This window comes from Streptomyces chattanoogensis (genome assembly GCF_001294335.1).
GTDB classification, from domain to species: domain Bacteria; phylum Actinomycetota; class Actinomycetes; order Streptomycetales; family Streptomycetaceae; genus Streptomyces; species Streptomyces chattanoogensis.
The window spans coordinates 57,672-113,713 of the sequence record NZ_LGKG01000135.1 but is presented as its reverse complement, the minus strand read 5'-3'; the positions used below and the strand labels follow the sequence as shown (position 1 = coordinate 113,713).

Genomic DNA, 56,042 nt, shown 5'->3' with positions numbered 1-56,042 from the left:
GGCCGGGGCCGCCGCTACTCCGCCCGCGACATCGAACTGCTGCGCACCGTCCAGCAGTTGTCGCAGGACGAGGGCATCAACCTCGCCGGCATCAAGCGCATCATCGAGCTGGAGAACCAGGTCGCGGCCCTCCAGCAGCGGGTCGCCGAACTCCAGGGCGCCCTGGAGGGCGCGGCCAGTGCCATGCAGCAGCGCGAGGCGGCGGTGCACGCTTCCTACCGGCGCGATCTGGTGCCGTATCAGGATGTGCAGCAGACCAGCGCGCTGGTGGTGTGGCGGCCCAAGCGGTCGGAGTAAGCAGTGCGCCAGCCGTACGCGGAAGGGCCGGGGAACGCCATCCCCGGCCCTTTTCCGTACGCGCGCGGAACTCAGCAGCCGTTGTATCCCGCCGTCGGCATCGACAGCCGACGGTGCACATGGGACTTCATCGCCGAGGTGTAGACCGGCTCGTCGAGGTCGGCGGTCTCCAGCCGTACGCCCGCCGCCGCGCACCGCGCGCCGAATTCGTCGGCCCCGGCGATGGCGTTCTCCAGCGCCCGCCGGTTGGGCGCCACGAACACATCGACCAGCCCCTGCTCGACATCGCTCCACAGCGCGCTGTGGTCGGCGCGCAGCTGATGCAGGCTGAGCCGGCAGGTCAGGCGGTAATCACGGGCTGCCGCCCACTGTGTGCACATGTCGTGCTGGCTGCGGTCGTCGACCAGAAACGGATCCTCGTCCAGCTCGGACAGCGGCATCAGGCAGGCGATCGCCGTCACTCGGACCGAGTTCATCGTGCCCTCCGGGGCGTGGCGATTGTGGGGGCGACGATACCCCCGCAGACGCCCCGGGGTGGAGGGGTGGTGCTGGGTGGCGAGGCGTAGCCGCAGGCGTGGCAGATCTTCCAGCCGTCCTGGTTGATGGCGAGCTGGCCGCCGCACCGGGGGCAGAGTTCCGCACGCGGATGCGGAGGGATTCGTTCCGGGCGTAACGGACGGCGTGGAACAGTCGTCGCGATGCGCGGCGCGTACGCCATGCGGGCCTCCGGCTGCCGACTTGTGCTCGAAGGAGGGCCGAGAAGGTCCGCTTCAGCGCGGAACTGTTCGGTGCCTGCCGTTTCTCTGTGTCCTGGGTACCAGGCGAGCGCCCGGCGGCGGATGCGGAGCGTCCGTATTCAGCCAGGTCCGGACCAGATGGCGGGTACGTCCGGACCGGATGGGGGTACGTCCGGACCGGATGAGGGAACGTCAGGGAATCCGTTCGTACGGACCTCAGGCCCGCCCCATCGCCCTGGTCACCGCGATCTCGATCATGACCCGGTCGGGGTTGGGCTCCGGCGTACGTCCGTACCGCCCGGCGTACCGGTTCACCGCATCGGCCACCGCCTCGGCGTCCGTACGCACCCGCGCAATGCCCTCCAGCGTCGCCCAGCGCCCGCGGTCCACCTGGCACACCGCGACGGTGGCACCGTCGGCCCCGGCGGCGAGGATGTTCTTGACCTTGGTGCTGTCCTTGCGGGTGATGATCCGCGCGATCCGCTGCCCGGCGTCGTAGGTGACGCCTACGGGAACGACATGCGGGGTCCCGTTCGTACGCAGCGTGGTGAGGGTCGGCATCAGGTACTCGCCCCAGAAGGCGACGTACTCGGGGGTGAGGGCGGAGAGGTCGTGGGCCATGGGGGCCAGCGTAGAGGGGCGGCCGCGGCCCATGGCCAGGGTGGGGTCAGAGGAAGTCGGTGGTCTCGAGGTCGAAGGAGAAGGGTGCGGGGAGGGGGAGGGGTTTGCCGAAGGGCATGGTGGTGTTCGCTACGTAATCCTCTCCGGAGGGGTCGCTGAACAGCGTGATCGTCGTCCTGTCGCGGTCGACCAGCAGGTAGAAGGGGATGCCGGCCCGGGCGTAGCAGCGCCGTTTGGTGACACGGTCGCGCTCGGGCTTGCTCGAGGTCACTTCGACGACCAGCACGACACCTTCGCTGGGCATCCAGGACTCGGCTCCTTGGAACAGGTCCAGTTCGCAGGGCGCGAAGGTGATATCGGGGATCACGTGGTTCTTCCGGTCGCCTGGGCGCAGAAGCAGTCCCTTGGTGCCGGAGAAGTCCATGTCCACTTCGGACCTGGCCAGGATCTGCTTGGACAGTCGGCTGAAGAAGCGCTCGTGGTTCCCGTCCGGCGGCGGCGTCACAACGATTTCCCCCTCGATGAACTCGGCCCGGAAGCCCTCGGGGGTCTCCAGGGTCGAGAAGTAATCCAGGAGGGTCTCTTCGTCGGTAGCCATTGGCTCGTGTGCCATAGCCGTCATGCTGCACCTCCTTGTGGTCGAAGGCCAGGGTTACCGGGCGCCGTCGCCGACGAAGGCGCGTTCGCAGTCGTTCACCCGCAGGGGTGAGATGCAGGCTTGAGTGGAATAGACTCAACTTATCGCACGTTGGTAACTGCAGGAACAAATCAGTCACGAGTACAAGGAGGATCACGAGCCCGTGGACGCCGAGCTGACCAACAAGAGCCGGGAAGCGCTGGCCGCCGCCAATGAGCGGGCGGTCACCGCCGGGCACGCGGACATGACGTCCGCGCATCTCCTGCTCGCGCTGCTGGCCGGGCAGGACAACGAGAACATCATGGACCTGCTGGCGGGCGTCGAGGCCGACGCCGCCGCGCTGCGCAACGGCGCCGAGCGCCAGCTCGCCGGGCTGCCCAGCGTGCAGGGCTCGACCGTCGCCCCGCCGCAGCCCGACCGCGACCTGCTGTCCGCCATCGCGGACGCCACCCAGCGTGCCCGCGACCTCGGCGACGCCTACGTCTCCACCGAGCACCTCCTCATCGGCATCGCGGCGAAGGGCGGCCGCACCGGCGAGCTGCTGGAGCAGCAGGGCGCGAGCGCCAAGAAGCTGGCGGCCGCGTTCGAGGCGAGCCGCGGCGGGCAGCGGGTGACCACCGCCGACCCGGAGGGCACGTACAAGGCGCTGGAGAAGTTCGGTACGGACTTCACCGCGGCCGCCCGCGAGGGCAAGCTCGACCCGGTCATCGGCCGGGACCACGAGATCCGCCGCGTCGTCCAGGTCCTCTCCCGGCGTACGAAGAACAACCCGGTGCTGATCGGCGAGCCCGGCGTCGGCAAGACGGCCGTCGTCGAGGGCCTGGCCCAGCGCATCGTCAAGGGCGATGTCCCCGAGTCGCTGCGCAACAAGCGGCTGGTCGCGCTCGACCTGGGCGCGATGGTGGCCGGTGCGAAGTACCGCGGTGAGTTCGAGGAGCGGCTGAAGACCGTCCTGGCGGAGATCAAGTCCAGCGAGGGCCAGATCATCACCTTCATCGACGAGCTGCACACCGTCGTGGGCGCGGGCGCCGGCGGAGACTCGTCCATGGACGCCGGCAATATGCTCAAGCCGATGCTGGCCCGCGGCGAGCTGCGGATGGTCGGTGCGACCACCCTGGACGAGTACCGCGAGCGGATCGAGAAGGACCCGGCGCTGGAGCGCCGCTTCCAGCAGGTGCTGGTCGCCGAGCCGACCGTCGAGGACACCGTGGCCATCCTGCGCGGCCTCAAGGGGCGCTACGAGGCCCACCACAAGGTCCAGATCGCCGACTCCGCGCTGGTCGCCGCGGCCACCCTCTCCGACCGCTACATCACCTCCCGCTTCCTCCCCGACAAGGCCATCGACCTCGTCGACGAGGCGGCCTCCCGCCTCCGTATGGAGATCGACTCCTCCCCCGTAGAGATCGACGAACTCCAGCGCGCCGTGGACCGCCTCAAGATGGAGGAGCTGGCCCTCAGGAACGAGACCGACGCAGGCTCCGTCCAGCGCCTGGACAAGCTCCGCAAGGACCTCGCCGACAAGGAGGAGGAGCTGCGGGGGCTGACCGCCCGCTGGGAGAAGGAGAAGCAGGGCCTCAACCGCGTCGGTGAGCTGAAGGAGAAGCTGGACGAGCTGCGCGGCCAGGCGGAGCGCGCCCAGCGCGACGGCGACTTCGACACCGCCTCCAAGCTGCTGTACGGCGAGATCCCGGCCGTCGAGCAGGAGCTGGAGGCGGCGGCAGCGGCCGAGGCCGAGCAGGAGGCGTCGAAGGAGTCCATGGTCAAGGAGGAGGTCGGCCCGGACGACATCGCGGACGTGGTCGGCTCCTGGACCGGCATTCCGGCCGGCCGCCTCCTGGAGGGCGAGACCCAGAAGCTGCTGCGCATGGAAGAGGAGATCGGCAAGCGGCTGATCGGCCAGGCCGAGGCCGTACGGTCGGTCTCCGACGCGGTGCGCCGCACCCGCGCGGGCATCGCCGACCCGGACCGCCCCACCGGCTCCTTCCTCTTCCTCGGCCCGACCGGCGTCGGCAAGACCGAGCTGGCCAAGGCGCTGGCGGACTTCCTCTTCGACGACGAGCGGGCGATGGTCCGTATCGACATGTCGGAGTACGGCGAGAAGCACAGCGTGGCCCGGCTGGTCGGCGCGCCGCCCGGGTACGTCGGCTACGAGGAGGGCGGTCAGCTCACCGAAGCCGTCCGCCGCCGCCCGTACAGCGTCGTCCTCCTGGACGAGGTCGAGAAGGCCCACACCGAGGTCTTCGACGTCCTGCTCCAGGTCCTCGACGACGGCCGCCTCACCGACGGCCAGGGCCGCACGGTCGACTTCCGCAACACCATCCTCATCCTGACCTCCAACCTCGGCTCGAACTTCCTCATGGACCCCCTCCTCAAGGAGGACCAGAAGAAGGAAAAAGTCCTGGAGACGGTCCGGTCGTCCTTCCGCCCCGAGTTCCTCAACCGGCTCGACGACCTGGTGGTCTTCCACCCCCTGGGCACCGATCAGCTCCAGCGCATCGCCCAGATCCAGATCGACCACCTCCAGCGCCGCCTGGCCGACCGCCGTCTCACCCTGGACATCACCGACCGCGCCCTGACCTGGCTCGCCTGGCTCGGCCAGGAACCGGTCGTCGACGCCCCGGCCCCGGACCTGTCCTACGGCGCCCGCCCCCTGCGCCGCCTGGTCCAGACGGCCATCGGCGACCAGCTCGCGCGCGCCATCCTGTCGGGTGAGGTGCTGGATGGGGACACGGTGCGCGTCGATGTGGACGGCGACGGTGACCGGCTCTCCGTCGCCCCTGCCAGGACCGTCGCCTGACCAGGGGCGATGGTCCGCCTTGACCGATCCCTTGCTCACCGCTGCCCCGTCCGCACTTGCCAGGACGGGGCAGGGGTGGGGGAGGATGGCAGGGACCATACGAAGGGAATTCCACGGTGAGCATCGACCCGTCCTCGATTCCGAATTTCGGGGGCCAGCCCGAACCGCAGCCGTCGGGGCCTGAGGGTCCCGTCGTGCCTGACCAGGACCTGGTCAAGCAGCTCCTTGACCAGATGGAGCTGAAGTACGTAGTCGACGAGGAGGGTGACCTCGCCGCCCCGTGGGAGCAGTTCCGCACGTACTTCATGTTCCGTGGCGAGGAGGAGCAGCAGATCTTCTCCGTCCGGACGTTCTACGACCGTGTCCACAGCATCGACGACAAGGCGAAGCTGCTGGAGGCGATCGACGACTGGAACCGCCAGACCCTGTGGCCCAAGGCCTACACCCACACCCATGACGACGGCACGGTCCGTCTGATCGGTGAGGCATCGATGCTGATCGGCACCGGTGTCTCGCTCGAGCACTTTGTCTCGAGCACGGTCAGCTGGGTCCGCGCCTCGATCGAATTCGACAAGTGGCTCGTCGAGCAGCTCGGCCTCGAGGCCGAGATCGAAGGCGACGCCGACGAGAAGCCGGGGGACGACGGGGCCTGAGCCTCGTCCATATCACCTCTCGGCTGCGCGGGCCCCGGAGCTTATGGCTCCGGGGCCCGCGTCTGTCCGGGGGCGGGGCGTGGCCGACGGGGATATACGCGTGCACGGCCCGGCGAGGACTGGGAGGATCGTAGGTTCACTTGCGGGCCACCGGACCGTATGCGGTTCCGCGGGGCTGCGGAGACCCCGCGGAGGCGGGAGACAGGGGGAGACATGCGCGGGCGGCCAATGCGCTGGACGGCGTGGCGAATTCCGGGGTGGAAGGACGACGAAAGGCTCCGGGACTTCTACCAGTGGGCCTTCCTCCCGGATCTGATCGATGACATGGCCGGCAGGAAGGCCTACGTCAATGACGGCAGCGAACACGCCCAGCGCCTCCGCACCAGCCTCGAGTACCTCCTCGAGCAACAGCCTGCCGACGCCGATACCTGGTACAGCATCACCGGCTACTCCTTCTCCTCGGAGGGCGAGCTCTACGGCTACCTCCTTGAGGTTTACGACTACTTCTACGGCACCCGCGCCGAACCGCCGTTTGCGCCGGCCCCCTGAGCTACAGGTCAGCAGAACACCGCACTCCCGATCGAACTTGATCGATTTCAGCCAAATATGGAACCGTGCTCCCACATCACACGTCCGTAGACACGGTGTTGGGCGGACGCGGAGCTGAGGGGGAGGCCGGCGGTGTCGATCGAGCTGCCTGGTGAAGTCGTCTGGATCATGGACTTGATGGGCCTGGAATGGCCCGACATCGACGAGGACGAACTGCGCGCCTGGGCCGGACACGTACGGGAATTCGGCCAGAACCTCGCGGAGGGGCACAGCGGGCTGGACTCCACGCTGAAAGGCCTCGCGGACGCCTACGAAGGCGCGTCCTACGACGCACTGCTCAACCGCTGGAACCAGGTGTCCGGTGAGCACCACACAGCTCTGACCAATTGCTGCGAGGTCCTGGCCGCGGCACTGGAGGTCGCGGCCACCGGCGTGGTCGTGGCCAAGGGCGTGGTCATCGCCCAACTGGTCATCACCGCCGTCGAGATGGCGGCGGCCGCGGCCGCGACGGTCGCGACGCTCGGCATTGCCGCGGCCGCCGAGGCAGCAGCCATCGAAGTCGGCAAACGCATCATCAGAGCCATCATCCAGGAAATCGAGGACGTCCTCATCGCCGAACTCGTCTCCATGGCGATCGAGCCCTTCCAGGCCGAAATCGAAAAAGCCGTGTCCGGCCTTGTTTTCAAGGGCGTTGACGCGGCGCTGGGTGCGGCCGGGGGTGCCGCATGAGCAAGGGATTCAAGGCACACCCCGACCACTTGGCGAAGGCGGCCAAGGAAGCCCACGAGCATGCGAAGAAGGTGGAGAGCCACGGCAGCAATCTGGATGCCAAGACGCGCGGCAAACTGCTCGGTAAGGGCAAGTTCGGGATGATCGTGCAGAAGGCGGTCCGACCGATCATCGACTCCATGATCACGGACATGTCCAAGGCCATGGCCAGGGGGCACCGGTCTATCGGGCACGGGCTGGACATCACCCGGAAGAACATCGATGACGCCGAAGAGGCGATACGCAAGAGCATGAAGCGGCACCAGGACGACCGGGACGCGCCCAAGTTGAAACGTGGCGACCGGGTCCTCGGTGAGGATGACGTCCGCGACCAGTACAAGCGACGGATCAACACGCGGCTGGAGGGCCTTCGGAATCAGGGCCATGGGCCACAGCGGCACCTGGATCCCACCGATGACATGCTGAAGGATCGGTTGGGAGAGCCCACCAGGGCCAAGGACCCTCAAGGCAAACTGATTGAGGAAAACGGCGACTGGAAATATACCCGGCAGAGGGGGTATATGCAGAGTCAAAACAAGATCGACCCCGTGCATGGGCCAAATGCCAGGGAGCGCCTTCATCCAGACGATCTGTATCTCGATGCAGAGAAAAAGGGTAAGCCGCATAAATGCGACGCCTTCTCCACGGCCTTTAAGGAGGATCAAGGTGAAGCGTTCGTGTATGCCGATGAGCACGCCAAGGGTAAAATTGACGGCGAGAGAACGCGAATTCGCGGCTCTGACAGGCATCAAGTCATATTCTCGCCCGAAGATGCCTGGGGGCCCGGTGATCACCGGGATAAATTCCGCGGGTTCTACATCGATCCCAGTAATCCGATGAATCGCGATGAAAGTATCAACTACAAACCGGTGGACTTTCAAGATGCGAAAATAAAGGCGATATATGCGCCGGACGGGAATGGTGGATTCAGGCTGGTGACCATGTTCCCGGAGCCCGTCCCCATCTATAATAAGTGAGGTGGAGATGTCCTCCAGGAAATTCAGGCCATCGAGTATTCCGCATTTTTCTGCGGAGGCGGGCGGGATTGGTGAATTCTTCACGCTCTCCCTCAGCGTTGAGTTCATCGATGACGTCCCCATTTACAAGTCGTACATCGTCCGAAACCCTAAATCGCCAGACGCCCGGAATCTGCGCGAAGCGTTGGAATACCTGCTTCGTGAGCGGCCTGCCACCGACGATGATTGGGCCGAGCTGACCGGCGTCAGATTCTGGGGCGATGACCATCTGTACGCATACCTGCAGGATCTGTACGACTACATCTACGGGGACCGCAAGGAGCCGCCGGAGTCACCGGATGATGCCCCGCCGCTCGGCTACGGGGTTTGACTGCCCGCCGTGCCAAGGGTCTCCGTGGGAAGATTGGCCACACTCGAACAGCTTGAACTCTCGATGGACGGAGTCTCCGTTTCATGACAATGCGCGACGAACTGCCACCGCGCACCGGCCCGTGGGCTACCCGCTTCGACTCCGAGGAGGCCATGGTCCAGGCGGACGACGCCCTGCGTGAGGCGGCGCTGAAGAATCACGATCTCTCGCCGATTCTGCCGTTCGAGGCTGTTTACGGAGAGGGGGAGGGCTGTCTGGGGAAGGCCACCGCGATCACGATCGACCCGCGGCGGCCTTACAACGCCGACGGTGAAATCAATTACGTCTACGCGGATTTCTCCACCCGGGGACTTCTGTACGGCGTGTACCGCCCGGCCGAGGAGACCGAGGGCATGGCGGACGAGGGCGCGGCAGACCAGGACGGGCCGACGGATGACGCCGACCTGTGGAACACCACGCTGTACCCGTACCCGGGCGGCTACGAGGAATTCGATCCGGTCACCGTTCCGCTGGCCGATCTCGGGCTGGACGTACCGGGCGTGGACCGTCGTTTCGTGCATTTCTGCGCCGGGATTCTCGGCGTCGAGGCAGTCGACGATCTCGGCATGCTGCGGCAGACGTTCGACCTGGCCTGGCCCGACTATCAGGACACGATTCGCGCGGGGCTGAAGCATCTCGTGGCGAATCAGCCGATGACGGTGGATCAGTGGTTTGACCTCACTTATGTGCAATTCCCCGGCCAGCGGGAACTGAGGGCGTACCTCGCGCAGGTCTACGCCTACCTCTTCGAGGACTTCGACGCCATGCCGGTCGCTCCTCAATGAGGCACTGAACGGCGAAGATTACTTCGCTTCGGCGGAGGACTGGCTGGGCCTCACGAGCTTCCGGTTCTTTTCCGAGGGGCGCTCTACGGCTTCCTGATCCGGATCGCCCCGCCAAGCGACCGGCACGTAACAGGTGAGGTGGAGATGTTCTCAAGGAAGTTCAGGCCATCAAGCATCCCGCATTTTTTCGCCGAAAGAGGCGGGGTGGGTGATTTCATCAGGTCCAGCCTCCATGTTGAGTTCATGGATGACGTCCCCATTTACAAGTCGTACATCACTCGAAACCCTAAGTCGCCAGACGCCAGGAATCTGCGCGAAGCGTTGGAGTACCTGCTTCGTGAGCGGTCTGCCACCGTGGGGGACTGGTACGAGCTGACCAGCGCCAATTTCTGGCGCGATGACCTTCTGTATACCTACCTGCAGGAGATGTACGACTACTTCTACGGCGACCGCAAGGAGCCGCCGGAGTCCCCGGACGACACCCCGCCGCCCGGCTATTGGGACTGACCGGCCCGACTCACCGCGGGGGCTTCGGGCGAGTGGGCCGCTATGACCCAGGTGAGCCGCCGGTGGCCCCGGACCCGCAAGCGCCCCGCCCGAGGGCTACGGCGCATAGCGGTCGGACGTCATGCCCGGCGGCCCCACCGACTCAGAGCTTCCGCAGCCGCCCCACCGCCTCCCGCAGCACCTCCTCCCGCTTGCAGAACGCGAACCGTACGTACGGCGCCCCCCGGTCCTTGTGGTCGTAGAAGACGGCGTTCGGGATGGCGACGACGCCGGCGCGTTCCGGGAGGGCGCGGCAGAAGGCGAAGCCGTCCCCCTCTTTGGACAGCACAGCGCCCAGGGGACGGATGTCGGTGGTGATGAAGTAGGTGCCGGAGGGGCGGAAGACCTGGAAGCCGGCGTCGGTGAGGCCGGTGGCGAGGATGTCGCGTTTGGTGCGGAGGTCGTCGCGCAGGGCCGTGTAGTAGGAGTCGGGGAGGGCGAGGGCCTCGGCGACGGCGTACTGGAAGGGGCCCGCGGAGACGTAGGTGAGGAACTGCTTGGCCGAGCGGACGGCGCTCACCAGGGGCGGGGCGGCCGTCACCCAGCCGACCTTCCAGCCGGTGAAGGAGAAGGTCTTGCCGGCGGAGGAGATGGTGACGGTGCGGTCGCGCATCCCGGGGAACGAGGCGAGCGGGGTGTGCTCGCCGTCGAAGACCAGGTGTTCGTAGACCTCGTCGGTGATGACGAGGAGGTCGCGCTCGACGGCCAGTTCGGCGATGGCGGCGAGTTCGTCGTGGGTGAGGACGGTGCCGGTGGGGTTGTGCGGGGTGTTGAGCAGGATGAGGCGGGTGTCGTCGGTGACGGCGTCGCGGAGTTCGTCGAGGTCGAGGTGGTACGTGCCGGTGGACGCCTCCGGGCGGAGGGTGACCGGGACGCGCCGGGCGCCCGCCATGGCGATGCAGGCGGCGTAGGAGTCGTAGTACGGCTCCAGGGCGATGACCTCGTCGCCGGGCTCCAGCAGTGCCAGCAGGGAGGCGGCGAGGGCCTCGGTGGCACCCGCGGTGATCAGGACCTCGGTGTCGGGGTCGTAGGACAGGCCGCGGTGCCCGTAGAAGCGCTCTTGGTGGGCGGCGACGGCGGTGCGCAGTTCGGGGATGCCGGGACCGGGCGGGTACTGGTTGCCGCGGCCGTCGCGCAGTGCGCGGACCGCCGCCTCTCTGACCTCCTCGGGGCCGTCGGCGTCGGGGAAGCCCTGGCCCAGGTTGATGGAGTCGGTCCGTACGGCGAGTGCCGACATTTCCGCGAAGATCGTGGTGCCGAATTCGGCGAGGCGGCGATTGAGCAGCGGTCGGTCCATGCGCGCCATCCTCCGCCGAACCTCTGGAGTTCCTCAACTGTGCTTTGAGACCGGGAGGGCTCGGGCATCAGCCCCGCACGACAGACATGGACGGCCGCCGACGAGGGCGGCCGGCGGCGCCGCACGGTGCCGCGCCGGCGCACGGGGCGCCGGACGGAGCGATGCCTCGCTTCGGGGGAACGAAAAGGAGTGTGAGGCAGATGGTGGGTTTCCTGGTCTTCATAGTGATCTTCGTGGTGGTGGTGGGGCTGGTGTCCCTGGCCTCGCGGGGCGGGGGCGGGGGCGGCCGGAAGCGCCGTAGCTCCTCGTCGTCGGGGGGCAGCTGGTGGGCCGGCGGCGACGGCGGCGCCAGCAGCAGCTGCGGATCGAGCGGCAGCCATCACGGTGGCCACCACGGTGGCTGCGGCGGCGGCTCCTCGTGCGGCGGCGGAGGCTGCGGTGGGGGCGGTGGCGGCGGTTGCGGGGGCGGCTCCTGAGAGCCCTCGGAGCGACCGTTCCGCACCTCCCGTACTGCGCAGATGCAGTGCACATGCAGCTCACATGCGCACGTCCCATGCTTGACCGCATATGCGCCCGGCGGGCCGTGACTTTCTCATGAACACCCGCTTGGTGCTTGTGTGTTGAACAACTGAACTGAGGGGCCCTCTAGGGGATGGAAAGCCATCGAAGATGGGTAAAACGGCTGTGGCCGACCTGCCATCCATGATTCCCTCTCCTTCGAGAATCCCCCAGTTCTCGCAATCCCACGTGGGCACGAGCCGGCAGGCATTCATACATCCCTGATCCCTTTCGGGTGGGCCGGCCCACCATTCCACTGCGTGTTTGCGGAGCCGACCCATGCTCACCACTCTGAAGACGGCGTACACCGATACCCGTGCCTCCGATCTGGCCTGGGCTCTGGGCAGGGAACCCCTGCCGGCCCTGGCCGTGCTCGATCTCCAACTCAACGACGCTCGGGTGCAGTTGAGGCTGCTCGGGGCTTCTCACCAGGTGCTTCTCGAGGAGGAGCACGGCAGTTGTTCCGAAACCGTGGCCTGTATGCCGGGCAGCAGTACGCCGCTGCCGCTCGGTGTGGCCAAACGGCTGGGCGACTGGGAGTACGAATTCGCCGCGCATGTGGAGACGCTCTCGCGCGGCTCCTTCGCGGGGCGTGCGCAGGAATTGCTGGCGCTGGTCGCCGAGCATCCGTACGGCCTCGCGGGGACGTTCCCCGGCTCGCCGCATGCCTTCACCGCGATGCTGGCGCAGCGCCAGCACGGCCAGGTGCGCTGGCGGACCTGGCACGCGTACCCGCAGGAGGGCCGCCTGGTGGCCACCCGCACGCGGGTGGGCGTACGGGCGACGGTCGCGGCCGTCTAGACGTGCGTCCGGCAGGAGGCGTGCCCGCTGTCGTCGCGGGGCGTCGGCCCGGGTGCGGTGTCCAGCCGTCCCAGGTAGGACGCGTACATATGCCCTGTGCATGGCGACATGCCCCGAGCGCAACCAGATAGAGGGCAATGGCCATGTGTAAAACGGAGACTGCACTCGTGTGGGTGACAAAAGCGTGCGGAATCGTCACGTAGCGTTCATTTCATGATCGACCAGCCAGAGCCCGCTTTCCCCGGCGCCCTCGGGCCGTCGGAGGCGCCGTCGATGGCCATGAAGCCGGCACGGCTGCCTGTGCCGTCCGGGCTCGGCCGTCTGCTCGTCCTCGCCGTCGTCTTCGTCTGCGCCGCGTGCGGTCTGGTCTACGAGCTCGAACTGGTCGCACTGGCCACGTACTTGGTCGGTGACTCCGTCACCCAGGCCTCCGTCGTGCTGTCCGTCATGGTCTTCGCCATGGGCATCGGGGCGCTGCTGGCCAAACGGCTGCGCTGCCGGGCGGCGGCCGGTTTCGGCGCGGTCGAGGCGCTGCTCGCGCTGGTCGGCGGCCTGTCCGCGATGGCGCTCTACGCCTGCTTCGCGTGGTGCGGCCAGTCGCGCTCCGCGCTGGTGGGCTTCTCCCTGGCCATCGGGGTGCTGATCGGCGCCGAGGTGCCGCTGCTGATGACGCTGATCCAGCGGGTCCGCTGCCAGGACGCGGGCGGCGCGGTCGCCGACCTCTTCGCCGCGGACTATGTGGGCGCGCTCGTCGGCGGGCTGGCCTTTCCCTTTCTGCTGCTGCCGCGACTGGGCCAGCTGACCGGCGCGCTGGTCACCGGCGGGGTCAACGCGGCGGCGGGCGGCGCGCTGGTGCTGTGGCTGTTCCGCCGCGATCTGAGCACCCGCGCGCGCTGGCTGCTGCTCCTGGCCAATGTGCTGGTGCTCGCCCTGCTCGCCACGGGCACGCTGCTGGCCTCGTCCTTCGAACGGGCCGCCCGGCGCGCGGTCTACGGCCCGGAGGTACGGGTCGCGGTCCAGACCGGCGTCCAGGAGGTGGTGATGACCGGCGGCACGGGGGCCGGAGCCGGTGCGGGGCGCGGGAGGAAAGGTTCCGGCCGGCCGCTCGAGCTGTATCTGGACGGCCGGCTGCGGGTCAGCGCGGACAACGAATTCCGCTACCACGAGGCACTGGTGCACCCGGCGATGGCGGGTGGCCCGCACGGCCGGGTGCTGGTCCTCGGGGGCGGCGACGGCCTGGCGGTCCGCGAGATCCTGCGCTACCGCGCGGTCCGCTCGGTCACCGTCGTCGAACTCGATCCCGGCGTTCTGCGGCTGGCCCGTACGGACCCCGGTCTGTCCCGCCTCAACCGCCACTCGCTGAGCGATCCCCGCGTCCATACGGTGACCGAGGACGCCTTCGACTGGCTGCGGCAGCGGGGCGGCGCGGCCGCCGACGGCCGGCCACCGCGGCCGTACGACGTCATCGTCTCCGACCTCCCCGACCCCGGGATCACCGCCAGCACCAAGCTCTATTCGCAGGAGTTCTACGGTCTCGCCGCGCGGATGCTGGCCCCCGACGGGCGGCTGGCGGTGCACGCCGGGGCTCCGGTGCAGCGGCCGCGGTCGTACTGGACGGTGGAGGCGACGGTGCGGTCGGTGGGCCTGTCCACCGTCCCGTACCGCGTTTCCGGGCGGCTCGCCGACTTCTCCGGGGCGCCGGACCGCGCCGTCGGCCTGGTCGGGCCGGACGGCCCCCCGGTACCCGTCCCGCCCGGGGACGAGGCCGCAGTACCGGCCCGGCGGATAAAGTTCTGGGGCTTCGTACTGGCCGCGCGGCACCGGCCCCGGCTGGGCCTGGCACCGGACGCGCCCCCGCTGGCCGCCGTCACCCGCGCGGGGCTGCGGGCCGACGAGCGCGGGGCGGCCGCCGGGCGGATCCGGTCCATGCGGCCCTCGACGCTGATGCACCCGCGGTACCAAGGGTGAGGGCGGGGCGGCGCACGCCGCGCGGCCGGGGCCGCGGGCCGTCCGGCGCCGGTATGCAGAAATTTGTGCGGCAGCGGGCACGTGTCCGGGGGGTGCTGGGTAGGCTCCCATGCCATGGAGCATGAGGTGTACGTTCCGTTTCCCGTCGGCACGGTGCGGCAGGCGCTCACCGAGCCGGAGCGCGTGGCGCGCTGCATCCCTGGAGTCCAGCTCGACGCCGATGCGGCCCCGAACATCCCCGAGGGCCGACTCCGGCTGCGTATCGGCAGCTCCACCATCACCTATCGCGGCACGCTGACGATCGCCGGCGGAGCGTCGCAGGGGGACGCCCCGCTGATCTTCGAGGCGAAGGGGACCGAGTCGCGCGGCGACGGTGCGGTCGCGCTGACGCTGACCGTGCGGCTGACGCCCGCCACCGAGCCCGCCACGGGCACGACGCTGGCCTGCTCCGGTGAGCTGCGCAGCGACGGCCGGCTCGCCGAGGCCACCGACCGGTCCGCCGAGACCGCGGGCCGCCGCCTCCTCGACCGTTTTGCGGAGAACCTGGCGGAGGATCTCAAGGAGCACCCGGTGACGGCCCGTGAGGAACGCTCCGGGCAGGGCATCTTCGAGACCGAGGTGCCGCCGCCGTCGCTCGACCCCGGCAGCGAGCTGGGTGATCTGAGCGACCTGAGCGATCTGGACGACGTGCACGACCTCGACGAGGTGGATGCGGCGCTCGACGGGGAGCGGGCGCGGGATGCGGATCATGCGTACGACGGCGATGCCGAGGGCGAGGTGCCCGCAGAGGCCGCGCATGCGCGCCGGACGATGATCGGGCGGAGCGCCGAGGAGGTCGACCATGCACCGCCGCGCGGGCGGTATGCGCCGGTGCCGCCGCCGGAGGTGAACACCGCCTCGGCGACGCTGCGCTGGGCGGCGCCCGCCGCGGCGGTGGTGCTGGCCTCCGCCGTGGTCGTCGGCCGGGTGCTGCGCCGCCGCCGCTGAAGCATGGCGGGCGGGACCGGCGGTGGCGGCGGTGCGGTGCGCGGGGCCGCCGTTAGGGTCGTGGCGTGAGCACCGACAACACCACGCAGAGCGCGTCGCGGACGCGTCCGGAGGGCGTACGGCTGGCCGCCGGGAACGCCGAAGTGACCGTCCGCCCGGACCTCGGCTGCCGCCTCGGCAGCCTCCGCGTCGACGGCCTGGAGCTGCTGCGGCAGGGCGACAAGTACGGCAGCTTCCCGATGGTCCCGTGGTGCGGCCGGATCGACCACGGCCGCTTCCGCAACGGCGGTGAACTGCACCAGATGCCGGTCAACGCCGCACCGCACGCCATTCACGGCACCGGCCGCAACCTCCGCTGGCGCACCGCACGGTCGAGCGCGACGGAGGCCGTCTTCACCTACGATCTCGCCGATCCGGTTGCCCCGTGGCCGTACCCGGGAACGGTGACCCAGCAGGTCGCGCTCGCCGAGGACGGCGGCTCGCTCACCCTGACGCTGTGCATCGAGACGATCGGCGACTCCTTCCCGGCCCAGGCCGGCTGGCACCCGTGGTTCCTGCGGAACCTGGGCGACGGCGGTGCGGACGTCATCGTCGACTTCGCGGCCGAGTGGCAGGAGGAGCGGGGCGCGGACCATCTCCCGACCGGCCGCCGGATCCCGCCGAAGCCGGGGCCGTGGGACGACTGCTTCGGGATGCCGCGGGGTGTGGACGTCACGCTCACTTGGCCGGGGCGGCTTCAGCTGACGGTGGCCAGCCGGGGCGAGTGGGTGGTGATCTATGACGAGCAGGAGGCGGCGGTCTGCGTGGAACCGCAGTCGGGCCCACCGAACGGACTCAATACGCTGCCGCGCCTGGTCACGCCCATCGATCCGCTGGAGATCTCCACGACGTGGAGCTGGCGGACGCTGTCGTGAGCCCGTGGACTTAAGCTCATGGCCATGAGTGACGACGTGCGCGGCGAGCTGCTGCAGCAGATCAAGGACAAGGCCGTGGTGCACGGCAAGGTGACGCTTTCCTCCGGCAAGGAAGCCGACTACTACATCGACCTGCGCCGGATCACCCTGGACGGCGAGGCCGCACCGCTGGTCGGTCAGCTGATGCTGGACATCACCGCCGACCTGGACTACGACGCGGTCGGCGGGCTGACGCTGGGCGCCGACCCGGTCGCGACCTCGATGCTGCACGCCTCCGCCGCGCGCGGCCGCCGCCTCGACTCCTTCGTCGTCCGCAAGGCGCAGAAGGCGCACGGTATGCAGCGCCGTATCGAGGGCCCGGACATCAAGGGCCGCCGGGTGCTGGTCGTCGAGGACACCTCCACCACCGGCGGCTCGCCGCTGGCCGCCGTCGAGGCGGCGCGCGAGGCCGGTGCCGAGGTCGTTGCGGTGGCAACGATCGTGGACCGGGGCGCGGCATCGGCCATCGCCGAGGCGGGCCTGCCGTACATCACCGGATACCAGCTCGGCGACCTCGGCCTCGCCTGAGTGATCTTGCTGGACGGCTGACCAGGCTCTGACCTGCAGCTTTCACAAAGGGCGGTCGGTTTCACGTGAAACCGACCGCCCTTTTGCATGAAGGCCGGATGGGCGATGTGGAGCCGACGGCCGGGTCTGGGAAGATGGCCCCGGCGAAGTCGTCGCCCCCTGGTCAGGGAAGCAAGCACACCCGCCTACACAAGGAGCGGACAGATGCCCATCGCAACTCCCGAGGTCTACAACGAGATGCTCGACCGGGCGAAGGCAGGCAAGTTTGCCTACCCGGCCATCAATGTGACCTCGACGCAGACCCTGCACGCAGCGCTGCGTGGTTTCGCCGAGGCCGAGAGCGACGGCATCATCCAGATCTCCACCGGTGGTGCGGAGTTCCTGGGCGGTCAGTACAGCAAGGACATGGTCACCGGCGCGGTGGCGCTCGCCGAGTTCGCGCACGTCGTGGCCGCCAAGTACGACATCACCGTCGCGCTGCACACCGACCACTGCCCCAAGGACAAGCTCGACGGGTACGTCCGTCCGCTCCTGGACGTCTCCGCGGAGCGCGTCGCCAAGGGTCTGAACCCGCTCTTCCAGTCCCACATGTGGGACGGCTCGGCCGAGACCCTCGCGGACAACCTGGCCATCGGCCAGGAGCTGCTGGCCAAGGCCGCCGCCGCCAAGATCATCCTCGAGGTCGAGATCACCCCGACCGGTGGCGAGGAGGACGGCGTCACCCACGAGATCAACGACGAGCTCTACACCACGGTCGACGACGCGCTGCGTACGGCCGAGGCGCTCGGCCTGGGCGAGAAGGGCCGCTACCTGCTTGCCGCCTCCTTCGGCAACGTCCACGGCGTCTACAAGCCGGGCAACGTCGTGCTCCGCCCCGAGCTGCTCAAGGACCTCCAGGAGGGCGTCGCCGCCAAGTACGGCAAGGCCGCCCCGTTCGACTTCGTCTTCCACGGCGGCTCCGGCTCCACCGAGCAGGAGATCGCCACCGCGCTGGACAACGGCGTGGTCAAGATGAACCTCGACACCGACACCCAGTACGCCTTCTCGCGCCCGATCGCGGACCACATGTTCCGCAACTACGACGGCGTGCTGAAGGTCGACGGCGAGGTCGGCAACAAGAAGACCTACGACCCGCGCAGCTGGGGCAAGCTGGCCGAGGCCGGCATGGCCAAGCGGGTGACGGAGGCCTGCGCCAACCTGCGCTCGACGGGCACCAGGATCAAGTAACCCCACGTTGTCGTCCGTCCCGCCGTAGGTGCTTCTCGCCGTTGCGCCTGCGGCGGGCGTGGGTGTGTACGGGTGCGGTGCCGCTCCTCCGGACTCCGTCCTGCGGAGCGGCCCCTCCTGTGGGTGGGGGGTGAAGAGGCCGGTGGGGGCAGGCGTTGAGTGTCCGGTTCCCTGTGACGCGTCCAACGGGTGCACCCGACTGCGTACGGACACGCCCACGGGTTTTCCCCACCCTCAACGGGGAGGTGCCGGGCTGTAGCGGCGGAGCCGTGTAAGCCCGGTGCCGCTGCCGAACAGCCCCGCGCAGCGGCGCCAGCCCGCCGCAGGCGCAACGGCGAAACACCCCCATGGCGGGAAAGTCGAAAACGTGGGGAGAAACCCGGGAACGCTCAGGGTATGAGCGAACCGACCGCCGTCCGCCTGGCATCGGCGCAGGGCCGGTGGGTGCTGGTCACGGCCGTGCTCGGATCGGGCATGGCCATGCTCGACAGCACCGTCGTCAACGTCGCCCTGCCCCGTATCGGCCAGGACCTGAACGCCGATCTCGGTGTCCTGCAGTGGACCGTCTCCGCGTACATGCTCACCCTCGCCTCGCTGATCCTGCTCGGCGGCTCGCTCGGCGACCTGTACGGGCGGCGGCGGGTGTTCGTCATCGGCGTCCTGTGGTTCGCGGCGGCCTCGCTGCTGTGCGGGCTGGCGCCGAATGCCGCGGTCCTGATCGCGGCCCGTGCGCTGCAGGGCGTCGGCGGGGCGCTGCTGACGCCGGGCTCGCTGGCGTTGATGCAGGCGGTGTTCCACCCCGACGACCGGGCGCGGGCGGTCGGCGCCTGGTCGGGGCTCGGCGGGGTGGCCGCGGCGGTCGGCCCGTTCATCGGCGGCTGGCTCGTGGACGGGCCGGGCTGGCGCTGGGTGTTCTTCGTGAACGTGCCGCTGGCGGCGGTATGTGTGCCGGTGGCGCTGCGGCATGTCCCCGAGACCCGGGAACGTCGGGGGCGTGAGCGCCACGGATTCGATGTGCCGGGTGCGGCGCTGGGGGCCCTGGCGCTCGCCGGGGTGACCTATGCGCTGATCGCGGCGCCGGACCGGGGTGCATCGCCCGGGGTGATCGTCCCGGCGGTGGCCGGTCTGCTGTTCGGGGTGGCGTTCGTACGCGTCGAGCGGCGGCGGACGGATCCGATGCTGCCGCCGGAGATCTTCACCAACCGCCAGTTCAGTGCCATCAACGCCGTGACGGTCTGTGTCTACGCGGCCTTCAGTGGCTTCTTCTTCCTCTCCGTGCTCCAGCTTCAGGTCGTGGCGGGCTACTCGGCGCTCGAGGCCGGCACGGCGCTGCTGCCCACGACCGTCCTGATGCTGCTGTTGTCGGCCCGCTCCGGGGAGCTGGGGCAGCGCATCGGCCCGCGGATCCCGCTCACCGCGGGGCCGGTGGTGTGCGCCGCCGGGATGCTGCTGATGGTGCGTGCCGGCGTGGGGGCCTCGTATGCGGCCGATGTGCTGCCCGCGCTGGTGGTGCTGGGGCTCGGCATGGTGACGCTGGTCGCGCCGCTCACCTCGACCGTGCTGGCGGCGGTGGAGGTGGACCGGGCCGGCCTGGCCAGCGGGATCAACAACGCGGCGGCGCGGGCCGCGGGGCTGGTGGCGGTGGCCGCGCTGCCGCTGCTTGCGGGGATGAGCCCCGAGGCGTATCGCTCGGCCACCGAATTCGCGGCGGCGTTCCGGCGCGCCATGCTGCTCTGCGCGGTGATTCTGCTGGTCGGGGCGCTGATCGCGTGGCTGACCGTACGGCCCGATGTGCTGCGCCCCGCTGAGCCGGAGGTGCCGCAGCCCTGCCATCCGGAGTGCCGGTACCACTGCGGGGTGAGCGCGCCGCCGCTGGACCCGGGGGAGTCCGGGTCCGGAAGCCCGTAGGGCCGTCACCGCATGTGACAGCCGCACGCCGGTCCCGGGAAGAGCGGCGAAGGAGCCCCGCGGCACATCAGCCGACGACGTGGGGAGGAAGCACAGCGCGGCGCTTGGCAGACTTAAGACATGGCCATTCACGAGAATCTGCTCGGGGGACCGCCCCCGACCCATCTGCCCGACGACCCCGAGCCCCGCGAGCTGCTCGCTGCGGGCACGGCGCCGTCCGATGTCGCCGCGAAGTACCCGACCTCCTCGCTGGCCTGGGCGCAGCTCGCGGACGACGCATTCCAGGGGGGCCGGACCGTCGAGTCCTACGCCTACGCCCGCACCGGCTACCACCGTGGCCTGGACGCGCTGCGCCGGGCCGGCTGGAAGGGCCACGGCCCGGTGCCGTTCGAGCATGAGCCCAACCGCGGCTTCCTGCGCGCGTTGCACGCCCTCGCCCGCGCCGCGCAGGCGATCGGCGAGCAGGAGGAGTACGAGCGCTGCACGACATTCCTGCGCGACTCTTCGCCGACCGCGGCCGACACGCTGTCCTGACGTCGGCCGACGGAGATCTCGAAGGGCCGGCCGCGTGATCGCGGTCGGCCCTTGCGCGGCCGGAGAACAGCACGGATGATTTCAGTGGGCCTGGTGATTCCACGCCCGAGGGGACCGGGGCTCCCAAGCCGACAAGGAAGGAGCGGACCGCTACCCGGTAGTTCGCACCTGAGGAGTCCCTCATGTCGCAGCTTTCTCCGCATTCTCCGGCCGAATCCGGCTCTCCCGCCGCGAGCGGCGGCACGGTTTCACGTGAAACAGTGCCGGTTTCACGTGAAACCGCATCGGACGCGCCGTTCGCCCCCGATCTGAGCATCGGCAGCACCACCACGACCCCGTACGAGGACTACGTCAAGGCCAGCGTCCTCACCCACCTCCAGCAGCCGCTCTCGGACGACCCCGGCGAGATGGCCTTCCTGGTCACGACCCAGGTCATGGAGCTGTGGTTCACGGTGATCGTCCACGAATGGACCACCGCCGCCGAGGCGTTGCGCCGCGATGAGCTGACGGTGGCCATGGACGCGCTGCGCCGCTCCATGTACGAGCTGGAAGCGCTGAACGCCTCCTGGAAGCCGCTCGCCCGGCTGACCCCGGAGCAGTTCAACGCCTATCGCGACGCGCTCGGCGAGGGCTCCGGATTCCAGTCCGCGATGTACCGGCGGATGGAGTTCCTGCTCGGCGAGAAGTCCGCGTCGATGCTGGTGCCGCACCGCGGCGCACCGCGCGAGTACGCCGAGCTGGAGAAGGCGCTGCAGGAGCCGAGCTTGTGGGACGAGGTGCTGCGGCTGCTCGCACACCGCGGCTATGCGATTCCGGAGGCCGTGCTCCAGCGGGATCCGGCGCTGCGCTACGAGCCGGACGCGGCCGTCGAGGCCGTCTGGGCCGAGATATACGCCGGTCCGCAGGAGTCCGAACTGGTCCGCCTCGGCGAGGCGTTGACCGATGTCGGCGAGCTGGTGTGGCGCTGGCGCAACGACCATTTGGTCGCGACCCGGCGTGCGATGGGCTCGAAGATGGGCACCGGCGGCTCCGCGGGCGTGGCCTGGCTGGAGAAGCGGGCCCGTAAGAACGTGTTCCCCGAGCTGTGGACGGCGCGCAGCCATGTCTGAGACCCCTGAAAACGAGACCCCCGCGGCCACCGGTGTTCCCGAGGCCCGCGACCATGCCGCCCAGGCCGGGCAGCTGGATGCCGCCGACCCGCTCGGCGCGACGATCCGTGACCGCTTCGTCCTGGACGCTCCGTCCGATCGTGCATCCGGCGATGCGGGGGTGTACCTCGACGGCAATTCGCTCGGCGCGCTGCCCCGCGCGGTGCCCGGCCGGATAGCCGACGTGATCTCCCGCGAGTGGGGCGAGATGCGCATCCGCTCGTGGGACGAGTCCGGCTGGTGGACCGCGCCCGAGCGGATCGGCGACAAGATCGCACCGCTCATCGGGGCGTCGCCCGGCCGGGTCGTGGTCGGCGACTCCACCAGCGTCAATGTCTTCAAGGCCGTGGTCGGCGGCATCCGGATGGCCGGGAAGGGCTGTACGGAGATCCTCGTCGATGCCACGACGTTCCCGACCGACGGCTATATCGCCAGGTCGGCGGCCCGGATGACGGGCCTTGCGGTCCGCCCGGTCGAGCCCACGCGGATTGCCGACGAGGTCACCGAGAGGACGGCGCTCGCGCTGGTGAACCACGTCGACTACCGCACCGGAGAGCTCAACGACCTTCCCGGCATCACCACCGCACTGCACTCCGCCGGCGCGCTCGCCGTCTGGGATCTGTGCCACAGCGCCGGTGCGCTGCCGGTCGAAGTGGAGCGGTACGGCGTCGACCTGGCCGTCGGCTGCACCTACAAGTACCTCAACGGCGGGCCCGGTTCGCCCGCGTATCTCTATGTGCGCGAGAGCCTCCAGGACCGCTTCGACTCGCCGCTGCCCGGCTGGAACTCGCACGCCGAGCCGTTCGGGATGGCCCCCGACTACGCCCCTGCCGACGGCATCGTCCGTGGCCGGGTCGGCACCCCGGACATCCTGTCGCTGCTCGCCCTCGAGACGGCGCTGGATGTCTGGGACGGCGTCAGCCTCGAGGACGTCCGCACCAAGAGCCTCGCCCTGACCGACTTCTTCCTCGACTGCGTCGCCGCCTACGTGCCGCCCGGCCGGGTCCGCTCGATCACGCCGTACGACCACGGCCGGCGCGGAAGCCAGGTGTCGCTGGAGTGTTCCGGTGCCGCCGAGGTGATGACCGAGCTGATCCGGCGCGGGGTGGTCGGCGACTTCCGCAAGCCCGATGTGCTGCGCTTCGGCTTCACCCCGCTCTACACCTCCTTCGCGGACGCGGAGCGGGCGGCGTGGGTGCTGGGCGAGGTGCTGCGGGCGCTGCCCGAGCAGGACCCGCGGACGGCCGGGGCCGGCGGGTGAGCGCACACGACGAGGAGTCGGCGCTGCTGGGGCTCGCCCCGGTGGCGCCGGTCCGGACGGTGGCGTACGGGGCGCATCCCGACCAGGTCGTGGACCTGTACGGGCCGTGGGGGCGGGCGTCCGGCCCGCCGGTTGTCCTCCTGCACGGCGGCTTCTGGCGCGCCGCCTACGACCGCCGTCATCTCTCCCCGCTCGCCGCCGAACTGGCCGGGCGGGGGCTGCCGGTCGCCCTTGCCGAGTACCGCCGGGTGGGGGCGGGCGGGGGCGCGCCGGGGACGTTCGAGGACGTGGCTGCGGCGGTCGACGCGGTGGCGTACGCGGCACGGGAGCACGAGGCAGCCGGGGCGCGGGCGGATGACGCGGCCTCCGGCGGGGCCGGGTCGGACCGTGGCCTCGTCCTCCTCGGGCACTCCGCGGGCGGCCATCTCGCCCTGCTCGCCGCCGCCCGCCCCGGCAGCCCGGTCACCCGGGTGCTGGCCGTCTCGCCGGTCGCCGATCTCGCCCGCGCCCATGAGCTGGGGCTGAGCGGCGGCGCGGTCGCCGAGCTGCTGGGCGGTGACGGGACCGACGACGGTGACGGATCCGACGGCGATGACGGGACCGACGACGCCGGTTTCGGGGAGCGGCTCGCCGCGGCCGACCCGCTGCGCCACCCGCCGCCCCCCGGCGTCCCCGTCACGATCCTGCACGGCACCGACGACCGGGACGTTCCGCTGGACATCTCCCGCCGCTACGTCGCCGCGAACCCCGCTGCTGACCTGCGTGAACTGGCCGGAGTCGGGCATTACGCGCCGGTCACCCCGGGCAGCGCGGCCTGCCGCACCCTCCTCGGTCTCCTCCACCCACGCTCCTAGGTCCCGTGCGCGTAGTACCTGTGGGGGAGACGGAAGATACGCGCCGGAGCGGACGCCGGGACGGCCGCCCTTGCTTACCGTTGTCTTCGTGAACCAGACGAACCAGACGTCGACGAACGACACGTCCCAGACGCAGAGCACCCTTCGCTCAGAGGCCCGGATAGCCAGTGGCGCGGTCCACCGGCTGCGTCAGGATCTGTTCGTCGATGCCTTCGCCTTCCGACCGATGCCGCCGCTGGAGGACGCCAAGGTCTCCCGATGGGTGCCGTGGCTGCCGGAGCGGATACGGCACTGGGCGCGCTGGCTGCCGCACCTGATCGTCGTGCTGTGCTCCGTGTTCGTCCTCCTGGCCACTGTGGGCATGGCCTACGACATGGGCATCTTTTCGGTCCTGTCGCTGCTGGTGGCCCTGCCACCGGTGGTCACGCTCTTCCGGCCGGTGGGCGCCTTCTGGCTGTCGCTGTTCGCGCTCGTCGTGTCGACGGCCATCGCTTCCGTCATGCCGTACGGCAGCGGCCTGACGGCCGGCGCCCTGCTCACCCACCTCGCCGTGATGACGCTGGTGGTGCTGCGCACCAGGCCCCGGCTGGCGGTGGAGATGTGGGCGATCACCTTCACCCTGGCGCCGGTGGGCGCGGCCTTCCTCGGCACGAGCCTGGACAGCCTTCCGCCGTTGGCGATCTTCTTCGGCGTGGTCCTGATCTCCGCGGCGGCGATACGGGCCTGGCGCGAGGAGCGCCAGCAGGTCGTCGCGACACAGACCGCCACCGCCGAGGAGCGCTCCCGGCGCACCCTCCTGGAGGAGCGCGCCACCATCGCCCGTGAGCTGCACGATGTCGTCGCGCACCATATGTCGGTCATAGCCATCCAGGCCGAGGCCGCCCCGTACCGCGTCAAGGACACCCCGCCGGAGCTCGCCACCTCCTTCGCGACGATCCGGGAGAACGCCGTGGCCGCGCTCACCGAGCTGCGCCGCATCCTGGGCGTGGTCCGCTCCGAGGACCCGGATGCGTTCGCCGAGAGCGACCCGGAGGCCCCGCAGCCGACCCTGGCGAGCCTCGGCTCGCTGTACGACAGCGTCCGCAGCGCGGGCCTGACCGTCGAGGCGGTGATCACCGGCGCACCCCGACCGCTGCCGCAGGGGGTGGAGCTCTCCGCCTACCGGATCGTGCAGGAGGCGCTGAGCAACACGCTCCGGCATGCGCCGGGGGCCGACGCCCGGGTGGAGATCTCCTATGTCCTGGGCGGGCTCGGGCTGCGGATCGTCAACGGCGCCCCCAGCCGTCTGGCCAAGCCGTCCCCGGGTGCCGGCCACGGCGTGCTGGGCATGCGTGAGCGGGTGCAGATGCTGGGCGGGGAGATGACCGCCGACCACACCGAGGACGGCGGGTTCGAGGTCGCCGCGTTCATACCCGTGGCGAAGGCCGCGCAGGAGGCCACCGCATGATTCGCGTACTGATCGTCGACGACCAGGTGATGGTCCGCGAGGGCTTCTCCGTCCTCCTCAACGCCATGCCGGACATCGAGGTCGTCGGGGAGGCCGTCGACGGCCGCCAGGCGGTGCACAGGGTCGCCGAGCTCAAGCCGGACGTCGTCCTGATGGACATCCGGATGCCGGAGATGAACGGCCTGGAGGCGACCCGCGAGATCGTCGCCGCCGACGCCGATGCCAAGGTCCTCGTCCTGACCACCTTCGACCTGGACGAATACGTCTACCAAGCGCTGCGCGCCGGAGCCAGCGGCTTCCTGCTCAAGGACGCCTCGGCCGGCCAGCTCGCCGAGGGCGTCCGCATCGTCGCCTCCGGCGAGGCGCTGCTCGCCCCCACCGTCACCAAGCGCCTGATCTCCGAGTTCTCCCGTCTGGGCACCCCGCGCGCCCCCGCCCAGGAACGCATCGGCGACCTGACGGAACGGGAGACGGAGGTCCTGGTCCTGGTCGCCCAGGGGCTGTCGAACGGCGAGATCGCCGAGCAGCTGGTCGTCGCGGAATCCACAGTGAAGACGCATGTCAGCCGAATACTGGTGAAGCTGGGGCTGCGCGACCGGACGCAGGCGGCGGTGTTCGCGTACGAGGCGCGGCTGGTGACGCCCGGGGGCTGACCGGACCGGCCGGCCCCCGGACCTCCGGTCCCGGTCAGCCCTTGTGGATCTCCCGCACCAGACGGGACGACCACGGGCACCACATCAGGCCCGGGAGGAAGGCGCCGCCGGCCTCGTCCAGATGCTCCTCGACATAGGGCGTCGTGGCGTCGCACACCTCGATGGCGAAGTCGAAGAAGTCGACGGTGTCGGAGAGGTAATGGAAGCTCCAGTGCGGGTTGTACGGAGCGGGCCGCCTGTCGATCCTGCCGATGAGGTGCGGCCGCGAGGTGGTCGCACCGCTCAGCAGGTCCCGTGCGTGCTGGATCTTGTCCGCTTCGGTGAGCCTGACGACGAACTCCGTGCCGGTGACGTCGGTCATCACGAAGTAGGCCGCCGGCTCGGTCGTGGTGCGGTGCGCGGCGCCACGTACCTGCTCCCCCTGGGCGGGCCCGGCCGCTGTGACGGCGAGCAGTGCAGCCGCCGCGAGCATGCCGATCCTGGTGGTGATGCGTCGCATGAACCCCTCCGGTGCCTTGGGCCGTTACCACGGCCGTGCACACGAAAAGTAACCGTGTGACTACAAATCGCTCTAGCGTTACTGCGGGTTATCGCACCGCCAGGTGAAATGGTGAAACGTCACTGGCAGTTGGGCGGTGAGTGTGCTGGACGGCGGGGCGGAAGTGCGCCGCCGGAGTCCGCTACAGCTCCGGCGGCGCACGCCTCGGGGGGCGGCGGCCCTGACCGGGTGCCCTGACCGGGCGGCCCGGAAGGGTCAGCCCATATCGCGCCGCCGGAGGCCCGTCAGCCCCGCGGCGAGGAAGAGGACCGAGAGGCCCAGCAGCCAGAGGAACGGGGCCGCGGCGGCCTCGCCGCCGGGGAGCTTGGGGAGGTGACCGAAGGGGGAGAGGTCCATCGCCCACTGGGGGAACTTCAGGGACGGGCCGATCCAGCCGATGGCGAGGCAGCCGCCCACCACGGCCCACACGGCGGTCGACGCCTTCGGGAACACCCCGTAGACGAGGGCGGCCAGGGCGGCGAGGACCCAGACGGCGGGGGTCTGGGAGAGCGCGGCGCCGAGCACACGGCCGAGCTGTCCGGTGACGTCACCGGCGGTGATGCCGTAGCTGATGCCCAGCGCCAGGCCGCCCGCGGCCAGGATCACGACCGTGCCGAAGAAGGCGATGGCCAGGTGTCCGCAGGCCCAGCGGAGGCGGCCGACGGCGCCTGCCAGGACCGGTTCGGCGCGGTCGCCGGTCTCCTCGCCGCGCAGCCGGAGCACCGAACCGGCCGCGTAGAGCGCCGCGACCATGCCCAGCATTCCCGTCATGGTGGCCAGGAAGGCGTCGGTCAGGCCCTGCTGGCCGCCCATCCGACGGAAGATCTCCAGGGCCTGGCGGTTGCCGCCGACCAGGTCGGAGGCGCCCTTGGCGATACCGCCGAAGATCCCGCCGGCGCAGAGGAAGCCGAGCGTCCAGCCCAGCAGGGTGGTGCGCTGGAGCCGCCAGGCCAGGCCGAACGGACCGCTCAGCGACCGGGGCGCGCGGGCCGGGCCGGGGCGGGCCGGCAGAAAGCTCATCCCGATGTCGCGACGGGCCGTCAGGGCGTAGGCGGCGGCAACGGCCAGGGCGGTACCGGCGAGCGGAAGAAGGAGGGCCCACCAGCGTTCGTCGGCGTAGGCGCGGACGTTCTCGGCCCAGCCGATCGGGGAGAGCCAGGTGAGCGGGGATCCCGAGGGGGCGGCGGCGTCGCCCGCGGCGCGCAGGGTGAACATGAGGCCGAGGGTCGCGCCGGTCAGGCCCTTGGCCGGCCGGGCGCTCTCGGTGAGCTGCGCGGCGATGGCGGCCAGCCCCGCGAAGAGCATGCCCGTGCCCCCGATGGCGAGCCCCAGCGCGAACGAACCGGCCGCCGGCTGCCCGGACCCGGCCAGCCCGCCCCCGATCAGCACCGCGAGCACGGCATCGGCGATCAGGGCCGCGAGCAGCGCCGCGGTGAGCGGCGCACGGCGCCCCACCATGGCAGCGGAGAGCAGTTCCTGACGCCCCGTCTCCTCTTCCTCGCGGGTGTGCCGTATGACGATCAGCAGGCTCATCACGGCGGCGAGGACCGCGCCGAGGCTGACCATCCGCCAGGCGACCAGGCCGCCGATCGTGTCGCCGAAGACCGGGCCGTACAGCGCGCGCAGCGAGGTGTTGGCGTTCATCGACGCGGCCAGCTCGGCGCGCTTGGCGGCGGTGTCGTACAGGGCCTCGAAGGACGAGCCCATCGCGGCGACGGCCAGCCCGAGGACCAGCACCCAGGCCGGGATCATCACCCGGTCGCGGCGCAGTGCGAGCCGCAACAGGGCGCCGGTGCCCGCCAGATGACGGGGGCCGCGGGCCGGTGCGAGCGCGGCTGCGGCGGCTGCGGCGGTCATCGCGCGCTCGCCCCCTCGTCGCGTACGCCGCCCCGCACGCCCTCCCGTGCGCCGCCGCGCACATCCTCCTGGTAGTGCCGCAGAAAGAGCTCTTCCAGGGTGGGCGGGGTGCTGGTCAGGCTGCGGACGCCGGATTCGCTGAGCGCGCGCAGCACGGCGTCGAGTTTGTCGGTGTCCACCTGGAGTCTGACCCGGTGCCCCTGGCCTTCCTCGATCGCCTGGTGGGCCACGTCGTACACACCCGGGAGGCGGGTGAGGCCGTTGGGCGGGCCCGCCAGCTCGGCGATGACGGAGGTGCGGGTGAGGTGCCGCAGCTGCCCCAGCGAACCGGACTCGACGGTCCGGCCCTTGCGGATGATGCTGACCCGGTCGCACAGCGCCTCGACCTCGGACAGCACATGGCTGGAGAGCAGGACCGTACGGCCCCGGTCGCGCTCCTCGGCGACGCAGCTCTGGAAGACCTCCTCCATCAGCGGGTCCAGTCCCGAGGTCGGCTCGTCCAGGATCAGCACGTCCACATCGGAGGCGAAGGCGGCGACCAGGGCGACCTTCTGGCGGTTGCCCTTGGAGTACGTACGCCCCTTCTTGGTCGGGTCCAGCTCGAACCGCTCCAGCAGCTCGGCCCGCCGCGCGGTGTCGAGCCCTCCCCGCAGCCGGCCGCACAGGTCGATGACCTCCCCGCCGGAGAGATTGCGCCACAGGGTGACGTCCCCGGGGACGTAGGCGACGCGGCGATGGAGCGCGACCGCATCGCGCCAGGGGTCCTTGCCCAGCAGCTGGGCGGTGCCGCCGTCGGCGCGCAGCAGGCCCAGCAGGACGCGGATCGTGGTGGACTTCCCGGCGCCGTTGGGCCCGAGGAAGCCGTGCACCTCACCGGCCTCGACGCTGAGGTCGAGGCCGTCCAGCGCGAGGGTGCGGCCGAACGACTTGCGGAGGCCGGCCACCCGGATCGCGGCAGAGGGAGAGATTGCCTTCGTCATGATTCCGAAGGTACGCTAGATTCATAAATTTGTGAAGCTAATAAACCGTATAAAGTTGGAGCCGCGGTTCTGATCAGGGGAGATGATGCGGACATGAGCGAACAGCACCAGCAGCCGGCGCAGCCGGAGGGGGCGGGGCGTCACACCGAGGCCGTCTCGGATTTCGTCGAGCGGTTCGCCTCGCAGCTCGTCGACGCCGGTATGCCGCGGATGCCCTCCCGCGTGTTCGCCTGCCTGCTGGCCTCCGACTCCGGCGTACTGACCTCGGCCGAGCTCGGCGAACGCCTCCAGGTCAGCCCCGCCGCCGTCTCGGGTGCCGTTCGCTATCTCTCGCAGGTCAACATGCTCAGCCGCGAGCGCGAGCCCGGCTCCCGCCGCGACCGCTACCGCGTCCACAGCGACCAGTGGTACGAGGCCCTCGCCCGCCGCGACAACGTCCTCACCCGCTGGGAGGCCACCCTGCGCGAGGGCATCGACAGCCTCGGCACCACCTCCCCCGCCGCACATCGGATCGGCGAGACCCTCGCCTTCTTCGAGTTCATGCAGGGTGAGCTGGGCGGAATGATGGAGCGCTGGCGCAACCACCGCGACCGGCTGCGGGCGGGGGGCCAGGAGGACTGAGCGGGGCGCCGCGCCGCAGCATCCGCGCCCCGGGACGGCCGCACCCGCGAAGGTGGAGCCTGCTGTAGTGCCCCCGCTCCGCCCGTGCCGCAGACTGATCCGCGTCCGGGAGCGATCAAGGCGCAGCGAGGCAACGGGGGGCAGGCCATGGGGGAACAAGCTGTGGGGGAACAGGCCATGGGGGCGGCGCGACGGGGACGGGAGCCGGGGCAGGTGTGGCGGGGCGGGCGCTATCTGCTGACCGGGCTGCCGACGGCGATGGCGACGATGGTCGCGCTGCCGCTGCTGGCCGTCGGGGTGCTGAGCACCGCGGTGGGCGGACTGGGGCTGGTGGCGTTTCCGCGGATGATGCTGGGGCTGCGGTGGTGGGCCGAGTGGCACCGGGGCCGGGCCGCCGCGCTGCTGGGCGTCCAGGTGTCCGCGCGGCGTGCGGGCCTGCCCAAGGGGGTGCGCGCGCAGTGGCGCCAGGCGGTGCGCGATCCCGCGAGCAGGCAGGACCTGCGCTGGGCGCTCCGCCAGGTGGCGACCGGCATTCCGGCGGGACTGATCGCGCTGGCCGGCTTCGGTGCGGCGGTCGGCACCGTGATCGTGGCCCCGCTGTGGTGGCTGTTCACGGAAGGGGAGCCGCTGCAGCTGCTGGGGGCCGTCCCTGTGACCGGGTGGGGGTCCGCGCTCGGCCTGGGGGCCGTACAGGCCGCCGCCGCGGGGGCGGTGACGTGGTGGGTGGCGCCCCGGCTGGCGCGTGGGCATGCGCGGGGCTGCCTGGCGGCCCTGGAACCGTCCGCCGAGGTCCAACTGGCCGAAAGAGTAGGGGAGTTGACCGAGAGTCGGGCCGGGGTGATGGACGCCCATGGCGCCGAGCTGCGCCGTATCGAGCGTGATCTGCACGACGGGGCACAGGCCCGGCTGGTGGCCATCGCGATGCGGCTGGGCGTGGCCCGCGAGACGCTCCCCGACGACGCCGGGGCGCTGGCCAAGCTGCTCCAGGAGGCCCATGAAGGGGCCGAGGAAGCGATGACGGAGCTGCGCGACGTGATCCGCACGATGTACCCGCCGATCCTCACCGACCGGGGGCTGGAGGGCGCGGTGACCGCCGTGGCCGCGGGGGCGGGCCTACCCGCCGAGGTGGAGCTCGGCGAGCTGGGCAGGCTGCCCGCCGCCGTCGAGGCCGCCGCCTACTTCATCGTCGCGGAGTCGCTCACCAACGCCGCCAAGCACAGCGGCGCGGCCCGTGTACGGGTCCGGCTGACCAGGCACGACGGCCGCCTGCTGATCGAGATCACCGACGACGGGACCGGCGGGGCCGACGAGAGCCGGGGCACCGGCATCATCGGCATCCGCCGCCGGGCGGCCGCCCTGGACGGGACCGTACGGGTCAGCAGCCCGGCCGGCGGACCGACCGCCGTCACGGTGGAGCTGCCGTGCGCGTCGTGATCGCCGAGGACAACGTCCTGCTCTCCGCCGGCCTGGAGCTGATCCTGGGCACCAAGGACATCGAGGTGGCCGCCGTCGTCACCGACGGACCGGGCCTCCTGGAGGCCGTGGCCCGCCACCGGCCGGACGCCCTGATCGTCGACGTACGGCTGCCCCCGACCTTCCGCGACGAGGGCATCAGGGCCGCGCTGAAGATCCGGCAGTCCCATCCCGGGCTGCCGCTCCTCGTCCTGTCGCAGTACGTGGAGAAGGTGTACGCCCGCGAACTGCTCTCCGACGGCTCCGGCGGCGTCGGCTATCTGCTCAAGGACCGGGTCGGCCGGGTCGGCGAGTTCGTCGGCGCGCTGCGCCGGGTCGCCGCGGGCGGCACCGTCATGGACCCCGAGGTCGTCGCCCAGCTGATGACCGCGACCGGCCGCGGCGCCGCCGTCGACTCCCTCACCGCGCGCGAACGGGAGGTGCTCACCCTGATGGCGCGCGGCCTCGGCAACAAGGACATCGGCGAGCGGCTGTTCATCACGGACAACGCCGTGCACAAGCACATCGGCAACATCTTCGCCAAGCTCGGCCTGCCGGTCGCCGACAAGGGCCACCGGCGGGTCCTGGCCGTGCTCACCTATCTCGACAGCCGGGACTGACCGGCAGCGGGGACTGACCGGCAGCCGGGGCCGACCGGCCGGGCCGACGGCCCCTCGCCACCGGAAGGCGGATGACAGGCTGAGGGGCTGAGGGGCTGAGGGGCGGCTTGCGGGCGCCGTCACCCGCCCCTCGGCACCGTAAGCCGCCAGGCCCCCGCCTGTACCGTCCACGTACGGGTCCGGACCGGCCCGCCCACCACCGCATCCGCCCGGTAGTGGAAGTCCGCCCCGGACACCGTCACCGCCCGCGCCCGCGTCCGTACGGGCCGCGCCTCGCCCGGCCAGCGCACCTCGACCTCGGCCAGCCCGCCGCCGCCAACGCCACCGTCATGAACCTCGCCACCGTCACGCCCGGCCGGGGCGGCACCACGGCGGCCCTCCGCCACCCCCGTCAGCCCGGCCGTCCCTGCCCTCGGCCCCGTCACCACCGAAACCCCCCGCACCGGCCGGTCCAGATCCGCCAGCACGACCCCGTCCGCCTCGATCCGCAGCCGGTGCGCGGGCACCCGGCCGCGCCGCCCGGCGAACCCGAGCCCTCCTCCCAGCCCCGCCGCCGGGGCCAGCATCGCCAGCGCCGTACGGGCCGTCCGCGCGGCCGGTCCCCACCAGGTGCGGTGGCCGTCGACCCGCCCGGCATGCTCCACCGGGTGCGCCGGACCCGTCGCGTAGTCCCCCCGGCCGCCCCCGCCCGGGATCCGCAGCCCGCCCAGCACGATGCCGTCGCTGTCATCGGTCAGCAGATCCATGGCCCGCTCCCCGCCGTCCAGAACGGTCCGCGCCGCCGCCACCGCGTCCGTGGGCACCCCCAGGGCCCGGCTCAGCCCGACCGAGGCCGGCGCCCCCACCGGGATCACGGACACCGGCACCTGTCCCAGCTCCCGCTCCTTGTGCAGCAGCCCCACGGTCCGCAGCAGCGCCCGGTCGTCGCCGATCACCACCGGCCGCCGCTGTCCCCGCCGCGCCAGCACCCGGGCGAACTCCTCCGGCCCCTCCGGCAGGCAGATCTTCGCCCCCGCGGCCCCCGCCCCCGCGCTCAGTACATCCCGGGCAATCCGTACGGATTCGCCGTCCGTACGGCGCGCGACCGGGTCGATGACCACGAGCAGGGGGTACCCCCGAACGGAGTCCGCGGGAGAGTCCTCAGAAGGCTGCGCCGACACCTCGGTCCTTCCTCAGGTAGCATCTCGGTGCAAGAGCCCCTTGCGCTATTGCGCCAGGGGCTTCGTCTATTCCGGGGCACCGGTCCGACGGCCCTAGCGATGACGTGGGCGTGAACACGCACGCTAACGCCATCCACGCACGTTGGACATGCCCCGCCCGGAAGGGGTGTACGCCTGTGCCCGCACTTGTGCTGCTCGGTGCTCAGTGGGGTGATGAGGGCAAGGGAAAGGCCACCGACCTGCTCGGTGGATCCGTCGACTATGTGGTGCGCTACCAGGGCGGCAACAACGCCGGCCACACGGTCGTCGTCGGCGACCAGAAGTACGCGCTGCATCTTCTCCCTTCCGGAATCCTCTCGCCGGGGTGCACCCCGGTCATCGGCAACGGTGTCGTCGTCGACCCGGCGGTCCTGCTCTCCGAGCTGAGCGGACTCAACGAGCGCGGCGTCGATACGTCCAAGCTGCTGATCAGCGGTAACGCGCACCTGATCACGCCGTACAACATCACCGTCGACAAGGTGACCGAGCGCTTCCTCGGCAAGCGGAAGATCGGCACCACCGGGCGCGGCATCGGCCCGACCTACGCGGACAAGATCAACCGCGTCGGCATCCGCGTGCAGGACCTCTACGACGAGTCGATCCTGCACCAGAAGGTCGAGGCGGCCCTCGACGTCAAGAACCAGCTGCTCACCAAGCTCTACAACCGCCGCGCCATCGAGGCCGGCCAGGTCGTCGAGGAGCTGCTCGGCTACGCGGACCAGATCAAGGGCTACGTCGCCGACACCACCCTGATCCTCAACAAGGCCCTCGACGACGACAAGGTCGTCCTCTTCGAGGGCGGCCAGGGCACGCTGCTCGACATCGACCACGGCACGTACCCCTTCGTCACCTCCTCGAACCCGACCGCCGGCGGCGCCTGCACCGGCGCCGGCGTCGGCCCGACGAAGATCAGCCGCGTCATCGGCATCCTGAAGGCGTACACCACCCGCGTCGGCGCCGGCCCGTTCCCCACCGAGCTGTTCGACAAGGACGGCGAGGCGCTGCGCACCATCGGCGGCGAGCGGGGCGTCACCACCGGCCGCGACCGCCGCTGCGGCTGGTTCGACGCGGTCATCGCCCGCTACGCGACCCGCGTCAACGGCCTCACGGACTTCTTCCTCACCAAGCTGGACGTCCTGACCGGCTGGGAGCAGATCCCCGTCTGCGTCGCCTACGAGATCGACGGCAAGCGCGTCGAGGAGCTCCCCTACTCCCAGACCGACTTCCACCACGCGAAGCCGGTCTACGAGATGCTGCCGGGCTGGTCCGAGGACATCACCAAGGCGAAGACCTTCGCCGACCTGCCGAAGAACGCACAGGCCTATGTGAAGGCGCTGGAGGAGATGTCGGGCGCCCCGATCTCGGCGATCGGCGTCGGCCCCGGCCGCGACGAGACGATCGAGATCAAGTCGTTCCTGTCGTAGCGACGGCCCGTACGGCTTGGCCAAGGGCCCGCACACCGGTTTCGGCGGTGTGCGGGCCCTTGTGCGCAGGGGGCGGTCGTGTGCTTCACCTGGCGGTACGGTACGGAGACCGACCCGCCCGTACCGGAGGCAACCGTGAGCGCGCAGCCCGACGGCCCGTATGGACCGCTGATCCCGATGCCGGACCTCACCCCTGATGCCTTGCGTGCCGCCGTCGCCAGGATCGCGCCCAGCAAGGTGCCCGCACTCACCCAGCATCTGTTCGAGGCGACGACGAACGCCCAGCAGACGCAGAGCCTTGCTCCCCTCCGTTCGTTCGTCCATTCCTGGGCAGTCTTCGTGGCGATCCAGCGCCACCCGCAGCGGGCCGCTCGCCTCCGCGAGCTGGAAGAGATCGTGGATCTGGGTGAGGCAGACCCGGCGGAGGCGATCGACGAGATCCGCCGGATCCGGGACGCGGCGGAGGCCGAGGCCGGGCTGTGAGCGACTGGACATGGGACTACAACCCGAGCGAGGAGCACGTAGCCGATGGGCTGCCGACGGGTGTGATGGCTGAAGTGGAGCGGCTGGCCACTGAGCTTGCCGCGCTCGGCGATGACGCGGTGAGGATCGGCAGACCCCTCGATCGGGAGGGCGGGCTGAGGGAGTTCGACATCCTCAACGGGCGCGGCTTCATCAGTTTTCTCGCCGTGCCCCGCCACCGGTGTGTCTACGTCTGCAACGTCACGTGGTACGGCTGAGCGTGCTACCGCTGCCCGGGCAGCCGCTCCGGCGCCTCGGCCAAGTGCCGTAGTAACCCGACGAGTTGCCGTCCATCGGTCCCCTTGGCGGTAGCCGCGCCGAAGAACGCCTCGTCGACGCGCTCCACCTCGGCGATGGCCGCCACCGCCGCCTCGGTGCCGCGTTCGGTGATCCGCAGCCGGCGGGCCCTGGTGTCCTGAGGGTCCGTCTCGCGCGAGAGAAAGCCCTTCGCCTCCAGCTTGCGCACCACCTGGGACGTCATCTTGACGTCGGTGCCCGCTTGCGCCGCCAGGGCCTGCTGGTTGGGCGTGTGCCCCTGCTCGTTGAGCCACCAGGCGCACGAGAGCAGGACGAACTGCGCATGGGTCAGGTCGAAGGGGGCCAGTGCCGCCGCGATCTCGCGCTGCCAGCGGAGGGTGGCGTGCCAGAGCCAGAATCCGGGGCTGGTCTCGGGACCCGGGTGACGGTCGGGGCCGGCACCGCTCACGAGGCGGCGACGCAGGCGAGGAGGGCGTCCATGGCCTGGGGGAAGTCCTCGGTGATGGCGGGCCCCAGCTCCGGCCCCACCTCGTCGGCTCCGGCGCCGGTGATCTCCAGCCGGTGCACGACGCGGGTGCCGCCTTCGGGGAGTGGGGTGAGCGTGTGGCTGAACCGCAGGGTGACGCCGCCGAACTCGGTCTCGTCGGCGTAGAGCCGGTCCTCTTCGACGGCCGTGATGACGGAGACGATCGGTTCCTGACCCTTGGGCGTCATCGACACCCGGCTCCCGACCTCGAACGGCCCCTGGAGAGCGACCCGTTCCATGGAGGTGTCCCAGCGGGCCCAGTTGTCCAGGTCGCGCAGCACACGCCAGACGGCCTGGGGCGGAGCGGTGGTTTCGGCGGGGTGGGTGTGGGTCCACATGGTGGCGTTTCCCCGTCTGCTGGGCCACGTAGGGCTGTTGTCAGGGCTGTTGGGTATTTGATCTGCGCGCAGACTATCTGTGCGTGGAGTGGGAGGGAAGGGGTGTCCGGCCGGCGCCGCGGCTAGTCTTTGTGGAGGGAAGGAGGGGGAGGTCATGCCTGCGAGGAAGCCACCCACGGAGCGGCAGCGGCGGCTCGGTGCTGAGCTCCGGAAGATGCGGGAGCATGTGGGGTTGTCGCTTACGGAGGCTGCGGCGACGCATCGCGTGGACAAGACCACGATCAGCAACACGGAGTCTGCCCGGTTCGGTGTCAGTGCGGACCGGGTTCGCGTCTGGGCCACGAACTACTCCTGCCCGGACCGGGAATACGTTGACGCGCTCGCCGATATGGCACGGGAGCGTGGCACGAATTGGTGGGACGAGTACCGCGACGCCCTCCCCGCGGGAGTGCTGGATCTCGCCGAGGTCGAACACCACGCAGCCGCCTTCCGGGCGGTGCAGCTCACACATATGCCGGGACTTCTTCAGCACGAGGAATACGCGCGCGCTGTCTTCGCCGAAGCCGTACCCGCGCTGACTCCGGAGGACCTTGAACGCAAGGTTGCGTTCCGCATAAGGCGCAGCGCTGTACTCGACCGTGCGCAACCGCCGAAGTGCGTTTTCCTCGTGCACGAAGCGGCCTTGCGCATGCGATTCGGCGGCCGGGACGTGGCCAAGACTCAGCTGGACCACCTGCTGAAGCAGTCCGAGCGTAAGAACGTGACGATCCGCATTATCCCGTTCGCGGCTGGCGGCTTCCCCAGCGCAGGGAATTCAACTCTCTATGTGTACGGACCTGTTGCGCAGCTCGACACGGTGCAGTCGGACACCCCGATGGGGTCGAGATTTCTCCATTCCGAGACCCATCTCGCGAATTACCGGGTGGTTCTGGATCGGATGGAGCAGCGCTCGCTCGACCCAGACCGCTCACGGGACTTCATCCGTGAAGTGACTCAGCAAGTTTGAAGGCGTGATGAAGAGTGGAACTTCGATGGCGTAAGTCCTCGTTCTCGGAGGACAACGACGGCAACTGCCTTGAGCTCGCCTCGTGTGACGGCGGCGTTCTGGTGCGGGAGAGCGATGCCCCTGACGTGGTGGTCGCGATCGCGCCGCAGAGGCTGCAAGCCTTCCTGGCAAGCGTCAAGGCTGGCCGGTTCGACGACCGGACCTGATCGGCATATGCCAGTTCCCCTCTAGTTGCCGCATCAATGTTGATGCGGAATGCTCCTCGGCGCTACCGTCACGACTGCAGGCTGTAGTTGTGTAATTGCGCCACGCAGCAAGGCGCCCCGGCGGTGTGTCCGCACCCCGGGGCATGGCCAACGCTAGTAAGGAGCGTCAACATGGCCCACATTATCGGGTCCGCCCTCGTCCGAACGCTCATCCGCGTCCTCGCGCTACTAGTACCCCCAACTGGCTTACGACGTAAGGACATTGAGGCACCCAACGCCCAAGTCGCCCGGCCCCGCCGCCGTACCGCGCAGGCGCCGCCCGTGCCCACCCGCCACCCCGACCTCCACCTCCCCCTCCTCAACGACACCAGCCCCCTCGCCCGCCCCTACCTCCCCGCCTACGAGCGCCAGATGGCGCACCCCGACCTCGTGGCGGTGGGCGTATGAACGGCCCCAACGGCCTCCCCTACGGGCTGCGCGTCAGCCGCGTACCCGGCAAGCCCGTGCACCGCGACGAGGGCGGCCAGTACGCCATCCACCTCTGGCTCCGCCAGGACGGCCAATTCAACGGCGACCTCGCGCTCACCCTCTCGCCCGTAGAGGCCGAACTCCTCCACGCCCAGCTCTGCTTCGCGCTGGACGGTGAGCCGGTGACGACGTACGACGACGTCACCCCGGACTGCCGGAAGGAGCCCCGGCATGCCGCCTCGCGGATGCGGTGGCCGTGAAGGGGGGAGGCGCGCGGCCGGCGGATCGCCCCGCAGTTGCGGGACCCCGGGGCCTGGCGAACAGTGGGAACGGAGACGGGCCGTGGATCACGGAACCGTCGACATTCCCCGTCGAAAGGTCGCAGCGATGAGCCTGCACATCGACAGCATCGAACCTCCGCAAGGCGAGGAAGGCCAGCAGTGGGTCACCCTCCGTGGGGAGCTGGACCAAGTCACCACGGTGTGCTGGGGAGATGCCGAGCTCAGCGCGAAGGACTGGTACGAGGAGACCTACCCGGACGGGCACACGGAGCTGGACGTCACGGTTCCGGCGGGTAGGGGGACCGTGCACGTCGTCGCCTTCGGGGGTGGGGAGAAGAGCAACGACGTGGAATTCACCTACGTGTGACGGTCACCCGCGGGTGACCTGGGAGCGGCGCCGTTGCGTGAACGGCGTCGCTCAGGGCGCCGTCCGCGGCAGCCCGGCCGGCGGGGCGTCGAGGATCCGGACGGCGCCCGCGTCGGTGAGGGCGGCCGTGACCGCGGCCGTGTCCGTGCCGTGGACGGCTATGTGGGTGCCCTCAAGGGCCGGGTGGTCGACCCGGTGAACGGCGGTGCGCCCGTCCTCGGTGGTCCAGATTTCCTCGGACCAGCCGGGGCCGGGGCCGGAGGCGGGACCGCCCGCGACCGCGATGAGCCAGTCGCCGTCCCAGCCGCAGCTGTGCACCGCCTCGGCGGCGCCGGGGCCGTGCAGCCAGGTGACGGGGCGCGGGATCTGCCGGGCGCCCGACCCCGGGCGTGCGGTGACCCAGTCCTCGTCGCCGTCCACCGGCACTTCCGGGCGGAGCACCTCGGCGAGCCCGCTCGGCTGCTCCTTGCGCACGACGGGCGGGTCTGACAGGTCGGCGGCGATCTGCAGGGCGTAGGCGGCCAGGTCGCGTACGCGTGCGTCGTCGGCCGCGGCGGCGCGCTGGAGCAGGTCCAGGCTCTCCGGCTCGACGGGGCCGCCGCCGGTCGCCATGACGAGGGCGACCATGAGCTGCGGGTCGCCGTCGGGCTCCGCCTCGAGCTGGGCGCGGATCATCTGCTCGCTCCAGCCGCGGAGCTGGTCGCCGACCATCTGGCGGACCGCGAGGGCGTCCTCGAGGACTCCGGTGCGTATCAGGACCGCTGTGACGGGGACGTCCACGGCGCGCGCCTCGATCAGCAGGTCGCCGGACCGGTCGGCGTAGAGCGTCGCCAGGACCTCGGTGCCGAACATGCCGCTGCCGTAGCGGGAAAAGACCTTTCCCGACACGTCGGCGACTGCCTTGAGGAGGGCGTCGTCCACTTCCGCGGTGGACGGCACCACCAGCGCGCACCGGACCATTCCCATCCCGCAGCCCCCGTTTTCGCGATCGGTCGAATCCGTCAATACGACGTGGTGGTATGGGAGTTCGGTTCCGGCGTCACGGAAGTCCGGGGCCGGGAGTAGGTGCGCGGGGCCTCGTCCTTGCCCAGGAAGTCGCGGCGGAGGGCGCCGTCCGCGGTGAGGCGCAGGACGGAGGTGCTGCTCGGCTCGCAGCCGGGGGCGGCGTGGTCGATCACCGACGGGCCGACGGTGAGGCGGCCGTTCTCCGCTGCGTACAGAGCGGCGTGCGCCGTGCAGCGGCCGGCGGGGCCCTCGACGAGGGTGGTCAGGACGGTGCTGCCCGCCGGGGCCCGCTTGATGGTGAGCTGCTGGGTGCCGGTGCCGTCGGGGGCCGGGCGCTGCCAGGTGCCGAGGAAGGCGGCCGGGACGGTTTCGGCGGCGGGGCGGGTGCGGTGGAGGGTGGCGGTGCGGCCCGCCGCGGCCCAGCGCAGGGTGCCCGCGCCGCCCGCCTCCAGGGTGTGCTCGCCGAGCGCGGCGCAGCGGCCCGTGGGGACGGACCGTACGACCTTGGTGTCCAGACGGAGGGCGGGGCGGCCGTCGTGCGCGAGGACGGACACCAGAGTGCCGTCGCTGCGGCACTCGTAGGTCACGCCGAGGCTGGTGCTGTTGGCGACCACCTCGCCGACCTTGCCGCGGGAGATCACGAAGCGGCGCTGCTGGCCGGTGGGCTCGCCGTCCCGCAGGACCTGCCCGGACCAGGTGCCGACGTAGCGGGCGGGGATGTCGGAGGAGGAGCCGGTGCCCGTGCCGCCGGTGAGCAGGGGGACGGCGAGGGCGGTGGCGGCCGCTGCGACGACGGCCGTGGCGAGGAGGGGGAGCCAGCGGCGGCGCCCGGCGGGGGCGGCGTCCGCCGGACCGGGTGCCGGCCTCGGCGCCACCCTGGTCGTCGTCAGGGTCGGCGGCTGCCCGTCCGGCGGGGTGTCCGTGTCCAGGAGGCGTACGGCGTGCCGGCCCAGGCTCGCGATGAGTTCGGCGGGCAGCCAGGCGCCCGCCCCCTGGCCGCCGGGGGCCGGCCCGAGCCGGGCGGCGATCTCCTCGGGGGCGGGGCGCGCCGCCGGATCCTTGGCCAGGCAGTCCTCGATCAGGCCGCGGATGCCCTCCGGCGCACCGGCCAGATCCGGCTCGTCCTGCGCGATCCTGAACATCACCGCGTGCACGCCCGACGCGGCGCTGCCGAACGGCTGCCGCCCGGTGGCCGCGTACGCCAGCACCGAGCCGACACAGAAGACGTCGCTGGCCGGGCCGATGCGATGGCCCTGCACCTGCTCGGGCGACATGAAGCTGGGGGAGCCGACGACCATGCCCGTACGGGTCTGGGTCTGGTCGCCGACCGCGTCCAGGGCGCGGGCGATGCCGAAGTCGATGACGCGGGGGCCGTCGATGGTGAGCAGGACGTTGGACGGCTTCAGGTCGCGGTGGACGAGGCCGACGCCGTGGATGTCGAGAAGCGCGGAGGACAGGCCGTAGGCGAGGCGGCGCAAGGAGAATTCCGGGAGCGGGCCGTACGTTCCCGCCCGGCCGTACGCGTCCCGTTGAGTGCCGACGACCTCGTTCAGCGCGGCGCCCGCGATGTAACCGGTGGCGACCCAGGGGATGTCGGCCTCGGTGTCGGCGTCCAGAACCGGCGCCGTCCAGCGTCCGCCGACCCGGCGCGCCGCCGCGACCTCGGCACGGAAGCGGTCCCGGAACTCCTCCTCGGCGGCCAGTTCGGCCTTCACCAGCTTCACGGCGACGGTCCGGCCGCCCTCGGAACGGGCGAGATAGACCCGGCCCATCCCGCCGCTGCCGAGGCGGCCGATCAGCCGGTAGTCCCCGATCCCGTGCGGATCGTCGGCGGTCAGCCCGCGCAGGCCGTCCATCGGTGCGCATTCCCCCGTCCCGTTCCCGTGCCTGCGCCTGTGCGTGGTGCCTGTGGCGCTGCCTTGTGCCGGTGGCGCGTTGCGGCGGCAGGCGTGCGGTCCGCATGAGAGTAGGCGGCTCGGGGTCGCGCAACGGCCGACGGAGCGTCACGACCGGAAAACGATCGGGACGGCGGAGGCCTGCCCGGGGGAGGCCCGGTCCTCGGGGACCAGCCCCTCTGGCTGGACGTCAGCCCTTCTGGCTGGACGTCAGCCCTTCTGGCTGGACGTCAGCCCTTCTTGCTGTACGTCTTCGGTGCCTGGCCCTCCATGGCACGCCGCAGTTTGCCGTCCACCATCTCCAGGGTGCTGGGGGAGCCGGGGCTGCAGTTCGTGGGCTTGCCGGCCACCACCATGGAGGGCCCGAGGCGGACCGGCGGCCCCGCCTTCACCAGGGAGGCCCTGAACTCACATCGGTACGCGGGCCCGGTGGCCGTCATCGTCAGTACGGTGTCGCCCGGCGAGCCCTGCTTGAGCGTGAAGCGGTAGACGGCGGCGCCGGTGCCGGCCGGGGCCTCCCAGGTGCCCAGGTAGTCCGCGGGGATGCCGCCGTTCCCCGCGTGCCGGTCCGGCCCCTGCCCGTCCTTGCCCTGTTTGCCTTCCACCCGTACGCCGTCGTCCTTGTTCAGCAGCAGGTACGTGGTGGCCGCACCGGCCAGGACGAGCAGGACGGCGGCCATCAGGGCGCCGCCGACGCGTCTGCGGCGGCGGGGCGGCCGGGGCGCCACCGACGCCGGTGGCGGGGTGAGCGGCGGGTGCGGGGCGGTCGCGGGCGACTCACCCTCGGGGTTCTCCGCCTCGAGCAGCTCGATGGCGTGCCGCCCCAGCCGGGCGATCAGCGCGCCCGGCAGCCAGGGCTCGTCATCGGCCGCGGACTCGGCCGCGGACTCACCGGTGGTGTCGGCGGCGGTGTCGACGGTGGTATCGGCAGCATCGGCGGTCCCGGTGGCGGAACCCTCCGCCATCGCCAGCAGCCGGGCGGGCGTGGGGCGTTGGTCCGGGTCCTTGGCCAGGCAGGCGGCGACCAGGTCGTGCAGCCCGGCCGGCAGCGTGGAGAGATCGGGCTCCTCCTGGGCGATGCGGTACATCACCGCATGCACCCCGGTCTCGGTCGTGCCGAACGGCTGCCGCCCGGTGGCCGCGTACATCAGGACCGACCCGAGGCTGAAGATGTCACAGGCCGGACCGATGGCCTTGCCGCGTACCTGCTCGGGCGCCATGAAGCCGGGTGAGCCGACCGTCGCGCCGGTACGGGTCATGCCGTTGTCGGTGACCGCCTCCAGGGCGCGGGCGATACCGAAGTCGATGACGCGGGGGCCGTCGATGGTGAGCAGGACGTTGGACGGCTTGAGGTCGCGGTGGACGATGCCGGCGGCGTGGATCGCCTGGAGGGCGCGGGCCAGCCCGGACGCCAGGATGCGTACGGTCCGTTCGGGCAGCGGGGTACCGCCGCGGCCGACCACCTGCTGAAGGGACGGGCCGGCGATGTAGCCGGTGGCGACCCAGGGCGTTTCGGCCTCGGTGTCCGCGTCCAGAACGGGCGCGGTCCACTCCCCGCCGACCTGCTGCGCGGCCCGCACCTCCCGCCGGAAGCGGGCCCGGAACTCCTCCTGGTCGGCCAGTTCTCCGCGGACGAGCTTGACCGCGACCGTCCGCCCGCGGTCCGAACGGGCCAGGAACACCGTGCCCATCCCGCCCTCGCCGAGCCGCGCGATCAGGCGGTAGTCCCCGATGCGCTGCGGGTCCCCGGCCCTGAGCGGCGCCAGCCCGCCGGGCCGTCTGGCCCGTCCGGCGCCCCCCTGCTCCTGCCCAGCACGTCCCGGCTGTTCCACGATCCGTCGCCCTTTCCCCCGGATCCGCCCTGCCCGCGGCCCGTGTCCGCGGTGAGGATATACAGCAGCCCGCGGGCCGGAAGAGGCGGAGCGGCCCCGCGTCCTTAACCCCTGGTGGGGGAGCGCTTAACCCTGTGGTTCCCAGCATTCGTCGCCCGCGACGGACCTGTGACGCCGAGCAGGGAGTGGTGGACGCGCACCCTCCCTCATGCCTCAAGGTCAGGGGAAGTGCCCCCCTCGCCGTGATTCCCCCGGACGGGGTGCACTCCGGCCAGGACGCCCTCCGCTCCGACCTGGCCCGACGCCTCGGCGAGCCGCTGACATGGCGGATACAACGGGTGGACTTTGTCCGGGACTTGACGGTGATGGACATCCGATTCCGCGCCCCGGAACTTTCCGGGGGTACGGAACGTAGAACGCGTACCGCGCCCGCGGCGGATGCCTCCCGCAGCCCGCAGCGCAGAGCCCGGCACCGAGCACCGCGCAGCCCGCCACCCGGCCCCGCACGATCCCCCGTCCCCCTTCCCCCGCCAAGGAGACCGTGTGATCCCCGCCGTACGAGCCCTCGCCCGCGCCGCCATGGCCGCGCGCCCGGTCCCGCTCGCCGACGTCCAGGCACGGGCCGAACTCCTCGCCCGCTTCGACCACAGCTATCTCGTCCCGGTCGAGGTCTTCACCGCCTTCGCGGCCGAGCTCACCGACCGGCGGCGGCCCGGCGGCCCGTTCGCCGCGCTGTGCATCAACGGCCGCCGCTGGTTCCGCTACCAGTCCGTCTATTACGACACCCCCGACCTGCGGTCCTTCCACGACCACCGGCAGGGCCGCCGACTGCGCTACAAGATCCGCGAGCGGCTCTACGAGGACACCGGGGAGCGGCAGTTCGAGATCAAGCTCAAGGGGCGCCGCGGCGAGACGGTCAAACACCGGCAGCCGCTGATGCCGGGCGACGAGCCCCTCGGCGCGGCCCCGCGCGGCTTCCTCGCCTCCGTACTGGACCGTTCCTACGGCATCGCCGCCCCCGCCGAGCTGGGCCGTTCCCTCCAGACCGCATACACCCGCGCCACCCTCGTCGCCGACGGCCAGCGCATCACCTGCGACGCGGCCCTGCTCTGCCGCGACCTGGAGACCGGCCGCACGGTACGGGCCGACGGCGGACTGGTCCTCGTCGAGACCAAGACCACCGGCCATCTGACCGAGGCCGACCGGCTGCTGCGCGGCTACGGCGTGCACGCCGCCGAATTCACCAAATACTGCGGCGGATTGGCGGCGCTGCGCCCGGACCTCACCGCCCATCACTGGCAGCGGGCGGTGCGTACGGCGTTTCCTGCGGCTGCCTGAGGGCCGGGGCGGGATGTTTCACGTGAAACCGGCCGTCTGAAGCAGAGTGTCTGAAGCGGGACGTGGGAAACCGGCCGTCTGAAGTCGCATGTTTCACGTGAAACCAGCGTCTGCGCAACGCAGTTCACGGCCGGACCCGGACCAGGCACCGGCCCGACCGGCACTGGCAGAACCGGGCGGCGGCCCTACCCGGCAACAATCCGCCGCCCGACCAGCCATCGGCTGAGTTCCTCAGGGCGGATGAGCGGAAGCTGCCCGCCCCACGTGCTCCAGTCCAGGCCGCTGCCCAGGTGCAAGGTCAGCACGCCGAGGACCTTGCCCAGCTCTCCCCGGACCGTGAACGTCACATCGCCGAAGCACATGCAGACAAAGCCCCCGGCCGTGCCGTCGACCTCCAGCAGCCCGGCCAGCTCGGCGATCTCGCCGGCGTCGCCCACCATGGCGCTCCGTACCTGCTCGTCCGGCCCGACGGGACGCACCTCGACCGAACGGGCCGCCGCCCACAGCCCGTCGATCTCTCTCAAACCCATCGTGCCCATGCCCCCGCCTCCGCCTCCGGTCCCCGGCTGCCGCTCCGCTGGAGCTTCCTCCAACCCCGCAGACATCCCGCCCGTTCCGTAGACATTCTGTCCGCGCGCGTGGTGAGCGCCATACACACTGTCGGTACCGGACAGCGGACCGTGATCCTTAGGCTGAAGGCGTCCGCCGGGCCTGTCCACCGGCGGCCCGAGCGACCCGATCCGAGGTACTGACCGTGACCACGACGCCCCCTGCTTCCGCCGCTGACGGTGCGGCCGTCAAGGCCGCCGACCGCGCGCACGTCTTCCACTCCTGGTCCGCGCAGGGCCTTATCGACCCGCTGCCGGTCGCGGGTGCCGAGGGCTCGTACTTCTGGGACTACGACGGCAACCGCTACCTCGACTTCTCCTCCCAGCTGGTCAACACCAACATCGGCCACCAGCACCCCAAGGTCGTCGCCGCGATCCAGGAGCAGGCCGCCAAGCTGTGCACCATCGCGCCCGGCTTCGCCGTCGACGTACGGTCCGAGGCCGCCCGGCTGATCGCCGAGCGCACCCCCGGCGATCTCGACAAGATCTTCTTCACCAACGGCGGCGCGGAGGCCGTGGAGAACGCGGTACGGATGGCCCGGCTGCACACCGGCCGCGCCAAGGTGCTCTCCACCTACCGCTCGTACCACGGCGCCACCGCCGCCGCGATCAACCTGACCGGCGACCCGCGCCGCTGGCCCTCCGACACCGCCTCGGCGGGCGTCGTCCACTTCTGGGGCCCGTTCCTCTACCGCTCGCCCTTCCACGCCGAGAACGAGCAGCAGGAGTGCGAGCGCGCCCTGGCGCACCTCGAGGAGACCCTCGCCTTCGAGGGCCCGCAGTCGATCGCCGCGATCATCCTGGAGACCGTCCCGGGCACCGCCGGGATCATGGTCCCGCCGCCCGGCTACCTCGCCGGCGTCCGCGAGATATGCGACCGCTACGGCATCGTCTTCATCCTCGACGAGGTCATGGCGGGCTTCGGCCGCACCGGCGAGTGGTTCGCCGCCGACCACTTCGGCGTCACCCCTGACCTGCTGACCTTCGCCAAGGGCGTCAACTCCGGGTATGTCCCGCTGGGCGGCGTGGCGATCAGCGCCGAGATCGCCGCGACCTTCGACAAGCGGCCCTACCCGGGCGGTCTGACGTACTCCGGGCACCCCCTGGCCTGCGCCTCCGCCGTCGCGACGATCAACGCGATGGCCGAGGAGCGGATCGTGGAGAACGCCGCCGAGATCGGTGCGAAGGTCATCGGCCCGGCCCTCCGCGAGATCGCCGAGCGGCACCCCTCGGTGGGCGAGGTCCGCGGTCTGGGCGTCTTCTGGGCGCTCGACCTGGTCAGGAACAAGGAGACCCGCGAGCCGCTGGTCCCGTACAACGCCTCCGGCGCCGCCAACGCCCCGATGGCCGAATTCGCCGCGGCCTGCAAGCGCGGCGGTCTGTGGCCGTTCGTGAACATGAACCGCACGCATGTCGTCCCGGCCTGCACGGTCACCGAGGCCGAGGCGAAGGAGGGCCTGGCCGCCCTGGACGAGGCCCTGACGGTGGCCGACGCGCACACCGACGCGGCCTGAGCCCGGAGCCGTAAGGGCTTCCCAGGAGCTCCCTGCGGGCCTTGTACGGGGCTCGTACGGAACCTGTACGGAACCCGTACCGGACCCGTGAAGCGGCGGCCGCGCGCCCTGCCCGGGACGTATCGTCCCAGGTACGGCGCGTGGCCACCGCCGCCCTCGCCTATCGTGGGCCCGGGCCGCTTCCCACCTTCGCGGTCATGAAGTCCAGTCGTCGAAGGAGACGGACACGATGGCCGCCGGCGGAGACAGCTCAGTCATACGGCGCAGCACGCTGCGCCAGCAGATCGCCGACGCCCTGCGCGACGAGGTCCTGGCCGGCCGGCTGCCGTCCGGCCACCCCTTCACCGTCAAGGAGATCGCCGAGCAGTACGGCGTCTCCGCCACCCCGGTCCGCGAAGCCCTGCTCGACCTGTGTGCGCAGGGCCTGCTCGACGTCGAACAGCACCGCGGCTTCAAGGTGCACGCCTTCACCGCCGACGATTTCGTCGCCATGGTCGAGGCCCGCACCCTGATCATCGAGGGCATCTTCCGCAGCGGCGCCGAAAGCGCGCTGCGCGCCACCCCCGCCGAGGTGCTGGTCTCCATCCGCCGCCGCGCCGACGAGGCCGAGCGCGCCGCACGGGCCGGCGACCTCGACGTACTGATCGGTTACGACCTGCGGTTCTGGCGCGAGCTGAGCAGCATCGTCGGCAATCCGTACATCAGCGACTTCCTCGACCGGGTGCGCGTGCAGACCTGGATGTTCGCGGTGCCGCTGCTGCGCCGCACGGACGACCTCAAGAACAACCTCTGGCACGGCCACAGCCGCCTGGCCCAGGCGCTCCTCCAGTACGACCTGGCCGAGGCGCAGCGGCTGATCGCCGAGTACAACGAGCACTCACTCACCCTCGTGGGAAAGCACGGCTAGCACTACGCTGTCCCGACTCCTGTCCCCCGACCGGAAGCGAGCCCTCACTCGTGGCATGCGACCTGTGGCTGGTGCCCCTCGTAGACGTGCTGTGCCACAGCCCCGACAACCCGTTCTCCGAAGAGATCGCCGCCTACGACACGGCCCTGACGGAAGCGGGCCTGCCGCCCGTCCCGGTCTTCAGCTACATGCCGGGCCTGACCGGCGATGTCGCCCCGGTCGCCGGCTTCGACTACGACGCGCTGCACTTCCTGCGCCGCGCCTATCTCCTGCGCCTGTGCGGCCTGGAGGTGACACCGGTGGACGAACTGGGCAGCGACTACGAGCAGTTGCTGGAGATGTTCGAGACGACGGCACAGCAGTCCCATCTGGTCTGGCACTACGACCACGCGGGCGCCTATGTCCCGGTCGACTTCCCGCATCCGCTCGCCAACGACGACCTGCTGGAGGGCGGCGGTCCACTGGGCTCCTCGCACGGGCTGCTGCGCGAGCTCGAAGTGGTCGCGCCGTCCTTGGGCATCGATCCGGCCAATCCTCCGGCCGCACCGGAACCGCCGGCCGGCCCCACCTCCCTGGAGGAGCGGGCGGCCGTCCCCCTGGACGACGGCCCGTTCGCCCGGGAGCGCCATGTATGGCTGGGGCTGCATGCGGCCGCCACCCGGAGCCTGGGCCAGGGCTCGATGATCGTCTTCAGCTAGGGCCTGTCCGCCCGGTGGCGGGCATCCTCCCGGGGCCCTCAGCGCCCCTGCTCCGGCGGCCGCTGGCGCGGCATGTTCGGCCGGGTGCCCGGCGGCAGCATGAACCGGGCCGGCGGCTCCACGCTCTCCTGCCGCGGCGGCGCCCACGGGCCCAGCAGCTGCGCGGCCGCCGGCACCGGGCCGGCCCGGAATTCCGCCATCCAGTCCGCCGTTTCGGCCCGTACGAGCTCCCCCAGGTCCTCGTTGAACCGCCGCAGCACGCTCAGGCAGCGCTCCGCCGCCTCGCTCGCCGTGCCCTCCGTCGGGCCGAGCACCTCGCGCACGCTCTCCGACGCCCAGTCGAACTGCAGCGCCTCCAGCCGGCGGTGAATCGCCTGGGCGGTCGCCAGATCCCGCATCCACCCGGCCGTCACCCCGAAATACCGGTCACAGCCCACACACACCGCCGCCACCAGCAGCGCCAGATAGCCCCACGGGGTCCCGCCGTCCCAGGTCCCGGTGAAGTCCAGCAGCGGCAGCAGCCCGCCCGCCGACACCCCGGCCGCGGCGCCCAGCCGGAGCGCCCGCGCGCCGCGGCGCTTGGCCTGCCGGTCGTGCAGATACCAGTCGGCGGCGCGCAGCGCGCCCTCCTCGGTCCACAGATAGAGCGCGTCCAGGCGGTCGGCCGGTTCGCCCCAGTCACCCAGTGGGAACAGCCGCCCGGCGAGGTCCTCGCGGCCCCGGGCGCGGCCGCCCTGCTCCCGCTCGTAGCCGTACCGGCCCCGGTCCGGGCCGCTTTCCCGGTCCCGGAAACGACTGCGCTGCCGGTTCCGGTCGCGATACCGGTCCCAGCGCCCTTCGCGGCCGTGCCCCCGCCTCTGCCCGCCCTCCCTCCGGGGAAGCCCCTCGGGCTGCATCTCCGGCTGACTCACCCGTGCTCCCTTTTTACGGATCCGTGCGGTGCGCGCGAAGCGGGTCCCTCCCATGCTTTTGGGGCTATGGGGGCGTACGAGACGGCCGTTGCGCGCAGCCCCCATTCCTACCGCCGAACGGTTGGCGTCCCTCCCAAGATCGCCTGATTTCCGCCCAGAAGTGGTGGTGGATCCGGTATAAGGCGACCGGACGTCTCACCCGAAAGAGTTGTGCCCGAGCGTGGCCCCCGCGGTGACGGACGGTTTCCGGCCGCGGCGCGGCCTTTGTGCGATCGGGGCACGGCCGGCGTCGGGCCGCCTGGTGCATTCGTCTAGGCTGCCACCGTGAAGGTCCTCGTCATCGGCGGCGGCGCCCGCGAACACGCCCTGTGCCGCTCCCTGTCCCTCGACCCCGACGTCACCGCGCTGCACTGCGCTCCCGGCAACGCCGGTATCGCCGAGGTGGCCGAATTGCACGGGGTCAACGCCCTCGACGGCCAGGCCGTCGCCGAACTCGCCGCCGGCCTGCAGGCCGACCTTGTCGTCGTCGGCCCCGAGGCCCCCCTGGTCGCGGGCGTCGCGGACGCCGTGCGCGACCGCGGCATCCCGGTCTTCGGCCCCTCGGCCCAGGCCGCCCGGCTCGAGGGCTCCAAGGCCTTCGCCAAGGACGTGATGGCCGCCGCGGCCGTCCCCACCGCCCGTAGCTACGTCTGCACCACCCCGGAAGAGATCGACGAGGCCCTGGACGCCTTCGGGGCCCCCTACGTCGTCAAGGACGACGGCCTGGCGGCCGGCAAGGGCGTCGTCGTCACCGAGGACGCCGACGCCGCCCGCGCGCACGCGCTGGCCTGCGAGAGCGTCGTGATCGAGGAGTTCCTGGACGGCCCCGAGGTCTCCCTCTTCGCGGTCACCGACGGCGAGACCGTCGTCCCGCTCCAGCCCGTCCAGGACTTCAAGCGCGCCTACGACGGCGACCAGGGCCCGAACACCGGCGGCATGGGCGCCTACAGCCCGCTGCCCTGGGCCGACCCCAAGCTGGTCGACGAGGTCATGGCCACCGTCCTGCAGCCCACCGTCGACGAGCTGCGGCGCCGCGGCACACCCTTCTCGGGCCTGCTCTACGCCGGCCTGGCGATCACGTCCCGCGGCATCCGGGTGATCGAGTTCAATGCACGCTTCGGCGACCCGGAGACCCAGGTCGTCCTCGCCCGCCTCAAGACCCCGCTCGGCGGGCTGCTCACCGCGGCCGCCACCGGAAACCTCGCCGCCCTCCCGCCGCTGCGCTGGAGCGACGACGCCGCCGTCACCGTCGTCATCGCCTCGCACAACTACCCGGACACCCCGCGCACCGGCGACCCGATCTCGGGCCTGGCCGACGTCGCCGAGCAGGACGGCCCCGAGGCGTACGTCCTCCACGCGGGGACCAAGAGCGACGACTCCGGCGCGGTGCTCAGCGCGGGCGGCCGGGTGCTGTCCGTCACCGCCACCGGCTCCGACCTCACCACCGCCCGGCAGCGCGCCTACCGCGCGGTAGGCCGGATCTCCCTGGACGGCTCCCAGCACCGTACGGACATCGCCGCCAAAGTGGCGGGAGAGGCTGCAGGGGACGCGGGAAACACGGGAAACGCCGCCTCATAGGACTGGACGGAAGCAGCATCCCGGCTTGGTTCCCGGCTTTACCCAAAGCCATTCCATCGAGTGACGACGCCGGTTATCCGCTGACGTGACCCCCACCCCCAACTAGGGTGCCGCGCAAGCGTCCTGCGGCAGCCGCGCCGGAAACCGGCGTGACTGCCGCGGTGGCGTACGACAAGTGGCTCACCGGCATTGCGATGTCAGTGGCGGGTGCCACAGTGGTGGTGGAGTGAGCTCGCCCGGCGTGAGCCCGCTTGCCGCACAACGCGCAGTTCTCGTCCGTCCGTCCCGTGTTCTCTCCGTCCGGCTCCATCAGGACAGCAGGGGGTGTACAGGCTCGTGGCAAGTCCGGAAACAGGCGTCCTGGCGGCGCGCGCCCGCGCCCTCGCCGTGCTGCGGATCCGCAGCTCAGCGATGGCCGTGGCGCTGCTGCCCGCGGCGGTGGCCGTGGTGCTGTTCACCGGCCGGGCGACCGGCCATCTCGGCGCAGGAGGCGCCTGGGACGCCGCCCGCTGGGCGGTGAGCGGCCTCGCGGTGGTGGCGCTGCTCCTGGCGGCGCTGGTCACCGCCGTCATCGCCCGTGCCAGGCCCGCGCTCAGCCCCTCCGTGCCGATCTCCGAGAAGTCGGCCCCCGACCTCTACCGTCTGGTACGCGATCTCGCCGAGCGCCTCGAGGTCCCGGCCCCGTCCGCGATAGCGCTCACCCCCGACTGCGACAGCTGGCTCGAGGACCGCACGCACCGCGCCCACGGCCCGCCCCGCCGCACCGCCGGCCGCCGGGCCGCCCAGGCACCGGTCCTGGTCATCGGCTCACCGTTCCTGTGGTGGATGCGGGTCGCCGAGCTGCGCGCCCTGCTCGCCCCGGTGGTCGCGGGCACCGGCCCGTCCGCACACCCCGACATAGCCGCCGCCCGCCGCTTCATCCGGGGCCTGGACGCCGCCGTCGCGGTCTCCGCCCGCGCCGCGGGCCCGCTCGGCCTGCCGCTCCGGTTCGTCGGCCGGGTGTCGCGGCTGCTGCTGCGTGCCTGCCGCGACCACGCCACGATCATGGAGCGCGGGGTCGCCGCGGCCGCCTCCGAGCGCGCCCAGGGCGTCGACTACGGCCTGCGGATCGTCGCCCAGGAACAGGTCGGGCTCGCGTACGCCGGCTGGGACCGGCTGCTGACCCGGGTGGCCCTGCCCGCCTGGCGGATGGGCCGCTGGCCGTCCCGGCTGGACGCCGGAGTGGTCTCCGCGCTCACCGAGCTCTCCCGCCGCGACCGCCTCGCCGAGGGCTTCACCTCCCGGCTCGGCGAGCGGCCCGCCTGCGACCTCCTGGAGGAGCCCGGCGCCATCGACCGCGCCGCCTCCCTGCTGGCCGCCCGGCTCTTCCACGGCGGCCCGGCCGAACCCGGTCCCGACTGGTCCCCGGTCGGCTGGAACCAGTACCCGGAGGAGGTCGTGGACCGCAAATGGCGCCTGGAGGCCGCCCGCCTGCACCGCGTCCTCGACGAGCTGCCCGCAGCGGACCTCCCGGCGGCCGGCCAGAGCGCAGGCCAGACGGCCGGTCCCGGCGCAGCGGCGGGCACGAACCGCTCCTACGCCCGCACCCCGGCCCGTACGGCCGTCGGCGAGCGGACCCCGGCCCGTCAGCCCGCCGACCACGCACCGCCCGCCCCTCCCGCCCCCGGCGAACCGACGGCGGCCGCGGCCGGCCCCACACTCGCACGGGTCATCGACCGCCTGGCCCGCGACGACCGTGCGGGTGATCTCGTCGCCGCCCGCCTGGGCGCGGAGGTCGCCCGCGAGGAGCGCGAGGAAGCGGCCCGCCAGGCGGCCCGCGGCGCCTTCGCACAGGACGCCGCCGCGGGCGTGGCCTGGGGCGACGGCCTGGCCGAAGGCGGCCTCCCGCTCTTCCCGCTGCAACCGCCCCGCACGGGCCGCGAGTTGCTCGCCGACCACGTCACCGCCATGGTGTGCTGTGCGGCCGTCGACACCGCGGGCGCCACCCCGGGGCTGGACTGGCTGGACGGCCCGGCCCTGCTGGTCGACGGCGCCCGCCGCGCCGACCTCGGCGTTCCGGTGCTCAGCCTGGTGGACGACGGCGACGCCGGACCGCTCCGCGGCTGGCTGACGACGGTCGGCGTCCGCCCGGAGAAGCCGGTCAGGCTGGTGTGAGCCGGGGCCGCTCCGCTCCCGGCCGCACCGGCTGAATGTTCCCCTGCAGCTCGTGTTTCGGGCCAAGGAGCCCTAAATTCACGACGAAGGGTGACGGAGTGGGTGCGTAATGTGATGTGCTGGGTCATGGGGCCGTATTTACATGGCGGGGACATAACACAACCCGTCGTACCGAAACGGCCGTTGTCGGCCGCGGCCACTGGGCGATGCGGGAGGGGAGCGGAAAGTGGGCACGGAACAGATCAGGCGCTGGGAATCGGGCGCGCTCGCCCACGCGGTCACGGACCCGTTCGGGCAGGGTCCGCTGCCCTGGCTGCGCGGCAGCGAGAACTACTTCGACTCGGGCCGGGTCGTGCCCTGGTACGTCGATCCCGCCGTCGCCCAGGGCGACCTGCGGGTCCCGGCACCCCGCAAGCACAACGGCCCGCGCACGGCCGACGACGTCCGCCGGCAGATCAAGGGCTTCGCCAGCACCGGCGCGGTGACCCCCCGGCGAGGCCATCGACTTCCGCGTCTCGGTCGACCCGCCGCAGCCGTTCAGCATCGACGTCTACCGCATCGGCCACTACGCCGGAGCCGGCGCCTCCAAGATCACCACCAGTCCGCGGCTCGCCGGCATCGTGCAGCCGGCCCCGCTCACGGTCGACCGCACCATCTCCTGCCATCACTGGTGGCTCTCCTGGCGCCTCCAGGTCCCCACGTACTGGCGCCTCGGCGCCTATGTCGCCGTCCTGACCACCGCCGACGGCTACCGCTCCCACATCCCCTTCACGGTCCGCGACGACCACCCCGCCGACCTCCTCCTGCTGCTGCCCGACATCACCTGGCAGGCCTACAACCTCTACCCGGAGGACGGCCACACGGGCGCCAGCCTCTACCACGCCTGGGACGAAAAGGGCGCGCTGCTGGGCGAACAGGACGCCGCCACCACCGTCTCCTTCGACCGCCCCTACGCCGGCGCCGGACTGCCCCTGCACGTCGGCCACGCCTACGACTTCATCCGCTGGGCCGAGCGCTACGGCTACGACCTCGCCTACGCCGACGCCCGCGATCTGCACGCCGGCCGCGTCGACCCGGCCCGCTACCGCGGCCTGGTCTTCCCCGGCCACGACGAATACTGGTCGGTGCCCATGCGCCGCACCGCCGAGCGCGCCCGCGACACCGGTACGTCCCTGGTGTTCCTCTCCGCCAACACCATGTACTGGCAGGTCGAGCTGTCCCCGTCCCCCGCCGGCCCGGACTCGCTCCTCAACTGCCGCAAACGCCAGGGCCCCGGCCGCCCCGCCCTCTGGCGCGAGATGGGCGCCCCCGAACAGCGCCTGATGGGCATCCAGTACGCGGGCCGCGTACCCGAACCGGCCTCCCTCGTCGTCCGCAACGGCGACCACTGGCTGTGGGAGGCCACCGGCGCCCACGAAGGCGATGAACTCCCCGGCCTGGTGGCCGGCGAGGCCGACCGCTACTTCCCGCGGACCCCCCTCCCCGACCACACCCGCCGCATCCTGCTCGCCCACTCCCCGTACCGCGACGGCGAAGGCGCCCTCCGCCACCAGGAGACCTCCCTCTACCGCGCTCCCAGCGGCGCCCTCGTCTTCGCCTCCGGCACCTTCGCCTGGTCCCCGGCCCTCGACCGCCCCGGCCATATCGACCCCCGCATCCAGCGCGCCACGGCCAACCTCCTGGACCGCATCTGCAAACGGGACTGAGAGCCTCTCCCATGCCTCTCCCAGGCCCCTCGCGCGCCGGTATCGCGCCTCTCGCACGCCGCTACCGCGACGCCGCCGGCCCCAACTCCCGGGCCAGCGCCACCGTCAGCGCACGGAAGATCCGCACCTCCGGATTCCGGTCGCCGGCCCTGGTCGCCAGCACGCTGTGTGCCCACGGCGCATCCAGCACCGGCACGTACACCGTGCCCGGCCAGGAATAGAAGCGCGCGAACGACTTCAGCGCCGAGCCCGCGCCCCGCCCCGCGGCGATGCTCGTCAGGCAGTCGTGCGGAGTCAGCGCGTAGTCGGGGCCGCGCCGTTCGGCCGCGTCGAAGTACAGGTAGTCGGTGAAGGGCCGCGGGGTGTGCGGCGGCACCCGCAGATACGGCAGGTCGATGATGTCCGCCCGCCGCACCCCCTCCCGCGCCGCGTCCGCGAGCGAGGACGCCGCCGGCACCACCACGATCCGCTGCTCGGTCGTCAGCACATCGACCTCGATGCCCTCGGACCGGATCAGCGGCCGTACGAACGCCACATCCACCCGGTCCTCGCGCAGCGCACTGCAATGCTCGGTGAAGTCCAACTGCACCAGCGACAGCGGCACGTCGGGCCGCGCCCGGCGGAAGGCACTGACCGCGGTCGGGGTGACCTCGGCCGACCCGTGCCCCATCACACCGACCCGCAGCGGCCGCTCCGGCGGTGTCCCCTGCGCCGCCTCCGCCACATCGTCCATGGCGGCATTGGCCGCGGCGAGCAGCGTACGGGCATGCGAGACCAGCCGCCGCCCCGCCGGAGTCGGCGCCACCGGATTCCGCTCCAGCAGCGGGGTGCCGAACTCCCGCTCCAGCTGCTGCACATGCCCCGTCACCGCTGCGGGCGACAGAAACAGCCGCGCCGCCGCCCGCCCGAAGTGGCCCTCCTCGACCACCGCCAGGAAGGAAGACAGCCGTCGCAGATCCATACGCGCCACGATAAACGCAGGTCAGGGTCGAGCCCCGAGGCCGTTCACAAATGCTGAACGGGGGAGGTGCCAGGGCCCGCGCGGCACGTACACCTACCTCCATGACGATCACGGCAACACCTGGCGCACCCCCTGCCACCGGCCGCCACCCGCACCGCCCCCGCCACTGGCTGCGCGCGGGCTGGCTGATGACCGCCTCCGGCTGGAGCGCCAACCAGTTCTCCGCGCTTCTCGGCGCTTACCGGGCCGACCTGGGGCTGACCACCGCCACCACCACCGGTCTCTTCGCCGTATACGTCCTCGGGCTGGTCCCCGCCCTCCTCCTGGCCGGCC

Annotated in this window: 57 protein-coding genes and 1 pseudogene (2 of these 58 cut by a window edge); 42 read left to right on the top strand and 16 right to left on the bottom strand. The window is 71.2% G+C overall.

What is annotated here, in order from left to right; translation table 11 throughout:
* Positions 1–297, top strand: partial view of a heat shock protein transcriptional repressor HspR gene (locus ADL29_RS16965; protein WP_006604632.1) — the 3' portion only. Its footprint begins 156 nt before the window's first position; the window shows 297 of its 453 coding nt (coding positions 157–453); the start codon falls outside the window, past its left edge; its stop codon occupies positions 295–297.
* Positions 298–368: 71 nt separating this feature from the next.
* Here ADL29_RS16965 and ADL29_RS16960 read toward each other — a convergent pair whose 3' ends face one another.
* The 3 genes from ADL29_RS16960 to ADL29_RS16950 all read right to left on the bottom strand — a co-directional run bounded on the left by ADL29_RS16960 (position 369) and on the right by ADL29_RS16950 (position 2,277).
* Complete coding sequence (locus tag ADL29_RS16960) at positions 369–773, bottom strand: hypothetical protein (RefSeq protein ID WP_053924470.1); 405 nt, start codon at positions 771–773, stop codon at positions 369–371.
* A gap of 477 nt (positions 774–1,250) precedes the next feature.
* A complete protein-coding gene (locus ADL29_RS16955) occupies positions 1,251–1,655 on the bottom strand; it encodes a pyridoxamine 5'-phosphate oxidase family protein (RefSeq protein WP_046927243.1) in 405 nt (134 codons plus the stop codon).
* Between the two features lie 46 nt (positions 1,656–1,701).
* The gene (locus tag ADL29_RS16950; protein ID WP_078971058.1) at positions 1,702–2,277 is read right to left on the bottom strand and encodes a Uma2 family endonuclease; all 576 of its coding nucleotides are present in this window, start codon (positions 2,275–2,277) and stop codon (positions 1,702–1,704) included.
* Positions 2,278–2,455: 178 nt separating this feature from the next.
* Here ADL29_RS16950 and clpB point away from each other — a divergent pair, with 178 nt between their 5' ends.
* From clpB to ADL29_RS45270, 8 genes are all read left to right on the top strand, one after another.
* Positions 2,456–5,089, top strand: coding sequence for an ATP-dependent chaperone ClpB (clpB, locus tag ADL29_RS16945; RefSeq protein WP_053924468.1), 2,634 nt, complete (start codon positions 2,456–2,458; stop codon positions 5,087–5,089).
* Positions 5,090–5,205: 116 nt separating this feature from the next.
* The gene (locus ADL29_RS16940; protein WP_053924467.1) at positions 5,206–5,742 is read left to right on the top strand and encodes a type III secretion system chaperone family protein; all 537 of its coding nucleotides are present in this window, start codon (positions 5,206–5,208) and stop codon (positions 5,740–5,742) included.
* 213 nt (positions 5,743–5,955) lie between these two features.
* A complete protein-coding gene (locus tag ADL29_RS16935; RefSeq protein ID WP_157878509.1) occupies positions 5,956–6,291 on the top strand; it encodes a hypothetical protein in 336 nt (111 codons plus the stop codon).
* 132 nt (positions 6,292–6,423) lie between these two features.
* Positions 6,424–7,020 carry a WXG100-like domain-containing protein gene (locus ADL29_RS16930; RefSeq protein WP_053924465.1) on the top strand — a complete coding sequence of 199 codons (597 nt, stop codon included), beginning with the start codon at positions 6,424–6,426 and terminating at the stop codon, positions 7,018–7,020.
* Positions 7,017–8,036, top strand: a complete 1,020-nt coding sequence (locus tag ADL29_RS16925; protein ID WP_053924464.1) for a hypothetical protein — start codon at positions 7,017–7,019, stop codon at positions 8,034–8,036. The genes ADL29_RS16930 and ADL29_RS16925 overlap by 4 nt, the downstream gene beginning before the upstream one ends.
* A 7-nt stretch (positions 8,037–8,043) precedes the next feature.
* Positions 8,044–8,406, top strand: a complete 363-nt coding sequence (locus tag ADL29_RS16920) for a hypothetical protein (RefSeq protein ID WP_053924503.1) — start codon at positions 8,044–8,046, stop codon at positions 8,404–8,406.
* A gap of 83 nt (positions 8,407–8,489) precedes the next feature.
* Complete coding sequence (locus ADL29_RS16915) at positions 8,490–9,230, top strand: hypothetical protein (RefSeq protein WP_053924463.1); 741 nt, start codon at positions 8,490–8,492, stop codon at positions 9,228–9,230.
* Between the two features lie 321 nt (positions 9,231–9,551).
* Positions 9,552–9,737 (top strand): hypothetical protein, encoded by a 186-nt coding sequence (locus tag ADL29_RS45270; protein ID WP_245689459.1) that lies wholly within the window; start codon positions 9,552–9,554, stop codon positions 9,735–9,737.
* A gap of 142 nt (positions 9,738–9,879) precedes the next feature.
* Here ADL29_RS45270 and ADL29_RS16905 read toward each other — a convergent pair whose 3' ends face one another.
* Positions 9,880–11,073 carry a pyridoxal phosphate-dependent aminotransferase gene (locus tag ADL29_RS16905; RefSeq protein ID WP_053924461.1) on the bottom strand — a complete coding sequence of 398 codons (1,194 nt, stop codon included), beginning with the start codon at positions 11,071–11,073 and terminating at the stop codon, positions 9,880–9,882.
* Between the two features lie 200 nt (positions 11,074–11,273).
* Between ADL29_RS16905 and ADL29_RS44550 the strand changes: the two genes are divergently transcribed.
* The 14 genes from ADL29_RS44550 (at position 11,274) to ADL29_RS16840 (ending at position 25,900) form a co-directional block, all read left to right on the top strand.
* Complete coding sequence (locus tag ADL29_RS44550; protein WP_157878508.1) at positions 11,274–11,549, top strand: hypothetical protein; 276 nt, start codon at positions 11,274–11,276, stop codon at positions 11,547–11,549.
* Between the two features lie 361 nt (positions 11,550–11,910).
* Positions 11,911–12,432 carry a DUF2617 family protein gene (locus ADL29_RS16900; RefSeq protein ID WP_053924460.1) on the top strand — a complete coding sequence of 174 codons (522 nt, stop codon included), beginning with the start codon at positions 11,911–11,913 and terminating at the stop codon, positions 12,430–12,432.
* Positions 12,433–12,645: 213 nt separating this feature from the next.
* Positions 12,646–14,400, top strand: coding sequence for a polyamine aminopropyltransferase (locus ADL29_RS16895; protein WP_078971057.1), 1,755 nt, complete (start codon positions 12,646–12,648; stop codon positions 14,398–14,400).
* 114 nt (positions 14,401–14,514) lie between these two features.
* Positions 14,515–15,387 (top strand): SRPBCC domain-containing protein, encoded by an 873-nt coding sequence (locus ADL29_RS16890; protein WP_053924459.1) that lies wholly within the window; start codon positions 14,515–14,517, stop codon positions 15,385–15,387.
* Positions 15,388–15,452: 65 nt separating this feature from the next.
* Positions 15,453–16,301, top strand: coding sequence for an aldose epimerase family protein (locus tag ADL29_RS16885; protein WP_053924458.1), 849 nt, complete (start codon positions 15,453–15,455; stop codon positions 16,299–16,301).
* Between the two features lie 24 nt (positions 16,302–16,325).
* Positions 16,326–16,868 (top strand): orotate phosphoribosyltransferase, encoded by a 543-nt coding sequence (pyrE, locus tag ADL29_RS16880; protein ID WP_053924501.1) that lies wholly within the window; start codon positions 16,326–16,328, stop codon positions 16,866–16,868.
* A 204-nt stretch (positions 16,869–17,072) separates the two neighbouring features.
* Positions 17,073–18,095 (top strand): class II fructose-bisphosphate aldolase, encoded by a 1,023-nt coding sequence (fbaA, locus tag ADL29_RS16875; protein WP_053924457.1) that lies wholly within the window; start codon positions 17,073–17,075, stop codon positions 18,093–18,095.
* Between the two features lie 396 nt (positions 18,096–18,491).
* Positions 18,492–20,003, top strand: coding sequence for an MFS transporter (locus ADL29_RS16870; RefSeq protein WP_053924456.1), 1,512 nt, complete (start codon positions 18,492–18,494; stop codon positions 20,001–20,003).
* Between the two features lie 120 nt (positions 20,004–20,123).
* Positions 20,124–20,537 carry a DUF3151 domain-containing protein gene (locus ADL29_RS16865; protein WP_053924455.1) on the top strand — a complete coding sequence of 138 codons (414 nt, stop codon included), beginning with the start codon at positions 20,124–20,126 and terminating at the stop codon, positions 20,535–20,537.
* A gap of 182 nt (positions 20,538–20,719) precedes the next feature.
* Entirely contained in the window at positions 20,720–21,646 is a 927-nt protein-coding gene (locus ADL29_RS16860; protein WP_078971056.1) for a tryptophan 2,3-dioxygenase family protein, read from the top strand.
* Positions 21,639–22,946 (top strand): kynureninase, encoded by a 1,308-nt coding sequence (gene kynU, locus ADL29_RS16855; protein WP_078971055.1) that lies wholly within the window; start codon positions 21,639–21,641, stop codon positions 22,944–22,946. The genes ADL29_RS16860 and kynU overlap by 8 nt, the downstream gene beginning before the upstream one ends.
* Positions 22,943–23,800, top strand: coding sequence for an alpha/beta hydrolase family protein (locus ADL29_RS16850; RefSeq protein WP_053924454.1), 858 nt, complete (start codon positions 22,943–22,945; stop codon positions 23,798–23,800). Before kynU ends, ADL29_RS16850 begins: the two co-directional genes overlap by 4 nt.
* An 88-nt stretch (positions 23,801–23,888) precedes the next feature.
* Positions 23,889–25,247, top strand: a complete 1,359-nt coding sequence (locus ADL29_RS16845; protein WP_425424252.1) for a sensor histidine kinase — start codon at positions 23,889–23,891, stop codon at positions 25,245–25,247.
* Positions 25,244–25,900, top strand: coding sequence for a response regulator (locus tag ADL29_RS16840; protein WP_046927255.1), 657 nt, complete (start codon positions 25,244–25,246; stop codon positions 25,898–25,900). The genes ADL29_RS16845 and ADL29_RS16840 overlap by 4 nt, the downstream gene beginning before the upstream one ends.
* Before the next feature lie 34 nt (positions 25,901–25,934).
* Here ADL29_RS16840 and ADL29_RS16835 read toward each other — a convergent pair whose 3' ends face one another.
* The 3 genes from ADL29_RS16835 to ADL29_RS16825 form a co-directional block, all read right to left on the bottom strand.
* Complete coding sequence (locus tag ADL29_RS16835; RefSeq protein ID WP_053924453.1) at positions 25,935–26,399, bottom strand: BP74-related protein; 465 nt, start codon at positions 26,397–26,399, stop codon at positions 25,935–25,937.
* A 255-nt stretch (positions 26,400–26,654) separates the two neighbouring features.
* Positions 26,655–28,295 (bottom strand): ABC transporter permease, encoded by a 1,641-nt coding sequence (locus tag ADL29_RS16830; RefSeq protein ID WP_053924452.1) that lies wholly within the window; start codon positions 28,293–28,295, stop codon positions 26,655–26,657.
* Positions 28,292–29,275: an ABC transporter ATP-binding protein gene (locus tag ADL29_RS16825; RefSeq protein WP_053924451.1), complete on the bottom strand. Its 984-nt coding sequence runs from the start codon at positions 29,273–29,275 to the stop codon at positions 28,292–28,294. Before ADL29_RS16825 ends, ADL29_RS16830 begins: the two co-directional genes overlap by 4 nt.
* A gap of 93 nt (positions 29,276–29,368) precedes the next feature.
* Between ADL29_RS16825 and ADL29_RS16820 the strand changes: the two genes are divergently transcribed.
* The 3 genes from ADL29_RS16820 (at position 29,369) to ADL29_RS16810 (ending at position 31,968) form a co-directional block, all read left to right on the top strand.
* Entirely contained in the window at positions 29,369–29,896 is a 528-nt protein-coding gene (locus tag ADL29_RS16820; RefSeq protein ID WP_053924450.1) for a GbsR/MarR family transcriptional regulator, read from the top strand.
* Positions 29,897–30,043: 147 nt separating this feature from the next.
* Complete coding sequence (locus ADL29_RS16815) at positions 30,044–31,330, top strand: sensor histidine kinase (RefSeq protein ID WP_211274333.1); 1,287 nt, start codon at positions 30,044–30,046, stop codon at positions 31,328–31,330.
* The gene (locus ADL29_RS16810; RefSeq protein WP_053924448.1) at positions 31,318–31,968 is read left to right on the top strand and encodes a LuxR C-terminal-related transcriptional regulator; all 651 of its coding nucleotides are present in this window, start codon (positions 31,318–31,320) and stop codon (positions 31,966–31,968) included. Before ADL29_RS16815 ends, ADL29_RS16810 begins: the two co-directional genes overlap by 13 nt.
* A 119-nt stretch (positions 31,969–32,087) precedes the next feature.
* On the opposite strand, the gene ADL29_RS16805 is transcribed toward ADL29_RS16810, so the two are convergent.
* On the bottom strand, positions 32,088–33,068 hold the full coding sequence (locus ADL29_RS16805) for a diacylglycerol kinase catalytic domain-containing protein (RefSeq protein WP_053924447.1): 981 nt from the start codon (positions 33,066–33,068) through the stop codon (positions 32,088–32,090).
* Between the two features lie 236 nt (positions 33,069–33,304).
* Here ADL29_RS16805 and ADL29_RS16800 point away from each other — a divergent pair, with 236 nt between their 5' ends.
* The 3 genes from ADL29_RS16800 (at position 33,305) to ADL29_RS16790 (ending at position 35,331) form a co-directional block, all read left to right on the top strand.
* The gene (locus ADL29_RS16800; protein WP_053924446.1) at positions 33,305–34,591 is read left to right on the top strand and encodes an adenylosuccinate synthase; all 1,287 of its coding nucleotides are present in this window, start codon (positions 33,305–33,307) and stop codon (positions 34,589–34,591) included.
* 135 nt (positions 34,592–34,726) lie between these two features.
* Complete coding sequence (locus ADL29_RS16795) at positions 34,727–35,074, top strand: DUF6247 family protein (RefSeq protein WP_053924497.1); 348 nt, start codon at positions 34,727–34,729, stop codon at positions 35,072–35,074.
* On the top strand, positions 35,071–35,331 hold the full coding sequence (locus ADL29_RS16790; protein WP_053924445.1) for a hypothetical protein: 261 nt from the start codon (positions 35,071–35,073) through the stop codon (positions 35,329–35,331). Before ADL29_RS16795 ends, ADL29_RS16790 begins: the two co-directional genes overlap by 4 nt.
* Positions 35,332–35,336: 5 nt before the next feature.
* Here the strand turns inward: ADL29_RS16790 and ADL29_RS16785 are convergent, their stop codons facing one another.
* Both ADL29_RS16785 and ADL29_RS16780 read right to left on the bottom strand, forming a co-directional pair.
* Positions 35,337–35,819, bottom strand: a complete 483-nt coding sequence (locus ADL29_RS16785) for a MarR family winged helix-turn-helix transcriptional regulator (RefSeq protein WP_053924444.1) — start codon at positions 35,817–35,819, stop codon at positions 35,337–35,339.
* Entirely contained in the window at positions 35,816–36,235 is a 420-nt protein-coding gene (locus tag ADL29_RS16780) for an SRPBCC family protein (RefSeq protein WP_053924443.1), read from the bottom strand. Before ADL29_RS16780 ends, ADL29_RS16785 begins: the two co-directional genes overlap by 4 nt.
* A gap of 154 nt (positions 36,236–36,389) precedes the next feature.
* Between ADL29_RS16780 and ADL29_RS16775 the strand changes: the two genes are divergently transcribed.
* The 5 genes from ADL29_RS16775 (at position 36,390) to ADL29_RS16755 (ending at position 38,563) form a co-directional block, all read left to right on the top strand.
* Positions 36,390–37,241 carry a Scr1 family TA system antitoxin-like transcriptional regulator gene (locus ADL29_RS16775; RefSeq protein ID WP_053924442.1) on the top strand — a complete coding sequence of 284 codons (852 nt, stop codon included), beginning with the start codon at positions 36,390–36,392 and terminating at the stop codon, positions 37,239–37,241.
* 14 nt (positions 37,242–37,255) lie between these two features.
* Complete coding sequence (locus tag ADL29_RS16770; RefSeq protein ID WP_053924441.1) at positions 37,256–37,447, top strand: DUF397 domain-containing protein; 192 nt, start codon at positions 37,256–37,258, stop codon at positions 37,445–37,447.
* A gap of 171 nt (positions 37,448–37,618) precedes the next feature.
* Positions 37,619–37,894: a hypothetical protein gene (locus tag ADL29_RS43500; RefSeq protein ID WP_053924440.1), complete on the top strand. Its 276-nt coding sequence runs from the start codon at positions 37,619–37,621 to the stop codon at positions 37,892–37,894.
* Positions 37,891–38,175 carry a hypothetical protein gene (locus ADL29_RS16760; RefSeq protein ID WP_053924439.1) on the top strand — a complete coding sequence of 95 codons (285 nt, stop codon included), beginning with the start codon at positions 37,891–37,893 and terminating at the stop codon, positions 38,173–38,175. Before ADL29_RS43500 ends, ADL29_RS16760 begins: the two co-directional genes overlap by 4 nt.
* 127 nt (positions 38,176–38,302) lie before the next feature.
* Positions 38,303–38,563 carry a hypothetical protein gene (locus ADL29_RS16755; protein WP_053924438.1) on the top strand — a complete coding sequence of 87 codons (261 nt, stop codon included), beginning with the start codon at positions 38,303–38,305 and terminating at the stop codon, positions 38,561–38,563.
* 51 nt (positions 38,564–38,614) lie between these two features.
* Here the strand turns inward: ADL29_RS16755 and ADL29_RS16750 are convergent, their stop codons facing one another.
* The 3 genes from ADL29_RS16750 to ADL29_RS16740 form a co-directional block, all read right to left on the bottom strand.
* Positions 38,615–39,529, bottom strand: a complete 915-nt coding sequence (locus tag ADL29_RS16750) for a hypothetical protein (protein WP_157878507.1) — start codon at positions 39,527–39,529, stop codon at positions 38,615–38,617.
* Between the two features lie 35 nt (positions 39,530–39,564).
* A complete protein-coding gene (locus ADL29_RS16745; RefSeq protein ID WP_053924436.1) occupies positions 39,565–41,424 on the bottom strand; it encodes a serine/threonine-protein kinase in 1,860 nt (619 codons plus the stop codon).
* Between the two features lie 269 nt (positions 41,425–41,693).
* On the bottom strand, positions 41,694–43,229 hold the full coding sequence (locus ADL29_RS16740; RefSeq protein ID WP_053924496.1) for a serine/threonine-protein kinase: 1,536 nt from the start codon (positions 43,227–43,229) through the stop codon (positions 41,694–41,696).
* A gap of 609 nt (positions 43,230–43,838) precedes the next feature.
* Between ADL29_RS16740 and ADL29_RS16735 the strand changes: the two genes are divergently transcribed.
* Positions 43,839–44,633, top strand: a complete 795-nt coding sequence (locus ADL29_RS16735; protein ID WP_053924435.1) for a polyphosphate polymerase domain-containing protein — start codon at positions 43,839–43,841, stop codon at positions 44,631–44,633.
* 185 nt (positions 44,634–44,818) lie between these two features.
* On the opposite strand, the gene ADL29_RS16730 is transcribed toward ADL29_RS16735, so the two are convergent.
* Positions 44,819–45,172, bottom strand: coding sequence for a hypothetical protein (locus ADL29_RS16730; protein WP_053924434.1), 354 nt, complete (start codon positions 45,170–45,172; stop codon positions 44,819–44,821).
* Between the two features lie 215 nt (positions 45,173–45,387).
* Here ADL29_RS16730 and ADL29_RS16725 point away from each other — a divergent pair, with 215 nt between their 5' ends.
* From ADL29_RS16725 to ADL29_RS16715, 3 genes are all read left to right on the top strand, one after another.
* Positions 45,388–46,755: an aspartate aminotransferase family protein gene (locus tag ADL29_RS16725; RefSeq protein WP_053924433.1), complete on the top strand. Its 1,368-nt coding sequence runs from the start codon at positions 45,388–45,390 to the stop codon at positions 46,753–46,755.
* A gap of 229 nt (positions 46,756–46,984) precedes the next feature.
* Positions 46,985–47,662 (top strand): GntR family transcriptional regulator, encoded by a 678-nt coding sequence (locus ADL29_RS16720; RefSeq protein ID WP_053924432.1) that lies wholly within the window; start codon positions 46,985–46,987, stop codon positions 47,660–47,662.
* 50 nt (positions 47,663–47,712) lie between these two features.
* Complete coding sequence (locus ADL29_RS16715; protein WP_046927275.1) at positions 47,713–48,360, top strand: hypothetical protein; 648 nt, start codon at positions 47,713–47,715, stop codon at positions 48,358–48,360.
* A 38-nt stretch (positions 48,361–48,398) separates the two neighbouring features.
* On the opposite strand, the gene ADL29_RS16710 is transcribed toward ADL29_RS16715, so the two are convergent.
* Positions 48,399–49,271: an SLATT domain-containing protein gene (locus tag ADL29_RS16710; RefSeq protein ID WP_053924431.1), complete on the bottom strand. Its 873-nt coding sequence runs from the start codon at positions 49,269–49,271 to the stop codon at positions 48,399–48,401.
* A 324-nt stretch (positions 49,272–49,595) separates the two neighbouring features.
* Between ADL29_RS16710 and purD the strand changes: the two genes are divergently transcribed.
* The 3 genes and pseudogenes from purD to ADL29_RS16695 all read left to right on the top strand — a co-directional run bounded on the left by purD (position 49,596) and on the right by ADL29_RS16695 (position 54,748).
* A complete protein-coding gene (gene purD, locus ADL29_RS16705; protein WP_053924430.1) occupies positions 49,596–50,888 on the top strand; it encodes a phosphoribosylamine--glycine ligase in 1,293 nt (430 codons plus the stop codon).
* 411 nt (positions 50,889–51,299) lie between these two features.
* Positions 51,300–53,042 (top strand): hypothetical protein, encoded by a 1,743-nt coding sequence (locus ADL29_RS16700; protein ID WP_245689462.1) that lies wholly within the window; start codon positions 51,300–51,302, stop codon positions 53,040–53,042.
* Between the two features lie 226 nt (positions 53,043–53,268).
* Positions 53,269–54,748 (top strand): annotated as a pseudogene (locus ADL29_RS16695) (N,N-dimethylformamidase beta subunit family domain-containing protein).
* Between the two features lie 61 nt (positions 54,749–54,809).
* On the opposite strand, the gene ADL29_RS16690 reads toward ADL29_RS16695, so the two are convergent.
* A complete protein-coding gene (locus ADL29_RS16690) occupies positions 54,810–55,709 on the bottom strand; it encodes a LysR family transcriptional regulator (RefSeq protein WP_053924428.1) in 900 nt (299 codons plus the stop codon).
* Positions 55,710–55,810: 101 nt separating this feature from the next.
* Here ADL29_RS16690 and ADL29_RS16685 point away from each other — a divergent pair, with 101 nt between their 5' ends.
* On the top strand, positions 55,811–56,042 hold the 5' portion of the coding sequence (locus tag ADL29_RS16685; RefSeq protein WP_245689455.1) for an MFS transporter. It continues 1,133 nt past the right edge of the window; the window shows 232 of its 1,365 coding nt (coding positions 1–232); its start codon is at positions 55,811–55,813; the stop codon falls past the right edge of the window.

Coding starts and splice junctions, on each gene's coding strand:
- ADL29_RS16900 (WP_053924460.1), top strand. CDS start 11,911: ATGCTCACCACTCTGAAGACGGCGTACACCGATACCCGTGCCTCCGAT.
- ADL29_RS16920 (WP_053924503.1), top strand. CDS start 8,044: ATGTCCTCCAGGAAATTCAGGCCATCGAGTATTCCGCATTTTTCTGCG.
- ADL29_RS16775 (WP_053924442.1), top strand. CDS start 36,390: ATGCCTGCGAGGAAGCCACCCACGGAGCGGCAGCGGCGGCTCGGTGCT.
- ADL29_RS16865 (WP_053924455.1), top strand. CDS start 20,124: ATGGCCATTCACGAGAATCTGCTCGGGGGACCGCCCCCGACCCATCTG.
- ADL29_RS16780 (WP_053924443.1), bottom strand. CDS start 36,235: ATGTGGACCCACACCCACCCCGCCGAAACCACCGCTCCGCCCCAGGCC.
- ADL29_RS16950 (WP_078971058.1), bottom strand. CDS start 2,277: ATGACGGCTATGGCACACGAGCCAATGGCTACCGACGAAGAGACCCTC.
- fbaA (WP_053924457.1), top strand. CDS start 17,073: ATGCCCATCGCAACTCCCGAGGTCTACAACGAGATGCTCGACCGGGCG.
- ADL29_RS16690 (WP_053924428.1), bottom strand. CDS start 55,709: ATGGATCTGCGACGGCTGTCTTCCTTCCTGGCGGTGGTCGAGGAGGGC.
- ADL29_RS16820 (WP_053924450.1), top strand. CDS start 29,369: ATGAGCGAACAGCACCAGCAGCCGGCGCAGCCGGAGGGGGCGGGGCGT.
- pyrE (WP_053924501.1), top strand. CDS start 16,326: ATGAGTGACGACGTGCGCGGCGAGCTGCTGCAGCAGATCAAGGACAAG.
- ADL29_RS43500 (WP_053924440.1), top strand. CDS start 37,619: ATGGCCCACATTATCGGGTCCGCCCTCGTCCGAACGCTCATCCGCGTC.
- ADL29_RS44550 (WP_157878508.1), top strand. CDS start 11,274: ATGGTGGGTTTCCTGGTCTTCATAGTGATCTTCGTGGTGGTGGTGGGG.
- ADL29_RS16870 (WP_053924456.1), top strand. CDS start 18,492: ATGAGCGAACCGACCGCCGTCCGCCTGGCATCGGCGCAGGGCCGGTGG.
- kynU (WP_078971055.1), top strand. CDS start 21,639: ATGTCTGAGACCCCTGAAAACGAGACCCCCGCGGCCACCGGTGTTCCC.
- ADL29_RS16890 (WP_053924459.1), top strand. CDS start 14,515: ATGGAGCATGAGGTGTACGTTCCGTTTCCCGTCGGCACGGTGCGGCAG.
- ADL29_RS16830 (WP_053924452.1), bottom strand. CDS start 28,295: ATGACCGCCGCAGCCGCCGCAGCCGCGCTCGCACCGGCCCGCGGCCCC.
- ADL29_RS16935 (WP_157878509.1), top strand. CDS start 5,956: ATGCGCGGGCGGCCAATGCGCTGGACGGCGTGGCGAATTCCGGGGTGG.
- ADL29_RS16860 (WP_078971056.1), top strand. CDS start 20,720: ATGTCGCAGCTTTCTCCGCATTCTCCGGCCGAATCCGGCTCTCCCGCC.
- ADL29_RS16835 (WP_053924453.1), bottom strand. CDS start 26,399: ATGCGACGCATCACCACCAGGATCGGCATGCTCGCGGCGGCTGCACTG.
- ADL29_RS16955 (WP_046927243.1), bottom strand. CDS start 1,655: ATGGCCCACGACCTCTCCGCCCTCACCCCCGAGTACGTCGCCTTCTGG.
- ADL29_RS16755 (WP_053924438.1), top strand. CDS start 38,303: ATGAGCCTGCACATCGACAGCATCGAACCTCCGCAAGGCGAGGAAGGC.
- ADL29_RS16760 (WP_053924439.1), top strand. CDS start 37,891: ATGAACGGCCCCAACGGCCTCCCCTACGGGCTGCGCGTCAGCCGCGTA.
- ADL29_RS16960 (WP_053924470.1), bottom strand. CDS start 773: ATGAACTCGGTCCGAGTGACGGCGATCGCCTGCCTGATGCCGCTGTCC.
- ADL29_RS16905 (WP_053924461.1), bottom strand. CDS start 11,073: ATGGACCGACCGCTGCTCAATCGCCGCCTCGCCGAATTCGGCACCACG.
- ADL29_RS16745 (WP_053924436.1), bottom strand. CDS start 41,424: ATGGACGGCCTGCGCGGGCTGACCGCCGACGATCCGCACGGGATCGGG.
- ADL29_RS16825 (WP_053924451.1), bottom strand. CDS start 29,275: ATGACGAAGGCAATCTCTCCCTCTGCCGCGATCCGGGTGGCCGGCCTC.
- ADL29_RS16840 (WP_046927255.1), top strand. CDS start 25,244: ATGATTCGCGTACTGATCGTCGACGACCAGGTGATGGTCCGCGAGGGC.
- ADL29_RS16925 (WP_053924464.1), top strand. CDS start 7,017: ATGAGCAAGGGATTCAAGGCACACCCCGACCACTTGGCGAAGGCGGCC.
- ADL29_RS16730 (WP_053924434.1), bottom strand. CDS start 45,172: ATGGGCACGATGGGTTTGAGAGAGATCGACGGGCTGTGGGCGGCGGCC.
- ADL29_RS16700 (WP_245689462.1), top strand. CDS start 51,300: ATGGCCGTGGCGCTGCTGCCCGCGGCGGTGGCCGTGGTGCTGTTCACC.
- ADL29_RS16895 (WP_078971057.1), top strand. CDS start 12,646: ATGATCGACCAGCCAGAGCCCGCTTTCCCCGGCGCCCTCGGGCCGTCG.
- ADL29_RS16915 (WP_053924463.1), top strand. CDS start 8,490: ATGACAATGCGCGACGAACTGCCACCGCGCACCGGCCCGTGGGCTACC.
- ADL29_RS16750 (WP_157878507.1), bottom strand. CDS start 39,529: ATGGGAATGGTCCGGTGCGCGCTGGTGGTGCCGTCCACCGCGGAAGTG.
- ADL29_RS16815 (WP_211274333.1), top strand. CDS start 30,044: ATGGGGGAACAAGCTGTGGGGGAACAGGCCATGGGGGCGGCGCGACGG.
- ADL29_RS16720 (WP_053924432.1), top strand. CDS start 46,985: ATGGCCGCCGGCGGAGACAGCTCAGTCATACGGCGCAGCACGCTGCGC.